This is a genomic window from Cupriavidus sp. CuC1 (assembly GCF_044627735.1).
GTDB classification, from domain to species: Bacteria; Pseudomonadota; Gammaproteobacteria; order Burkholderiales; family Burkholderiaceae; genus Cupriavidus; species Cupriavidus ulmosensis.
In genome coordinates, this window is sequence record NZ_JBIUHC010000087.1 from 1 (window position 1) to 41,994 (window position 41,994).

Below are 41,994 nucleotides of genomic sequence, written 5' to 3' on the forward strand. Positions count from 1 at the left end.
CGCGGCAGCATGCGCCAGGAGCAGCCCGTGCGCAGCACGTAGCAGCACGCATCGACCATGCGGCGCCTCTCGTACACTGCAGGTCGTCCCCGATGTCCCTCTGGCCGTTCGAACAGGTCGGCCGCCAGCGCCCATTCGGCATCGGTCAGGCAACTGGTGTACTTGCCTGGATCGGCCGGCTCCAGGCGATGAGAATCGCTGTAGCCGTAATGCGCGGGCTCACTGGGCTTTGCATAGAGTACAGCGCTGGGTTGCGCAACTCGCTTCAATCCAGCGCGGCGCAAAGCCGCCGCCAGCGTGACTGTGCTGACCCTGGGGCCACCTTGCTCGGCAAGGCCTTGGGCCAACTCCCTCATCGTCGCGTTCGGATGGCTTCTCACCAGTTCCCGCAACTGCGCGTGATGCTCCTCGTCTATGGCCAAGGGCCTTCCCATCTTCCCCATGACTGCATCTCCATGTTCAGTTTAGGAAGAATAGGTCTTTCTTTCTTTTGTCTCCACCCTCTTTACGAGTAAAGAAAAGTGACATCTCACACGTTCTAAAACGGCAACACCGTACAGCCGCGACAGCAGCTAGAAGCGCTAAAACACCGCCCACTCACGCTATTCTGCATCAGCAGCTAGAAGCATCAAAACCCCGCCCAGCAAGCGCCAAAACCCGCGTCAGCGGGCCACAAGCAATACACATCGCACACTTCCCCCAACCTACAATTCCTGCGCCAAGCTCAACAGACTTTGCGAACGAATCAGCGGAACGGGACACCAGCCGCCGCGTTCGCCGCGTTCGCCGCGGGCGGCTGCGCCACGCAAGCCCCGCAAGCCGCGGACATGCCCGCAGCGCTGGCCCAGGGCACGGCGCAGCCGCTGGCGGTAACATCAGGGCGGCGGCTGAACGCAAGCTGGAGATGCTTGCTGCCGCCACCACTCTCGATTTCTTGCGATCCCCGCCGGGCAACCGGCTTGAAGCGCTAGGAGGAAACCGCAAGGGACAGCACGGCATCCGAATCAACGATCAGTGGCGAGTGTGCTTTGCTTGGACGCCCGATGGCCCGGAGGCCGTCGAGATCGTGGACTATCACTGAAAGGAGATCACCATGGCCCGTTTCCAAAATGGTATGCGACCGGTCCATCCCGGCGAAATCCTCCGCGAGGAGTTTCTCGCCCCTCTGGACATGAGCGCCAATGCGCTTGCTGTGGCGCTGCATGTCACCGCGGCCCGCATCAACGACATCGTGCGCGAGCGACGGGGAATTACGCCAGACACCGCCATGCGGCTAGCACGCTACTTTGGCGGTGACGCAGAATCCTGGCTTAACCTGCAGCTGGCTTATGACCTGAAAATCGCTCAGCGCGAACACGGCAAGGAGATTGCCGCCCAGATCGCGCCACGCGATCTCGAAGCTGCTTGAACACACTCGCGCACCCTCGCTTTCGGTGGCCCTGCGCTGTCTTCAACCGAGATCAAACACCCGCCCCGGGCTAAGAATATTGTGCGGGTCCAGCGAGCGCTTGAGCAGCCGCATCAGCGCCAGTTCCTCCGGCGTGCGCGAGCAGTGCAGATAGGGCTTCTTGTGAAAGCCGATGCCGTGCTCGGCGGAGACGCTGCCTTTGAATTCCTGCACCACGCCGTACATCAGGTCGGAGATCTCGTGCTCGGGGAAGTCCTGGTCGGTGGTGCCGGGCAGGTACACGCTGACGTGCAGGTTGCTGTCGCCCACATGGCCGAAGTTGACCGGCTCGGCATGCGGCCACACGGACAGCAAGCGGGCGCGCAGCGTTTCGGCGAATTCGCCGATGCGGCCGATCGGCAGGCTGACGTCGTAGGCCGCATTGGGCGACCACATCACCGGGAATTCGGCCACCGCGTCGCGCAGTTGCCAGAAGCTCTGCGCTTCCTTGTTGCTGGATGCGACCGCAGCATCCTGGATCAGGCCGGCTTCCATCGCGGATTCCAGCATGCCTTCGAAGACCGGCCCGTCCTGCGCGTCGTCGTTGCCTTGCAGGTCGAGCAGCACGTAGAAGGGATGGCCGGCGGGCAGCGGCGCGCGCACGCCGGGCACTCTTGTCGTCACTAGCCCGTAGAAGTCCGCCCACATGACCTCGAAGGCGGACAGCCGCCCCGAGAGCTTGCGCTGCGCATGGCGCAGCAGGCGCACCACATCGTCGTAGCTTGCGAGCGCGCACAGCGCTGTCTGCGTGGCGCAGGGCAGCGGCGCGAGCCGCAGCACGGCCCGGGTGATCACGCCCAGCGTGCCTTCGCTGCCGATGAAGAGCTGCCGCACGTCGTAGCCGGCATTGTTCTTCTGCATCTTGTTGAGCGACGACACCACCGTGCCGTCGGCCAGCACCGCTTCCAGCCCCAGCACCTGGTCGCGCATCATGCCGTAGCGGATTACGCGGTTGCCCCCTGCGTTGGTGGCGATATTGCCGCCGATCTGGCAACTGCCGCGCGCTCCCAGATCCACCGCCAGCAGCCAGCCGGCTGCACGCGCGGCTTCCTGTGCCGCTTGCAGCGTGGTGCCGGCCATGACCGTCATGGTGCCGGCCTGCGCATCGATCTCTTCCACGCCGCGCATGCGTTCCAGCGACAGCACCACCTCGCCGCCCTCGGGCGTGGCCGCGCCGGCCAGGCCGGTCAGCCCGCCTTGCGGCACCACGGGTTGGCGCAGCCGGTGGCACAGCGCCAGCACGGCCGCGACCTCTTCCGTATTGCGCGGGCGCACCACCGCCAGCGGCGGCACGGTGCCGAGCGGCGCATACCAGTCCTTGCGGAAGCGGGTCTCGATGGCGTCGCCCGTTTGCAGGCCGGCCGCGTCCAGCAGCGCGGTAAGTTCCGTAAGCAGGGCGGAGGACGGGGTGGTTTGGGGAGCGGGGCTTGCCATGTGCGGTGCGTGTGAAGGAGAAGGGTGCTTATGCTATGGGAGGATGGGCGCGGGGATAAGGGCCAATCGGGCTGGTGACGATGGCACCATCGCCGCAATCGGGTCGCGCCCTTGCGGGCTCAGGCCGCCATGAACGCTGAGATCGCCTCGATCAGGAAGGCGCGATCGGCCGGGATATTGTGCGGGTTCCCGGCACGGTGCCCATAGTCCGAGGGAATCGGCCGCAGCGTGGCGGAACGGGCGCCGGTCAGCTTGCCGATTTCCGCGGCATTGTCCTGCGCCTGGAAGTAGGCATCGGTGCGACCTGGCATCAGCAGCACCTGCGCCTTGATCGCCGCCAGCGCGTGGTCCAGGTCGCCGCCGAAGGCGTCGCAGCGGCTGATATCGCCGTTCTGCCACGTCCACAGTTGCGCCAGCAGGTCGTTGGCGTCGCGGCGCGCGAAATTGACGTCCCAGGTCTTCGCCAGGAAATCCTCCAGCGAGGCAAAGCCCGATTGCCGCCACAATTCGTCGCGGTAGAACGCATGCGACAGCGCCCAGCCGGCGTACACGCGGCCCATGGCGCGATACCCCGCGCGCGGCGGCTCCGTGAAGCGGCCGTCCTTGAATGCCGGATCGGCAGTGAGCGCGGCCCTGACGCCTTCGAGGAAGACCTGGTTGAACGGGGAGCAACGCGCGCTGCCGCAGACCACGGCGATCCGCTCGACCATGTCCGCATGGCAGGCGCCCCAGTGGTAGGCCTGCATGCCGCCCATCGACCAGCCATACACCAGTGCGATCTTCTCGATGCCGAATACTTCCTGCAGCAGCCTGCGCTGCACCGACACCGCGTCGTGGTAGGTGACGGCGGGGTAGGCGCCCGGCGCGAACCGTGCCGCGGCATTCGACGGCGACGCCGACAGGCCGTTGCCGAACAGGTTGGGGATGATGACGAAGTAGCGTTCCGGGTCCAGCACGCCGCCCGGCGCGACCAGCCATTCGGTGTCGTAGTGTTGCGCGCTGAACGAGGTCGGGTAGACGATCACGTTGTCCTTGCGGGCGTTCAGCGTGCCGAAGGTCTTGTAGGCGAGCTGCATGCCGGGGAAGGCCTGGCCGGATTGCAGCGTCACGGTGCCTGCATCGAACAGCGCGTAGTCTTTGTCGACGGTCATGTCGGCAGCTCCAGGTGGGGATGGTGGCTATTGTGCCCGCTCTTGCATCGACACACTCAAGCGCCGCTCCAGGCCTCCCGGTTGATCCCCGCCACCGGCGCACGGCGCGGCGCCTGCGTGCGCGCCAGATGCTCCAGCGCGGGTTCGATCACTTCCGCCAGCTTGTGGAAGGCCGGCGCGATCTCGTCGTCCGGCACGCAGGCATACCCCAGCAGCAAGCCCTGGTTGGTCGCCCGCGCGGGGTCCGCGAAATAGCGCGACAGCGGCCGCGTCGACAAGCCCTGGGTGCGCGCCGCCATGCTGATGCCGAGGTCGTCGGCGCCCGGCGGCAGGTGGATCACCATGTGCAGTCCCGCCTCATGCGTGGAGGTGGGCCAGTCCGCGCCCAAGCGCGTGGCGATGGCCTCGCGCAGCAGCCCCTGGCGCTGCGCGTAGCGTTGCCGCATGCGGCGGATATGCGTGGCGTAATGCCCTTCCTCGATAAAGTCGGCCAGCACCGCTTGCTGCACCAGTTGCCCCTCGCGGAACAGCTCCGACAGCCCTGTTGCGAAATGCGGCGCCAGCGGCTTGGGCAGCACCATGAATCCCATGCGCAGGCCGGGGAACAGCGTCTTGGAAAACGTGCCCATGTAGATCACGCGGTCGTGCTCGTCCAATCCTTGCAGCGAGGCGAGCGGCCGGCCTTCGAAGCGGAATTCGCTGTCGTAATCGTCCTCCACGATCCACGCGCCGCGCTGGCGCGCGTACTCCAGCAGCATGCGCCGGCGCGACAGGCTCATCACCATGCCGAGCGGATATTGGTGGGACGGCGTGGCAAAGATAAAGCGCGGCGGGTTCTGCAGCGTGGCCGCGTCCGGGGCCAGGCCCTCGCTATCCACCGGCACGGGGATGGTCTCGATGCCGGCGCTGTTGAGCAGGCTGCGCGTGCCCCAATAGCCCGGGTCTTCCATCCAGGCCTTGTCGCCGACGTCGCCCAGCAGCCGGGCGATCAGGTCGATGGCCTGGTGGATGCCGGTGGTCAGGATGATTTGCTCGGGCTCGCAGCGCACCGAACGCACCAGCCGCAGGTGTTCGGCCATCACGCGGCGCAGCGGCATATAACCACCGTTGTGCGCATACGTCAGTAGCTCAGGCTTGGGTGCACGCCAGTGCTTGTTCAGCAACCGTGCCCAGACAGCGTGCGGAAACAGCGAAACGTCGGGCACGCCCGAGACGAAGGCACCCCATTGGCGATCGGACGCACCGGAATGCGACACCAGATGCTGCCCGCGCCGCGAAAGCGTGAAGCGGTTTGGATTTTGCTGCGCTGCGAGCACTGGCATGGTGCCACTTTGCGCCCTGACGTTGTGCAATGCACTATGGTCGGGAAAACTCTGCGACACGAAGGTGCCACTTCCGCTTGCCGCAGTGACATAACCCTCTGCCAGCAACTGCTCAAATGCATAGAGCACGGTATTGCGGGAAACCCCTATCTCCTTCGCAAGCAGCCTCGACGCAGGCAGCTTGCTACCGGCAACCAAAGACCCAGCGAGGATTTCCTGGCGAATGATCTCGTAGAGCTGGCGGTTCATATGCGCGCCGTTTTTATCCGCCGCACCATCTGCGGGCCGCTCCAGACGCTGCAACAGCAGCTCCGACAAAATCGTCTCTTTCAAAGTGGCCCCGCGTGAAAAGAAAAATATGGATCTATGTATGGTACCAATGATCGGCTAAGTTTCGACACATCTTGTTTCGACCGTCGTTTTTCTCAACGACGTTTTGCCGATCAGGCCGATTCGATCCGCCCGGGCATGTTCCAACCGCACGCCCCGGACAGCCAGTGGAGCCACTTGATGCAACTAGTGCAACGTCCCACCGCTACCCCCGCACTTTCCACCGATGCCATCGCCGCCGCCGTGCGCGCGCTCGAGCCGTACATGGTCCGTACGCTGTCGGCGTTCGTGGCGGCGCCCAGCCCCTCAGGGCAGGAACAGCCGGCCGTGGCCTTCATGGAGGGCGCGCTGCGCGAGCTCGGCCTGGAGCCGGAGCGCATCTACCTGCGCAGCGAGACGCTGAAGGACCTGCCGCTGTTCTCGCCGCCGTGCTGTCCGGATGGCGGCCGCTACAACCTGCTGGCCACGCATCGCCCGGCGAAGAAGGGCGGCCGCTCTGTGCTGTTCAATGGCCACCTGGACGTGGTCCCCACCGGTCCGGAGTCGATGTGGCGCCAGTCGCCCTATGCACCGTTTGTCGAGGACGGCTGGCTGTTCGGCCGCGGCGCGGGCGACATGAAGGCCGGCATCATCTGCACGCTCGCCGCCTATAGGGCGCTGAAGGATCTCGGCGTGCAGCCCGCCGGCGCGGTCGGCTTCAACGCGGTGCTCGAAGAAGAGAACACCGGCAACGGCGCGCTGGCTACCGTGGCCGCGCTCGCCAGCGCGGTGGGCGCCGGCAAGCTGGCGTCCTTCGATACCGTGGTGATTCCCGAGCCGCTGGGCGAGAGCCTGATGAGCGCGCAGATGGGCGTGTTCTGGATGTTCGTTGAGCTCACCGGCCGCCCGGCGCATGCCGCCTATATGACCACCGGCGTGAACCCGGTGGAGGCCGGCATCGAGGTGATGGCCGACCTGCGCAAGCTCGAGGCCGAGTGGAACCTGCCGGAGAACCGCCCCGCCGTCTATCGCGACCACGCGCACCCGATCAACTTCAACCTCGGCCAGATCCAGGGCGGCGAATGGAATTCGTCGGTGCCCTGCACCTGCACGCTCGGCATTCGCATCGGCTTCTACCCGACCATGAGCGTGACCGACGCCAAGACGCGGGTGGAAGCCTGCGTGCGCGGCACGCTGGAGCGCCTGGCCAGCAACCTCACGCTCAATATCCGCTACGAAGGCTTCCACGCACCGGGCTGCGAGTTCGATCTCGATGTGCCCAGCATGCAGGCGCTTGGCGAGGCCCACCGCAAAGTCAACGGCGAAGAGGTACGGCGCCAGGCCACCACCGCCACCACCGATGCGCGGCACTTCCGCCTGATGCTGGAGACGCCGGTGACCTGCTACGGCCCCGAGGCCCGCAACATCCACGGCATCGACGAGTCGGTTTCCATCGAGAGCATGGTGCGGGTTGCCACCACGCTCGCACAGTTCATGCACGACTGGTGCGGCGTAGAGCCGGCCACCGCCTGAAGCCAACGCAGCAAATCGTCTTCCAATCGCCTTGCGTTCGTCTTCCGACTCCGCAGATCACGATCACCACCACAGGAAACTGACCGATGAAACACCTCACCCAACACCTGAAAAAGAGCTTTGGTAAAAGCCTGGTGTCGATGGCGCTGGCAACCGCCGGCCTGGCCCTGGCACCGGTACTCTTGCCCGCGGGCGGCGCCGTTGCGCAGACCGTTGGCGGCACCTTGTCCGGCATCGTGCAGCCCGAGCCGCCGATCCTGATCAGCGCGATGAACTCGCAGGCGCCCACGCAATACATAGCTGGCAAGATCTACCAGGGCCTGCTGACCTACGGCCCGGACCTCAAGCCGCGCCCGGAGCTGGCCAAGTCGTGGAAGATCTCGCCGGACGGCCTGACCTACACGTTCGAGTTGCAGAACGGCGTGAAATGGCATGACGGCAAGCCCTTCACTTCCGCCGACGTGGTGTTCTCGATCGACAAGATGCTGCGCGAAGTGCATGTGCGCACGCGCGCGGTGCTCAACAAGTACATGGAATCGATCCGCGCCGTGAACGACAGCACGGTCGAGATCAAGCTCAAGGAAGCGTTCCCGCCGTTTATCTCGATGTTCGAGACCGGCACCATGCCGATGATGCCCAAGCACATCTATGAAGGCACGGACTTCCGCAACAACCCGGCCAACCAGAAGCCCGTCGGCACCGGCCCCTTCATGTTCAAGGAGTGGAAGAAGGGCGCCTACATCAAGCTCGCCAAGAATCCCAACTACTGGAAGAAGGGCAAGCCCTACCTGGATGAGCTGGTCTTCTACGTGATCCCGGATTCGGCCTCGCGCGCGGTGGCCTTCGAGAAGGGCGACGTGCAGGTGCTGCGTGGCGGCGACGTGGACAACGTGGACGTGAAGCGCCTGCGCGCGCTGCCCAATGTGGACTACACCACCAAGGGCTGGGAGCTGTTCTCTCCGATGTCGAACCTGCTGATGAACATGCGCAAGCCGCCGTTCAACAACGTCAAGGTGCGCGAGGCGGTGATGCATGCGCTCAACCGCAAGATGATCGTGGACAACATCTTCTTCGGCATGGGCAAGCCGGCGGTCAGCCCGTTCGCCTCCGCCACGCTGTTCTTCGACAAGAACACGCCGGTCTACGACTTCAACCTGAAGAAGGCGCGCGAGCTGATCAAGGAATCCGGCGTCAATGTGGGCCAGTACCCGGTCAAGATCCTGTCGTCGTCCTACGGCGCCAACTGGGACCGGCTTGACGAGTACATGAAGCAGATGCTGGAGCAGCTCGGCTTCAAGGTCAGCATCGAATCGGCAGATGCCGGTACGTGGTCGGCCCGCGTCAGCAACTGGGACTTCGACCTGACCGCCACCTACACCTACCAGTACGGCGATCCGGCGCTGGGCGTGGAGCGGCTCTACGTGACCAAGAACATCGTCAAGGGCACGCCGTTCGCCAACGTGCAGGGCTATAGCAATCCGCAGGCGGACGCGCTGTGGGCCAAGGCCAGCGTCACCATGGATCCGGTCGAGCGCCAGAAGCTCTACACCGAGGTGCAGAAGATCCTGATGACGGAAGTGGCCGCGGGCAACCTGTTCGAGCTGGAGTTCCCCACGCTGTACCGCAAGAACGTGAAGAACCTCGTGACCACCGCCATCGGTTTGAACGAGTCGTTCGATAACGTTTCCATCGAGAAGAACTGAGTACGGAAGTACCGAAGCAGCCAGTAAGTTCGCGCGCCAGGCCATCCGCCCGGCGCGCGCGAGATGGTGCCGGCCACCTCCGTCGCCGCTGCGTTTCCCGTGTTTGCTGCGCGGGATGCGTAACGATGGCGCGGCCGGCCCGGGCCCAGCGTTTGCCCGTGTGGAGCATGCCGTGAATTTTCTCTCTTTCCTGCTATCCCGACTGTGGAAGGCCCTCGTGGTCGTCCTCGGCGTGGTCATCATCAATTTCTTCCTGATCCGCATGGCGCCTGGCGACCCTGCCACCGTGCTGGCGGGTGAGGCCGGGGCCGGCGATGCCGCCTTCGTCGGCCAGTTGCGCCAGCAGTTCGGGCTCGATCAGCCGGTGCTCACGCAGCTTGGCATCTACCTCAAGGGCGTGGCCAAGCTCGACCTGGGCTACTCCTATCGCAATCACCTGCCGGTGCTCGACCTGATCCTGGACCGGTTGCCCGCCACCATCGTGCTGATGAGCGGCGCCTTTGTGTTCTCCCTCGTGCTTGGCGTGTTCCTGGGCGTGATCTCGGCGCGCACGCGCTACGAGAACAAGCGGCGCTGGATCGACAGCGCGGTGATGTCCGCGGCGCTGCTGCTGTATGCCACGCCGCTGTTCTGGCTGTCGCTGATGGCCATCATCCTGTTCTCGGTGGTGCTCGGCTGGTTGCCTGCCTTCGGCATGGAAACCATCGGCGCGGGCTATACCGGCATGGCGCGCGTGCAGGACGTGGCGCTGCACATGCTCCTGCCCACCATCTCGCTCGGCTGCTTTTTCATGGCGGTGTATGTGCGCCTGACGCGTGCCTCGATGCTGGAGGTGATGGGCATGGACTTCGTCAAGACCGCGCGCGCCAAGGGGGTGCCCGCCGGCCGCGTGATCCGCGTGCACGTGCTGCGCAACGCGCTGCTGCCGGTCATCACCTTTGCCGGCATCCAGCTCGGCCAGATGGCAGGCGGCGCGGTGCTGACCGAAACCGTGTTCTCCTGGCCGGGCATCGGCCGGCTGATGTTCGATGCCCTGCTGCAGCGTGACTACCAGTTGCTGCTCGGCATCTTCTTTGTCACCTCGGCGCTGGTTGTGTTCTTCAACCTGGTGACCGATATCGTCTACCGCTTCATCGACCCCCGCATCTCGGTGGGCGGCAAGGGAGCCACGGCATGAAAGCCTTCGCACAACGTTATTGCCGCAACTACGGCGCCGTGATCGGCCTGGTCGTGCTGCTGCTGGTGGTGGCCGTGGCGCTGCTGGCGCCGGTGCTGTATGAAGAGTCACCCTGGCTGATGGTGGGCGATCCGCTGGTGCGCCCGTTTGCCGAAGCGGCCTTTCCCTTTGGCACCGACATGCTCGGGCGCGACATCACCGCCGGCATGCTGTACGGCGCGCGCGTCTCGCTGCTGGTGGGCGTGATCTCCACTGGCGTGGCGCTGGTGTTCGGCATCCTGATCGGGTCGGTAGCCGGCTACTGCGGCGGGCGCATCGACGACGCGCTGATGCGCTTCACCGAGTTCTTCCAGACCATCCCGCAGCTGGCGATGGCGGTGGTGATCGTGGCGATCTTCAATCCCACCATCTACTCCATCGTGGCGGCCATCTCGGTGGTGTCCTGGCCGCCGGTGGCACGCCTGGTGCGTGGCGAGTTCCTCACGCTCAAGCAGCGCGAGTTCGTGCAGGCGGCGGTGGTGATCGGGCAAAAGCCGCTGCGCATCATCCTCACCCAGATCCTGCCCAACGCCATGTCGCCCATCATCGTGTCGGCGTCCTTCATGGTGGCCACCGCGATCCTGACGGAATCCGCGCTGTCCTTCCTGGGCCTGGGCGACCGCAACATGATGAGCTGGGGCTTCATGATCGGCGCGGCCCGTACCATGATCCGCGAAGCCTGGTGGATGAGTGTGTGGCCCGGCGTGGCCATCCTGCTGACGGTGCTGTCCATCAACCTGATCGGCGAAGGCCTGAACGACGCCATGAACCCGCAACTGCGCCGCCGTGGCGAGTAAGCACAAGTAAGCACAAGTAAGCACAAGGAATACGCCACCATGCAAGCACAAGACAAGCTACCGCTGCTATCCGTGCGCGACCTCACCATTGCGCTGCCCACCGGCGGCGACCGCGCGCACGCGGTGAAGGATGTGAGCTACGACCTGCACGCCGGCGAGATCCTCTGCATCGTCGGCGAATCCGGCTCGGGCAAGTCGATGAGCGCCAACGCCATCATGGGCCTGCTGCCGCCGTACCTGAAGCCGCAGGGCGGCCAGATCCTGTTCCAGGGCAAGGACTTGCTCGCGCAGGATGAGCAGACCCTGCTGTCCATGCGCGGCAAGGCCATGGCCATGGTGTTCCAGGAGCCGTTGTCCGCGCTTAACCCGGTGATGACCGTGGGCGACCAGATCGCCGAGGTCATGCGCGTGCACGATGCCTACCCCGGCGAGGCGCGGACCAAGCGCGTGCTGGAGCTGCTGGAGTTCGTCGGCCTGCCCGATCCGGCCACGCTGATCGACAGCTATCCGTTCCGTCTGTCGGGCGGGCAGCGCCAGCGCGTGGTGATCGCCATGGCGCTGGCCCTGGAGCCGGCGCTGCTGATCGCCGACGAGCCCACCACGGCCCTGGACGTGACCACGCAGGCCCAGATCCTGGCGCTGATCAAGCGCATCCAGGCGGAGAAGGGCATGGGCGTGATGTTCGTCACGCACGATTTCGGCGTGGTGGCGGAAATCGCCGACCGCGTGGCAGTGATGGAGAAGGGCGTGCTGGTGGAGGTGGGCCCGGTGCAGCAAGTGCTCAACCATCCGCAGCATGCCTACACGCGCCGCCTGATCAGTGCCGTGCCGCATGGCCGCGCCAAGGCGCGCGACCTGGACGTGGCCCAGACCGTGCTGGAAGTGCGCGACCTGCGCAAGACATACTCCTCGGGCGGTGGGCTGTTCAGCAAGAAGCGCGTGGTCAATGCCGTGGACGGCGTGAGCTTCAGCGTGCGGCGCGGCCAGACGCTTGGCATCGTCGGTGAATCCGGCTCGGGCAAGTCCACCATCGGCAAATGCCTGCTGAAGCTGACCGGCATCGACGGCGGCGAGCTGCTGTTCGACGGCCAGGACATCGCGCGCCTTACGGAGCGGCAGTTCCGCCCCCTGCGCAGCGATGTGCAGATGATCTTCCAGGATCCGTTCGCCTCGCTGAACCCGCGCCATACGGTTGGCCGCATCATCACCGACGGCCCCGTCGCCAACGGCGTGCTGCTGGCAAAGGCCCAGGCGCGCGGGCGAGAGCTGCTGCAGCTGGTTGGCCTGGAGCCTTCCGCGTTCTATCGTTACCCCAACCAGTTCTCCGGCGGGCAGCGCCAGCGCATCGGCATTGCGCGCGCGCTGGCGCTGGATCCCAAGCTGCTGGTGGCCGACGAGTCCGTCTCCGCGCTGGATGTCTCGGTGCAGGCGCAGGTGTTGCAGCTGCTGGGCGACCTGCAGAAGCGGCTGAACATCGGCCTGATCTTTATCACCCACGACCTGCGCGTGGCCGCCCAGATCTGCCACCACGTAATCGTGATGCACAAGGGCCGTGTAGTGGAGTCCGGCCCGCCCGACCAGATCTTCGACGCGCCACAGCATGCGTACACGCAGCGGCTGATTGCCGCGATTCCCGGAAAAGAGTGGGATCCGACGCTGATTCGCGCCGCGGCTTGAACCCGGTGCGAGTACGCGCCAACCGTACAACCCCGACAGCACAACCGCTATTCAAGATGGAGCAACAGATGAAGAATGCCGAACTGGCTCGCCGCAAGGATGCCGCCACGCCCCGTGGCGTTGGCGTGATGTGCAACTTCTACGCCGAGCGTGCCGAGAACTCGGAGATCTGGGACGTGGAAGGCAAGCGCTATATCGACTTTGCCGCCGGCATCGCCGTGCTCAACACCGGCCACCGTCACCCGCGCCTGGTCGAAGCCATACAACGCCAGCTGGAGCGCTTCACGCACACCGCCTACCAGATCGTGCCGTACGCCAGCTATATCGAGCTGGCCGAGCGGATCAACCAGCGCGCGCCAGGCCGCTGCGCCAAGAAGACCGCTTTCTTCACCACGGGCGCCGAGGCGGTGGAGAACGCCATCAAGATCGCCCGCGCCGCTACCGGCCGCCCCGGTGTCATTGCCTTCTCCGGCGGCTTCCACGGCCGCACCATGATGGGCATGGCGCTGACCGGCAAGGTAGTGCCGTACAAGGTGGGCTTTGGCCCGTTCCCGGGCGAGGTCTTCCATGCGCCGTACCCGTGCGCGCTGCATGGCGTGTCGGTGGAGGATTCGCTCAAGGCGATGGAGCACCTGTTCAAGGCCGACGTGGATCCCAAGCGCGTGGCCGCGATCATCTTCGAGCCGGTGCAGGGCGAGGGTGGCTTCAATGTGGCGCCGCCGGACTTCGTCAAGGCGCTGCGCGCCATTTGCGACGAGCACGGTATCCTGCTGATCGCCGATGAAGTGCAGACCGGCTTCGGCCGCACCGGAAAGCTGTTCGCCATGGAGCACCACGACGTGGCGCCCGACCTGACCACCATGGCCAAGAGCCTGGCCGGCGGCATGCCGCTGTCGGCGGTGTGCGGCCGTGCCGAAGTGATGGACGCCCCCGCGCCCGGCGGCCTGGGCGGCACCTATGCCGGCAACCCGCTGGCGGTGGCCTGCGCGCTGGCGGTGCTGGACGTCCTGGAGGGAGAGCAACTGATCCCGCGCGGTGCGGCGCTCGGCCAGCGCCTGGTCGAGCGGCTGGAAGCCCTGAAGCCGCGCGTGCCGCAGATCGCCGAGATTCGCGGCCTGGGCGCGATGGTGGCGGTGGAGTTCTGCCGTGCCGATGGCGCGCCCGATGCGGAGTTCACGCGCGAGGTGCAGAACCGCGCGCTGGAGCAGGGCCTGCTGCTGCTGTCCTGCGGCGTGTACGGCAACGTGATCCGCTTCCTGTTCCCGCTGACGATTTCCGATGCGGTGATGAACGAAGGGCTGGATATCCTGGCCGACGTGCTCACGCGCTGAACCACGAGCAGATCTGCGAACCAATCTTCGAACAAGCCACAGATAGATAGAGAGACTGAACGATCATGCAACTCAAGGACCCGAGCCTGCTGCGCTCGCAAGCGTTTATCGGCGGCCAGTGGCAGAACGCCGACAGCGGCGCCACCTTCCCCGTCACCAATCCCGCCGACGGCGCGCTGATCGGCACCGTGCCGCTGATGGGCGCGGCCGAGACCACCCGCGCCATCGAGGCGGCCCGCTTGGCGCAGGCCGCATGGCGTCGCAAGACGGCCCGCGAGCGTGCCCAGGTGCTGCGCGCCTGGTACGACCTGATGCTGGCCAACGCCGACGACCTGGCGTTGCTGATGACCACCGAGCAGGGCAAGCCGCTGGCCGAGGCCCGTGGCGAAGCCGTCTACGCCGCATCCTTCCTGGAATGGTTCGCCGAGGAGGCCAAGCGCGTTCACGGCGACGTGCTGGCCACGCCCGCGTCCGACAAGCGCCTGCTGGTGGTCAAGGAGCCGGTTGGCGTGTGCGCGGCCATCACGCCGTGGAACTTCCCGCTGGCCATGATCACCCGCAAGGCTGGCCCCGCGCTGGCGGCCGGTTGCGCCATGGTGCTCAAGCCCGCTGAAGACACGCCGCTGTCGGCGCTCGCGCTGGCGCTGCTGGCCGAGCGCGCGGGACTGCCCCCCGGCCTGCTGAGCGTGGTGACGGGCGACGCCGCCAGCTCGATCGAGATCGGCAGCGAGCTGACCGGCAGCCCGGTGGTGCGCAAGCTCAGCTTCACCGGCTCCACGGAAGTGGGCCGCATCCTGATGCGCCAGTCGGCGCCCACCATCAAGAAGCTGTCGCTGGAGCTCGGCGGCAACGCGCCCTTCATCGTGTTCGACGACGCGGACCTGGACGCCGCGGTGGAAGGCGCCATGGCGTCCAAGTACCGCAACGCCGGCCAGACCTGCGTCTGCGCCAACCGCCTCTACGTGCATGACAAGGTGTACGACGCCTTCGCCGGGAAACTGGTCGCCGCGGTGAAGAAGCTCAAGGTCGGCCACGGCATCGAGCCCGGCGTGTTGCAGGGCCCGCTGATCAATGAAGACGCGGTCGCCAAGGTGGAGCAGCACATTGCCGACGCATTGGCCAAGGGCGCGCGCGTCCTCACGGGCGGCAAGCGCCACAGCCTGGGCGGCACGTTCTTCGAGCCCACCGTGCTGGCGGATGTCACGCCGGACATGGTGGTGGCGAAGCAGGAAACCTTCGGCCCGCTCGCGCCGCTGTTCCGCTTCACCAGCGACGAAGAAGTGGTCAACATGGCCAACGATACCGAGTTCGGCCTGGCCTCGTACTTTTTCAGCCGCGACATCGGCCGCATCTGGCGCGTGGCCGAGGCGCTGGAGTACGGCATGGTGGGCATCAACACCGGCCTGATCTCCAACGAGGTGGCGCCGTTCGGCGGCGTCAAGCAATCCGGCCTGGGCCGCGAAGGCTCCTCCTACGGCATCGAGGAATACCTGGAGGTCAAGTACCTCTGCATGGGCGGCGTGGACCGCTAAGCCCCCGCCACAACGCAACGCGTTTTCAGGAGAGACCGCCATGAACAGACCCCAGGCCGTACCAACCGTGCAGGTCGACAACGACCGCGTGGTCGTCACCGAGTGGCGCTTTGCGCCGGGCGCGCAGACCGGGCATCACCGCCACGGCTACGACTATGTGGTGGTGCCGATGACCACCGGCGCGCTGCGGCTGGAGACGCCGGACGGCGAAGTCGTCAGCCAGCTCGTGGCGGGCCGCGCCTACTACCGCGGCGCGGGCGTTGAGCACAACGTGATCAACGCGCACGAAGGCGAATGCGTGTTCGTGGAGATCGAAATTAAGCAAACCGCTGCTCAGCCGCCCGCGCGAAATTCAACGCGGGCGTAGCTCCTCTCTCCCCAGCGGCCGGGAAACGTGAGTCTCACCTTCAAAAAAGCCATCATGCGCGCCTTCTTCTCGGATGACCAACTGCTGCACCAGCCCCGCCAGTTCATGCGTGCGGGCCGCCTGTGCGAACCCACCGACGTGCCCGCCCGGGCCCACGCGCTGCAACGCGCGCTGGCCGGGCGCGGCATCACCCTGGCCGAGCCGGCCGACTTTGGCCGCGCGCCGCTGGAGGCCGTGCACAGCCCGGCGTATCTCGATTTTCTCGGCTATGCGTACGAGCGCTGGATGGCGCTGGCGCGGCCCGGGTTCGAACCGGGCATCGAAGTGCTGCCCAATCTCTCGCCCTACTACAACGGCCGCGTGGACCAGCCCCGCCGCGTGCCGTGCCCGACGGATTCCATCATTGCGCAGGCCGGCTATTACCTCGGCGACCTGAGCGCGCCGCTCGGGCCGCAGAGCTGGCGCTCGATCCTGCGCTCCGCGCACAGCGCCGTGGCGGCCGCGCAGTACGTGTGCGAGCAGCAGGACCGGCAGGGCATCGCCTACTCGCTGTCGCGCCCGTCCGGCCACCATGCGCACAGCGACCGCGCGGTGGGCTTTTGCTACGTCAACAACTCAGCCATCGCCGCCGAGACCTTGCTCAAGCGCTTCAACAAGGTGGCGGTGCTCGACGTGGACGCGCACCATGGCGACGGCACGCAGCAGATCTTCTACCAGCGCTCCGACGTGATGACGATCTCCCTGCACGCCGACCCGAGCGCGTACTACCCCTTCTATACCGGCTATGCCTTTGAGCGCGGCTATGGCGCGGGCTACGGCTACAACCTGAACTTCCCGCTGCCGCACGGCACCGAGGACGCCGGCTTCCTCGGCGCGCTCGACAACGCGCTTGATGCCCTGCGCGACTATCGCCCGCAGGCACTGGTGCTGGCATTGGGCTTCGACACCTATATCCACGATCCCATCAGCGTGCTGCGCGTGGGGCTGGACGCCTATCGCGGCATCGGCGAGCGCGTCAATGCGCTGGGTGTGCCCACGGTGGTGGTGCAGGAAGGCGGCTATGAGGTCGAGGCAATCGGCCCGGCGCTCGATTCCTTCCTGTCGGGCCTCGTGCCTGCCATGGCCTGAGCCGCAGGCCGCAACCCTTGCGCTAACCGATTCCGCTCGAACAAGGAGAGCCGAGATGACGACACTGAAGATCAATGGCGAGCGCCTGTGGCAGTCGCTGATGGCGCTGGCCCGCATCGGCGCCACGCCGCGCGGCGGCAATGCGCGCCTGGCGCTCACCGCGCTCGACGGCCAGGGCCGCGACCTGGTCACGGGCTGGATGCGCGATGCCGGCCTCACCGTCACGGTCGACAAGGTCGGCAATATCTTCGGCCGCCGCGCGGGGCGCAACGAAAGCCTGCCTCCCGTCATGACCGGCAGCCATATCGATACCCAGCCGACCGGCGGCAAGTTCGACGGCTGCTTTGGCGTGCTGGCCGGGCTGGAAGTCATGCGCACCCTTGACGACCAAGGCGTGCAGACCGAGGCGCCGCTGGAACTGGCAATCTGGACCAACGAGGAAGGCACGCGCTTCGTGCCGGTGATGATGGGCTCGGGTGTGTTCGCCGGCATCTTCCCGCTGCAGACCGCGCTGGACGCTACCGACAACGACGGCAAGCGCGTGGACGATGAGCTGCGTGCCATCGGCTACGCCGGCAGCGCCGAAGTTGGCGGCCGCGAGATTGGCGCGTATTTCGAGGCGCATATCGAGCAAGGCCCGGTGCTGGAAGACGCCGACAACGTGATCGGCGTGGTGACTGGCTCGCTAGGGCTGCGCTGGTACGACGTGACCGTGACCGGCATGGAAGCCCATGCCGGCCCCACGCCGATGCCGCTGCGCCGCGATGCGCTGTACGGCGCGTCGTTCATCCTGCAGGAGGTGGTGCGCATCGCGCATGATTTCGCGCCGCACGGGCGCGGCACGGTGGGCGTGCTCGATGTCCATCCGGCCTCGCGCAATGTGATTCCCGGCACGGTGAAGTTCACGGTGGACCTGCGCCACCAGGATGCCGGCAAGCTGGCCGAGATGGACGCCCGCCTGCGCGCAGCCTGCGACGCACTCGCGCAAGGCAAGACCACCGGCAACCCGCTCGGCGTGCGGGTCGAAGACGTGCAGTATTTCCCGCCCACGCCATTTGCGCCGGAACTGGTGGGCCACGTGCGCCAGCAAGCGGCGGCGCTGGGCTACACGCACCAGGACATCGTCACCGGCGCCGGGCATGACGCTGTGTATATCGCCACGGTGGCGCCCACCGCGATGATCTTTGTCCCGTGCAAGGACGGCATCAGCCACAACGAAGTGGAAGATGCCAAGCCCGAGCACCTGGAAGCCGGCGCCAATGTGCTGCTTGGCGCGATGGTGGCACAGGCTGGTGGCGTGAGCGCATGATCCGCGGCGGCTCTGGAGCCGTCCCGGATCAGTCCAAACCAGTGCGCCGCACAAGCAGGATGCACCGCGGCCCGAAGCGGCGCTAACCATCGCGGTGCGCTAGCCAACCCAACACCACGGTAACGGCGGGGGCGGCCCCGTCGCGTCCGCGCGCACCCAGATTCCGTCTCGCACCGGATGGCACAGCACTTGCAATTCAAACGCATCGCCCGTCGCTCCCACCACGACGACTCACTTCCAAAAAGCAAGGAATCCCATGTCCTTCCGTTTGCTCCAACACCGCACCGGCGCCATCGCGCTGGCCACCATGCTGGCCACCGGCCTCATTGCCACCTCGCAGGCGTTTGCACAAGCCACGCACGATTGGCCCACCCAACCCGTGCGCATCGTCGTGCCGTTCCAGGCAGGCTCCGCGACCGATCTCATCACGCGCCAGCTCGGCATCGGCCTGGGCCGCGAATACGGCCAGACCTTCGTCGTGGAGAACCGGCCAGGTGCCGCGGCCATGATCGGCAGCGAGGCCGCCGCGCGCGCGCCTGGCGACGGCTACACCTTGCTGATGTCGGGTCCCGCCTCCATGGTGACCAATCGCTTCCTCTACAAGAAGCTCAGCTACGATCCGGACGCCTTCGAGAAGGTAGCGGTAGTGGCCATCACGCCCAATATCCTGCTGGCCAGCCCGGGCCTGCCCTTCAAGACGCTGCCGGAAATGATCGCTTACGCCAAGGCCAATCCGGGCAAGCTGACCTATGCCTCGTTTGGTGCGGGCACCACGTCGCATATGGCAGGCGAGATGCTCAAGGCCTTGGCGGGCATCGATATCGTCCATGTGCCGTACAAAGGCGCGGGTGAGGCGATTCCCGCGCTGCTATCCGGGCAGGTATCGATGTACTTCGACACCATCATGACGGGGTTGCCGTATGTGAAGGCGGGCAAGCTGCGCGCACTGGGTGTGTCCAACGCCAGGCGCTCGCCGATGGCGCCGGATATTCCCACGATTGCCGAGCAGGGTTATCCGGGCTTTGATATCGCGCCCTGGTATGGGATCGTCGCGCCGAAGGGAACGCCGGCCGAGGTGGTTGCCAAGTTGAATGTCTCGATCAACAAGCTGCTCAAGGACCAAGGCTTTCGCGAGAAGCTCGCCGCAACCGGCGCGGAGCCGCGCGGTGGTTCGGTGGCCGAGTTCAACGCCATGGTAGGCGCGGAAATCCCGCGCACGGAGAAGCTGGTGAAGCAGTCGGGGATCAGCCTGCAGTAAGGCCACTGGCGCGAGGCTTAAAAAAACACCCGGCGGGCCGGGTGCCTCGGCTTGCCGACCAAGCCGGATCTGCGTTGTCGTGCGCCTCTCTCCCGCGCAGCGGGAGAGAGGCTGCTGCCTGATACCGGAAAACTAACCAAAGACTGCCCGCTACATCATGTGGCGCGAGAAGCGCCCGTGCTCGGCGCCGGCCATCAGGTCGGCGAACTGGTCGCCGCTCATGTGCACGAGTTGCTGGTGATCGCCGGCTTCGAAGAACACTTCGGGCTGGGCCAGCAGGGCGTCGTCGAGGTAGGTGTGCATGCCGTAGGCCATGGCTACCGGCGGGATGGCGCCCAGGTCGCAATCCTTGAAGACTTCGCGGATCTCGTCCTCGTGGGCCAGTACCAGCGTGCGCCCGCTTTGCGCGCAGATGGCCGCCAGGTTCAGGTGATGGCTGGACGGGATCACGGCGGCTACGTAGCCGATGTCATCCTCCAGCAACAGGGTCTTGGCCAAGCGATCTCCGGGAACGTGCGCTGCCTCCGCAGTGGCCATGCTGCTGAGGGTGTAGGGATGGCGGATGGTGTCGAAACGGCTGTTCCTGCTGTTGAGGCAATTTGCCAGGGTGGTAGCCAAGGCCATGATGCGTCTCCTTCGCTGTACGTTGCGCTCAGGGCCGCGGCGGCCCCTGCGCTTCCTACTATAGACGGTGCCCTTGGCGCCGGGGTGCCCCGCTTAGCGCATCATGCCTCGTCGTGCGCATCCGCGGGTGGCACCTGGCGCGGTTGCGGCCACAAGGCCTGCAGTTCGGTCTTGAGGAAGTTCAGCAGGTAGCGCGTGGCCATGGTCTGGTAGCGGTTGGGCATGGTCAGCATGTAGAGGCGGCTGCCGAACACGCTGATGTGGTAATCCGCCAGTACGGGCAGCAAGGTGCCCGCGTCGAGTTCCGCGCCGATGGCGTAGAGCGGGAAGATGCCCAGGCCAATGTCGCCTAGCACGCCGTCCTTCAGGAAGGCGAAATTCTCCGAGCTCAGCGTGGGCTCCAGCGCCACTTGCTCGCGCACGGCGTCTTTGCCGGTGCCGCGCGTGCCGAAGGCCTTGAGCTTCTGGCCGATGGGGGAGGCGCAGACGATGGCGTGGTCCTTGAGATCGACCAGGTCGCGCAGCGGCGGTTGTGTGGCCAGGTAGCCGGGAGATCCGCACACCACCCATTCGACCACGCCGATCTCGGTTGCCACCACCGAGTCCGGTGGCGTGGAGATGATGCGCAGTGCCACCTCCACGTCTTCGGACACCAGGTTGTGGATGCGGTTGTCGAACACCACATCGAGGGTGATGTCGGGATAACGGTGCTTGAACTTCACCAGCAGCGGGGAGAGCATCGAGTGCCCCAGCCCGGTGGGCACCGACAAGCGCACGTGGCCTTGCAGGCTCTTGCCCATGCTGGTGATCAGCGCGTTGGCCGCCGCCACTTCACCGAGGATGTTGCGGCCGTGCTCGTACAGGCCGGCGCCGACGGGCGTGGGCTCGACATGCCGGGTGGTCCGGCGCAGCAACTGCACGCCCAGCGCTTCTTCCAGCGCCTTCAGGTGGTAGCTCACGTTGGCGCGGGTCATCTTGAGCTTGCGCGCGGCAGCCGAGAGGTTGCCAGCGTCGACGATGTCCACGAAAAGGCGTAAGGCGTTCAGGTCCATTTGGTGCCTTGGTTTTGTTCGGGTGAAAGCGTGCTGGCATTGACGGGCATGGCGAACAGTTTATCAAGCCGTTGCATGATCCATGCATGAGCACGCAATGCCGGCCGATCCGGGTGGCGGCACGCCATCTAAAGACAGGCAAGCCAAGATAAAGGAATAACGTCAAAGGCCAATTCGCAAAGGATCGCGCCGATGCATTCCCCTTATGTCGAGGCGATGATTTTCGTGAAAGGCGGCTTCTTCCAGTGCGGGGGTGGCGTGGATTGCCACTACGGTTCATCCTGCAGCGGCAATAGCCGCAGCAGGCTTTGGCCGACATGCTGGAGTACGCTCATGTACCGTGAGCTGGTTATCGGCGGTCATCGATTGTCCCAGGCGCGTGTCGGCGGTGTGGGCAAAGGCCTGGGACGGTGCGCGTGCGGCCGGATCGGGCCTGCTGGCGCAGGCTGTCATCAAGGCAGCAGCCACGGCCATGCCCGTCAGCATGCAAGAAGCGGCGGAACTCGCGCGGCACTATCGGCGTCTCAGGGATTTCCACCGGACTATGCGGCATGGTGTATTCCCCAATTTTGGCGTCGCCAGCTCTCTTTGGAATGGCGCGCTTTGCACGGTATTGCCGGCTCGGTCGGCAAGGAAAGGAAAAATCCACTCGGTCTTTTCCTGGGGCGCAATCCGGCTCCTATTGGAAAGACAGTGGGCACTTGAATCCGCAAGCGCGAATGCACCCTATCAAACGCGGTGCCTGAGCCGGTCCGCCGGGGCTTGCGTCGCGCTGGCTGATTGCCATTTCCTGCTTGTTGATGATTGGCCGGGCTTGAATGTCAGGCATCAAGAATAGGGCGCGCGTTGCGCAGTGGATGCCTGCCGGCTTGCGATAAAAAGTGGATATTGCTTAACTTCACGCCCGTGCGCTTATCCAGTTGGGGGCAAATTTGGGAAAGCCAGGCCTGTTCTGGCAGCCTTTCCTATCACATTGTCCATACATCTTTCCTGTCAGTACGGGGATGGCGGCTGCCATGCATGCGGGGCATCGTCCTTTCAAAAGCCTTTCGGGATGTCGCCATATTGCGTCATCGCGCTGTTGAGTGAGTGCGCCGCTATGACGCATGCCAATGAAGGGATCCAATGCCGTCGATGGCATGGCAGAGAAATCCGGCGTATAGGGTATTACCTGAAACCCGCATTGCGATCCGGAATGCGGACGCGTCGCGCACGCAATCCGGCATCCAATCGCACCCGCATTGGGCGTGTCCACGGCGTTTTCAATTCTTGTAGAAATTTGGTCGGGTGTATCAACTTCTTACGTGATTGGATTTTCTTTAATCAAACGTGGTAGGCTATGCCAGCAAATTTTCCCTATCATTGAATTAACACCGCTCCAGGAGAATCAAAATGGCAACTTACAAGCAGCTGATTGCAGAGAAGGAAGCGCTCGAAGCAAAGCTGGCCGAGATGCGTGCCAGCGAAGTGGCGGGCGTTATTGCACAGATCCAGGGCCTGATGGCGGAATACGAACTGACGGCCGACGACATCGCCCCGAAGCGCCGCCGGGGCCGCCCGGCCGCCAGCGCGAATGGCGCCGCGGCCAAGCCCAAGGCCAGCCTGCCCCCGAAGTATCGCGATCCCAAGACCGGCGCCACCTGGACGGGCCGTGGCCGCGCACCGGCATGGCTGGGTAAGAACCGCGCACGCTTCCTGATCGCTGAAGCCTGATCGCGCTGCTGTCTTAGTGACGCAGTGGCGCCGGCCCCGCCGGCGCTAGCTTGTCCTCTGGTTTCCCCTTTGCGGGCACTGCGGCAAGCCATTGGCCTAGCCTTGCGCAAGGCCAATGGCGCTCATTACCCAATTCCCCCCGACCCGATATGAAAAAAGCGCTGTTTTCAGCGTTGCTGCTTTGCGCGTCTTTTGCCGCGCAGGCGGATGAGAAGTTGCTGTCAAGGCAATACGGGGCTTGCATCGACCGTCCCGATGTCACTACCGCCGGCATGCACGACTGCATCGCCGTGGAGACGGCGCGGCAGGATAAATCCCTGAATACCGCTTATAAGAGCCTTCAACAGGCCCTGTCTCCCACCAGGAGAGCAAAGCTGCTCGACGCCCAGCGCGCATGGTTAAAGTTCCGGGAAGCCAATTGCGGTTTCCAGGCCGATCCCGATGGCGGCACGATCGCCGGTGTCAACGCGTCTGCCTGCTTCATGCAAATGACGGCGGACCGGGCTCGGGAGCTTAGCGATTTCGCCGCCGAAGCGGCAGGGCGCTAGCCAGCACCTGGTCAGCGGCACTCAAGAATGTGCTGTTTTGCGCATTTTTCCTGATTGTCAAAAAGAATTGTCCATTCTGTTCAAGGGCTGTGGGATTGTCAAAACCAGGTGACGGCGTACCATGTTGGCCACATCGTTGCTTGCTTTGACCGGAGAACCCCATGAGCCTGGACGCAGAATCCTTTTCGCTGCTGCGCGCGTCGGTGCAGCGTTTCATCGACGAACGCCTGAAGCCGGCGGAAGACACGCTCGAGGAAACCGACGACGTGCCGGCGGACATCGTTGCCGACATGAAGGAGATGGGCCTGTTCGGGATCTCCATCCCTGAGAACTACGGCGGCATCGGCCTGTCGATGGCGCAGGAATGCGACGTGGTGTACGACCTCGGCCACACTGCCTTTGCCTTCCGCTCGGTTTTCGGCACCAATGTCGGCATCGGCTCGCAGGGCATCCTGATGGATGGCACCGAGGCGCAAAAGCAGGAATATCTGCCGAAGATCGCCAGCGGCGAGCTGGTTATCTCGTTCGCGCTGACCGAGCCCAATGCCGGCTCCGATGCGGCTTCGCTGCAGACCAAGGCCGAGCTCGACGGCGACCACTACGTCATCAACGGCACCAAGCGCTTCATCACCAACGCGCCGCGCGCAGGCGCCTTCACGCTGATGGCGCGCACCGGCGGCGCCGGCGCGTCGGGCATCTCGTCGTTCATCGTGCCGGCCAACACCCCGGGAATTTCGCTTGGCAAGCCGGACAAGAAGATGGGCCAGCGCGGCACCAAGACCTGCGACGTGGTGCTGGAAAACGTGCGCGTGCCTGCCGCCAACATCATCGGCGGCGTGCCCGGCGTTGGCTTCAAGACCGCCATGAAGGTGCTCGACCGTGGCCGCCTGCATATCTCGGCGCTGGCTTGCGGCATGGCGCACCGCCTGATTTCCGATGCCGTGGCCTACGCCAAGGAACGCAAGCAGTTCGGCCAGCCGATTGGCGATTTCCAGCTGATCCAGGCCATGCTGGCCGATAGCCAGGCCGAGCTGTACGCCGGCTTGTCGATGGTGCGCGACTGCGCCCAGCGCTACGATGCCAAGACTCCGGGCAAGAGCGATCCGGAAGTCAGCATGCTGGCTTCGTGCACCAAGATGTTCTGCACCGAGATGGTGGGCCGCGTGGCCGACCGCGCCGTGCAGATCCATGGTGGCGCCGGTTATATCGCCGAGTACAAGGCAGAGCGTTTCTATCGCGACGTGCGCTTGCTGCGCCTGTACGAAGGCACCACGCAGATCCAGCAATTGATTATCGCCAAGCAATTGCTGCGCGACTGATCGGAGGGCGCGCATGCACGGCCGGCCGTGCCGGCGGCATCCGCGCATGGCCCGTGCCGCGCCTGTGCCGCGAATGCACTGCGCGCGCGGGCCAATTGATGCGCGCAACGCAATGTCCTGTTGTCTCAACGGAGGCTGCCCCGATGGCTTTTGCCGCTCTCAATCTTCCCGCCCACACCACGGATTTTCCATCCTCGCGTGCCCGCTTGCGCCTCGGTGCGGCGCCCTCGCAAGCGATGCCTGGCAACGACGACGCGGGTCCCGATAGCGCCGCCCCGTGCTATCCGATCATCGCAGCGCTGATGGCGTGCGCCGCGCGGCCCGCCTATACGCCGCTGGACTGCATCCGCCTGGCGCTCGACGCCGCCGTTGCGCTGGGCCGCGACGATCCGGTCTCCTCGGTCCAGCCCACTCGCCTGCAAAGCTTCGATGGCGCGCTGTATCGCACCGGCACGGGCGCATGGATCATTCTCTACAGCGATAGCCTGGCGGCGCCGGATGTGCGCTTCATGATTGCGTACCTGCTGGGCCGCCAGCTTCTGGGCGGCAGCGAGCTGGACTACGTGGAATGCACCAACGCTGAGTTGATGGCCATGCCGGACGATGACTCGGCCGGCGGGCTCGCCTATGCCTTTGCCAGCCGGCTGATGATGCCGCTCAATGCCTGCCGACTGGCCTTGCCCGGCGCGGTGGACCTCGACGTGCTGGACGCGCTGGCCGAGCGCCTCTGCCTGCCGGTGCATCATGTGGCGCGGCGCTGGCTGTCCTATACCTCGCGCAAGGCCGTGCTGACGCTCATGCGCGATGGCGTTGCGCTGGGCACGTGGGCGAGCGAGACGGCGTTCGGGCTGCAGGCGGATGACGTCGGTGGCGGCAAGGGGGCGCGCGCGGCGTCGCAGGCGCTGCTGCTTGGCGACGGTGTGAGCATCGAGCTGGCCGTGGGCCCCAGGCATGTGGCGGCCCGGGCAGGCGTGCACCAGCGCGCTGTCTTTCCCGTCTGACGCCCCATCTGACGCCCCGGCGCGTCAGCGATCGTGGTGCAGGTACTTGGCCTGCCGCGGCAGCTGGAAGCTGACCAGGAACACGATCGCCATCATCGCGGTCACGTACCAGTAGAAGCTGGATTCGTGGCCCAGCGATTTCAGGTCCAGCGCGACATATTCGGCGGAGCCGCCGAAGATCGCGTTGGCCACGGCATAGGCCAGCCCCACCCCCAGCGCCCGGATCTCGGTCGGGAACATCTCGGCCTTGACGATGCCGCTGATGGAGGTGTAGAGGCTCACGATGGCCAGCGCGAGGGAAATCAGCACGAAGGCGACAAAGGGGCTCTTCACGCTCCCGAGCGCCGTCAGGACCGGAACTGTGGCCAGTGCGCCAAGTGCACCGAACAGCAGCATATTGTTGCGCCGCCCGATGCGGTCCGACAGCGCGCCGAAAAACGGCTGCATGCACATGTAGAAGAACAGGCAGCAGGTCATCACGTAGCTGGCCGTCTTGATCGACATGCCGGCCGAGTTGACCAGGTACTTCTGCATATACGTGGTGAACGTATAAAAGATCAGCGAGCCGCCCGCGGTGTAGCCAAGCACGGTGAAGAAGGCCGCCTTGTGATTGCGGAACAGCTCCGTGAGCGTACCGGCCTCCTTGCTCGCCCGGGTGGCGGCGGAGGTCGTCTCATGCAGGGTCCGGCGCAGGAACAGCGCCACGACCGCCGTGATGGCGCCGATCACGAACGGGATGCGCCAGCCCCACGCCTTGAGCTCCGCCTCGTCGAGGAACTGCTGCAGCACCACCACCACGAGCACCGCCAGCAACTGGCCGCCGATCAGCGTGACATACTGGAACGACGAGAAAAATCCCCGCTGGCCCTTGAGTGCCACCTCGCTCATATAGGTGGCGGTGGTGCCGTATTCGCCGCCGACGGACAGCCCTTGCAGCAGCCGCGCGACCAGCAGCAGCGCCGGTGCCCAGGCGCCAATGCTGTTGTAGGTGGGCAGGCAGGCGATCATCAGCGAGCCGCAGCACATCATCGTTACTGAAATCAGCAGCGAGTTCTTGCGGCCATGCCGGTCGGCAATCCGCCCGAAGAGCCACCCACCTATCGGCCGCATCAGGAAGCCCGCGGCAAATACACCGGCGGTGTTCAGCAATTGCGCCGTGGGATCGGATTTGGGGAAGAAGGCCCCCGCGAAGTAGATGGCGCAGAACGCGTAGACGTAGAAGTCGAACCACTCGACGAGGTTGCCGGAAGACGCGGCCACGATCGCGTAGATGCGCTTGCGCTTTTCCTCGGTGCTCGGCGGTGCATCGAAAAGGGGGGCGGACAGGTCTGTCATGGTTTGTCTCTTCCTTTCGGCAAGTCGCCCACACGAAGAAAGCCGTGGTGCGAGATCGGCACGCAGAGTTCCAGTGTAGTGCGATTGCGCCGTGATTGCGGCACAGGGTGACCTGTCTTGCACTACTTGGGGATGCGGGAGGGATAGGCTGGCGAGAAGGCGTGGCGCTTGTAGCCGCGGCGTGCCGGCCGAAAAAACGCGTCTGGCCGCATTGCGCGGCAGGGCTGGCGCCGTGGGTCGCGGCAGCGGCGAGGCGATTGGCCAGGACCGCTGCGTTTGACGTGAATAACGCCTATTGGTGTGTCTTGCTTTGTCTTGCTGTGTCTTGCTACGTTTTGCCTGCGTTACTGCGCGTCTTGCGGCCAGACTCCGTCCACATCCCTTAGCAGATGGCCTGCCAGGATGTAGTCCCCCAGCCGGGTCGCCTTGGCTTCGAGATCGAGCAGCTCATGGTCGGCCAGCGTGCCAAGATCGAACTGGCAATACAGATTGCGCTGCCTGAAGGTGGTCTTGGTCTTAGCCAGCCCTTCGATCAGGGCTTCGCGCGAATGGACAGCAATGCTTTCCTGTCCGCGGTATTGCACTTTGATGCCGCGTTTCTCTCCGAGCCGGCCGAGTTCGACGGCGTCCTGCCATCCGGTTTCATAGTCCAGCTCAAGCGCCAGCACATCTTTCGATGCGAGAAGCCGAAGCGCTTCTGCTTTGCTGCTAGCTCGCACTATTGACATCCACACCTCTTATATCGTCTTATACTGTACGAATATACAGTCAACGCGTCATTGCGGCAAGGGGTTGTCCCCAAGCCGTTTGGACTACTGCGCCAGCGGCGTCTTCCGCCGCCCTGCGTTGCCACTATTTTCCTCCAGTATTGCCCTTTAGGGGACGGTCACGGCTTCGTTTGCCGTACTGCCCGCCTTTATCGTCGCCCCGGCATCTTGCGCTGCCGTGACAGAGAAGTCCCCCGCATAGACATGCACCACCCGAGCCGGGTCCAGGTGCTTGCGGATGGCCGCGTTGACCTGTTCGACGGTCGCCGCGGCGATAGCTTGCTCGTATTCCGTGACAAAGCGCATCGTGCGCCCCAGAAATAGCTGGCTGGCGAGCGTGCCGGCCAACGCGGAATCGCTGGTGCGGGCCAGTGTGCCTTGCTGCAGCAGGCCACTCCTGGCTTGTGCCAGCTCCTCCGGCGTGATGCCAGCGGCTGCCAGCCGCGACAGTTCTTCTTCCACGCCACGCTTGAGCTTGTCCAGGTTCTGCGGCGCATAGAGCGCTTGCATGCCGAAGCGCCCGTTGGTGTCGAGCGCGCCCACCTGAATGAAACTGCCGACACTGTAACTGATGCCGTCGCGTTGGCGCAGGCGATCCGCCAGCCGGCTCTTGAGCGCGCTCCCGCCGAACACGCGGTTGGCGATCACCAATGCCGGATATTCCGGTGCATCGCTGGTCAGCGCGACTGGTAGCGCGGCCAGGTAGATGGCATTGGCCTTGTCCGGCGTCTCGTGGGTCAGGTGGGCCGGTGCCAGCGGCACGAAGGGGCGTTCGATGCGGGCATAGGACACCTGGGCCTGCCAGTCGCCGAACAGCGTGGCCAGTTGCGCCTGTGCCGCCTGGCGGTCGAAGTCGCCAACCAGCGCCACCTGGCCGTGGCTCGCGCCATAGAAGCGCGTGTGGAAGGCGCGCAGGTCGGCCAGGCGCACTTGCCGCAGCGCCGCGATGCTCTCCTGCGGGGTGCCGACATAGCGCGGATCCCCCGATGGGTAGGGATTGCCGTGACGGCCAAGCACATTCGATGCGATCGCCTCGGGCTGGCCCAGGCCGCTCTCGATGCCGGCGATGGCGTTGGCCCGCAGGGTCTCGAACTCGGCGGCGGGCAGGCTGGGCTCGCGCAGGATGTCGCGCAGCAGCGCCAGCGTCTCGGCCAGCGTTTCGCGCCGCGCTTCAAAACGCACGGTGACCGCCTCGCCGTCGCCCTGGACCGACACCACCGCCTTGAGCTCGGACAGGCGGTCGGCGATCTGCTGCCGCTCCAGGCGGGCGGTGCCGCGCATCAGCATGGCGGCGGTGAGGCTGCCGACGGCGTCCTGGCCTTGCAGGCTGGTGACGTCGCCCATGCGCAGGATCAGCGTGCCGTTGACGGTCTGGCCGCGGCTGGGTTTGGGCAGCAGCGCGAACTGCATGCCGTTGGCCAGCTTGCCGCGCAGCGTGTGCGCCTCGATATTGTCCGGGCTAGGGTCGAACGCCGCCACTGCGGCCTTGGCCGGCTTGCCCTGGTAGGCGGCCACCAGCGCGGCGACGTCCGGCGCGGCGGGCATGGTGGCCCGGGCCAGCGTCTCGGCCGGCGCATCGCCGGGCATGTCGATGGGGATGAAGCGGCCGAGCGTGCGGTTGCTGGCGCGCAGGTAGTTTTGCGCGACCCGTTGCAGGTCGGCCAGCGTGACGCGCTCCGCCTGCTGGCGTGCCACCAGCAGCAGGCGCCAGTCACCCTTGGCGATGGCCTCGGACAAGGCGATGGCGTAGCCGGAAGGATTCTCCAGCAGGCGCTCATAGCTGTTGAGCAGGCGGGTGCGGGCGCGGTCCAGTTCCACCTGCGTCACCGGCCGGGCGGCGAAGCCCTCCACCTGCGCCACCAGCGCCTGGCGCGCGGCTTCGAGGTCCTGCGTCTTGCTCAGCCCGGCGGCGAACAGCACCGAGCCGGGATCCTTCATGCCCGCTACCGAGCCAAACTGCCAACTGGCCTTGCCGCTCTCGACCAGCGCCTTGTACAGGCGGCCGCCCGAGCCATCGGTGAGGATATCGGACAGCAGCTGCAGGGCCACCGTATCCGGATGCGCGCCCGGCGCGATGTGGTACTGCACCGCGACCAGTTGCGAGTCGCCGACGCGGCGCAGCGTCACTTCGCGCGCGCCCTCCTGCGGCGGCTCAACCGTGTACTGGGCCGGCAGCGCGCGCGTGGGCCGGGGGATCGCGCCGAAGTACTTGCCGATGCGTGCCAGCGTGGTGGCCACGTCGAACTTGCCGGCCACCACCAGCACCGCGTTGTCGGGCTGGTAATAGCGGCGGTAGAAGTCCTGCAGGTTGCCGATGGCAACGTTCTCCACGTCGCTGCGCGCGCCGATCGGCGCCTTGCCGTAGTTGTGCCAGCGGTAGGCGGCCGAGCGCATCTGCTGCATCAGCATGCTGCCGGGATTGTTCTCGGCGCGTTCCATCTCGTTGCGCACCACCGTCATCTCGCTGTCGAGCGCCTCGCGGGCGATAAAGCTGTTGACCATGCGGTCCGCTTCCATCTTCAGCGCCCAGTCCAGGTTCTCCTCGCTGGCGGTGAAGCTCTCGTAGTAGTTGGTGCGGTCGAAGGCCGTGGTGCCGTTGAACTGCATGCCGCGGCGCGTGAGCTCCTGCGCGATGGTGTTGCCGGGCTGCGCCGGCGTGCCCTTGAACAGCAGGTGCTCGAGCAAGTGCGCCATGCCGGTCTCGCCATAGTTCTCATGGCGGCTGCCGACCAGGTAGGTCATGTTGACCGTGGTGACGGGCTGCGCTGCGTCGGGCGCCAGCAGCACGCGCAGGCCGTTGGGAAGCCGGTACTCGGTAATGCCTTCCACGCTGGCGACTTCCGCCGGCGCCGCGGTGGGCAGCTTCGCGGCGGCAGGCGCGGGCGCGGCAGGCACGCCAGGCGCGGCGTTCGCGGATACACTGAAAGCCAGGGCCAGCAGGAAGGAAAGACGCTTGATGATGGGACGCATGCGGAATTCGAAGAGTGAGTGGGCAGCCTCGCGGCGGAATCCGCGGAAATTCGCTGAAGATCTGCTGGAGATCCGCGGGAGCCTGCGGGGCGCGGCAAGGCGGCGGCATTGACGGCCCGGTGGCTGATTCTATCCGGTGCCAGCGAGCGTGGCGGCAAGCCTTGGCGTTTCCCGGACGATTCATGGTGAATTTGGGAAGTTTCCGCACGTCTTGCGCTCCACTCGGCGCTGAAAAAGGCGCCTCCGGGCCGCCGAGGCAAATGTCCGAATCCAGCTATTCCGGCCCGGCCAACGGAGTAGCATGCTGCCTATGAAACTCGATCCGGATACCTGCTACAAGGCCGTGGCCTCGCACGACCGCCGCTTCGACGGACGCTTCTTCGTGGGCGTGTCGTCCACCGGCGTCTACTGCCGGCCGATCTGCGCGGTGCGCACGCCCAAGCGCGAAAACTGCACCTTCTACGACACCGCGGCCGCGGCCGAGAAACAAGGCTTCCGGCCCTGCCTGCGCTGCCGGCCCGAGCTGGCGCCGGGCCACGGCCTGGCCGACCTGTCGGGGCGCCTGGCCCAGGCCGCGGCCACGCTGATCGACGAGGGTTTCATGGTGGATGCCGGCGTGGCCGGGCTGGCCGCGCGCATCGGCATTACCGAGCGCCACCTGCGCCGGCTGTTCGATGCGCAGTTCGGCGTCTCGGTACTGGAGTACGCGCAGACGCAACGATTGCTGCTGGCCAAGCGCCTCCTGACCGATACGGGGCTGACCGTAACCGACGTGGCGCACGCCGCCGGCTTTGGCAGCGTGCGGCGCTTCAACGACGTGCTCAAGACGCGCTACGGGCTGACGCCCATGGCCATGCGCAAGCGCGCCGCCGACAACGTGGCCGACGAGCTGGTGTTCGAGCTGGGTTACCGCCCGCCGATGGCCTGGACCGCGTTCCTGCAATTCCTGGGCGTGCGCGCGGTGGACGGCATCGAGCAGCTTGGCGATGGCACCTACGCGCGCACGCTGGCCATCAACAGCAGCGGCCGCACGCATCTCGGCTGGCTGCAGCTGGAGCATGTAGCGCGCCGCCATGTGATCAAGGTGACGTTGTCCGGTTCGCTGGCGCACGTGATTCCGCAAGCGCTGGGCCGCGTACGGCGGCTGTGCGACCTGGGTTGCCGGCCCGATGTGGTCGACCAGCACCTCGGGCCGCTGGCCGCCGAAGCACCCGGCATGCGCCTGCCCGGCGCGGTGGACGGCTTCGAGATCGCGGTGCGCGCGGTGGTGGGCCAGGTGATCTCGGTGAAGCACGCGCGCACGCTGCTGGCGCGGCTAGCCGAGCGCCACGGGTTGACACTGGCACAGCCCACGCCGACGCTGCGCTTTACGTTTCCCGGCGCGGCTGCGCTGGCTGGTGTGCCGCCCGAGGCCCTGCGCGAGATCGGCATCCCGCTGGGCAAGGGCCGGGCCATCCATGCCATCGCCAGCCGCGTGGCGGCGGGCGAACTCAAGCTGGAGCCCAACGCCGCGCCGGAAGACACCATGGCGCGGCTGCGCGAGATCGAAGGCGTTGGCGACTGGACCGCGCAATACGTGGCCATGCGCGCGCTCGGCTGGCCGGATGCCTTCCCCGGCACCGACTACGTCTTGCGCAAGGTGCTCGGCATCGCTACTGTGCGAGGCATGAACCAGCACGTCGCGCAGTGGGCACCATGGCGCGCTTACGCCGCCATCCACCTGTGGCGGCGCCACGAAGAACACAAGTCGGGCAAGTCGTACAAGTCGGAACGAGACGGCAAGACAAAGGACACACCATGATTGCATACCGCATCGTCGCCAGCCCGTTGGGCGAAGTGCTGTTGCGCGTCGACGGCGCGCGCTTGAGCGGGCTGTTCTTCTCCGGGCAGAAGTACTATCCGGCGGCGGCCATGCCGGACACGAGCGTGCCCGCCGCCGCCCGGCCCGTATTCGAGCAGGCCGCCGATGAGCTGGCCGACTACTTTGCCGAGCGCCTGCAGGCCTTCACCGTGCCCATGGTGCTGGGCGGCAGCCCCTTCCAGCATGCGGTCTGGCAGGCGCTGTGCGAGATCCCGTTTGGCGAGACCACGTCGTATGGCGAACTGGGCGCCGGGCTGGGCCTGGGGCCGACCCATGCGCGCGCGATCGGCGGGGCGGTAGGGCGCAACCCCTTGTCGGTGATCGTGCCTTGCCATCGCGTGCTGGGCGCCAGCGGAGACCTCACAGGCTATGCCGGCGGCACCGACCGCAAGCGCGCGCTGCTGCGGCTGGAAGGCACCGCCGCGGCCATGGCGCTGCCCATCCTGCGTCAGTCAGCGTTAGCGTTTCAGTAAGCGGCATCGCGCCGCTGCGCTTGACCACTCGCGCCAGGCAGTCACGGGAGGTGATACCGATGGCACGTTTGTTCGTCGCGATCGAGGTTCCACAAGCGCTGGCAGCCGCGCTGCTGGCTCGCGTGCCGCGCGTGGCGGCCATCCGGGCGGCGACGCCGCATCAGGTCCATCTGACGCTGCACTTCCTCGGTGAGCAGGACGACGCCACGGCGGCATGCATCGAGCAGGCGCTTGGGGGTGTATCAGGCGCGGCCTTTGCGCTCACGGTGAAAGACGCTGGCTATTTTCGCGGGCGGCGGGCGAGTGTGCTGTGGGCGGGAGTGGCACCCAATGCGGCGCTGGACAGCCTGCAAGCGGATATGGCGCAGGTCCTTGCCGGATGCGAGAGCGCGCCGTTACCGGATGCGGGCTCGCAGCGGCATGCGCGTTTCCATCCGCACATCACGCTCGCGCGCTGCGGGCCTGCCGTGGCGGATACCGCGTTGCAGGCATGGCGCGCCTCGCAGGCGGAACTGGTGTGCGAGCCGTTCCCTGTCGAGCGCTTCATCCTGTATCAAAGCCACCTGCACGCCGGCGGCGCGCAGCATGTGTGCCGGCGTGCGTATGCGCTGGATCTGGCGGCAGCCTGATGCCGTCGGCAACTGCCTGCGTCAGGCCAGGTTGCCGAGGCCAAGCGCTAGTCCCAGCGCCAGCAACACCGAGCCAATAACCCGATCCAGCAATCGCTGGCGCCGCAGCATGGCGGCGCGCAGCGCGGGCGTGCTCAAGCAGCAGGCAATCAGGCCGAACCAGGCCAGGTGCGCCAGCGACATGAACAGGCCATAGCCGAACTGCACCGCCAGCGGCGTTTGCGCATTCACCACCTGCGTATAGGTGCTGACCACGAACAACGTGGTCTTGGGATTGAGCGCATTGGTGAGAAAGCCCATCTTGAGCGCGCCGAACGCTGTCAACGCGGGCGTGCCCGCATCCGCGGCGAGCGATGGCGCGTTCGTGCCCGGCGCGCGCTTGCGCAAGGTCTGGATGCCGATCCAGATCAGGTAAGCGGCGCCGAGCAGCTTCACCACCGTCAACAGCTTGTGCGCGTGCTCCATCAACAACGCCACGCCGAACATCGTGTAGAAAACGTGCACTTGCACGCCAAGGGCGATGCCGAGCGCGCACAGCAGCCCGGCCTTGCGGCCATGCACGAAGCTGTTGCGCATCACCATGGCGAAGTCGGGGCCCGGGCTGATCACGGCCAGCACGGTGATGGTGGCGACGGCCAGCAGTTCGGTGAGAGGGTGCATATTGTGTGAGTATCCTTGACGGGATGGGGGCGGGGTTCCAAGCATTCTCCGAGTTGATGTGTGGCGCCACAACCGATTTATACTCGTGAAAATACGTGAGAAAAATTGACACATCGAGGCAAACATGCACTGGCTGGGCGGGATCCGTTTCTTCGAGGCCGCGGCACGGCACCAGAGTTTCATGCGGGCTGCGGACGAGCTGCACCTGACCCACGGCGCGGTCAGCCGCCAGATTCGCCAGCTGGAGGAGGCGCTCGGCGTGGCGCTGTTCGAGCGCCGCAACCGGGCCGTCTTCCTGACCGAGGCGGGGCACACCCTGCATGCCGCCGCCACCCAGTCGCTCGAAGTGCTGGGCGCAGCAGCGCAGCGTATCCGTGCGCATGCCCAGCCCAAGGCGCTGGTCCTGTCGTGCGAGCCCACCATCGCCATGCGCTGGCTGATTCCTCGCCTGCCGCGCTTTACCGAGACGCACCCGGAGGTGACGCTGCACCTGATGGCCGCTGGCGGGCCGGTGGACTTCGCGCGCAGCGGCGTGGATCTGGCGCTGCGCCGCAACGATTTTCATGTGGGGCCGGAATTGCATGCCCATGAAGTTGCCGAGGAATGGGTGGGCGTGGTCTGCCGCGTGGGGGCCAGCGTCGCGGCGTCGTCCCATCGGCTGCATACGCGCTCGCGCCCGGATGCCTGGCAGCGCTGGGCCAAGGCCGCTGGCGGCGCGCAGCGCTTTGGCGCCGATGCCTGGTACGAGCATTTCTACCTGACCATCCAGGCCGCCGCGGCCGGGCTTGGATGCGCGATCGCATCGCGCCTGATGGTGGCCGACGAGATCGCCGACGGCCGCATCGCCGCGCCGCGGGGCTTCGTGCGCGATGGATCTTGTTATCAATTGCTCTCGCCGGTGGCGTTCGAGCACGATGCGCGGCGTCGCGCGGTAAGGGACTGGCTGTGCCAGGAGGCGCAAGCATCGCTCGGCGCGGATCCCGCCCGGGTGGCTGCATCGCCACATCCAGAGGGCGGGACCAAGGGCGCGGCAAAACGACGTGGGCGCAAAGACGGCAAATGAGGCGTAAACCCGCTCCGGCGGGCTACCCCACGGAAGTCTGGCTCAAGTTTTGCCACACTTCGCCGTTGTTCAAACAAGAGCTTGCGCAGCAGCAGGCGTCGCGCTTAACATGCGGCGCTAGCCGCTCGCCCCCCGCTTGCATCCGGGTACGCGGGCAGCCCGAATTCCCCCGTCGCAAGCCAGTCTGGCGCGACGCAGGCCTCTCTCAGACGTTTGCGTGATTTTCATGAGTCTCCAAGATTCCCCGGAACAATCCGAGCTTGACGCCGGCGCGTTGCCAGACGACCGCTATCGCCTTACCCATTCCTCGCAGATCGGCACCGTGCTGCGCGACCTCGCCTGGCAGAAGTGCATCCTGAACGTGCGTGCGCGTAGCGCCCACGAGATGGTCACGACCGTGCTGCATGTGGATCCGGCCAGCCGCACCTTTGTCTTCGACTGGTGTTCCACCGAGCCCGAGCGGCAGGCGCTGCTGGCGTCCAACGAGAATGCCTTCTCGGCGTCGCTGCGCGGGGTTCCCGTGAACTTCATGATCGGCACGCCCGAGGTCACGCAGTTCCAGGGTGGCCCGGCGTTTACCGCGCCGTTCCCGGAGAAGCTCTACCACTTCCAGCGCCGCCGTCATTTCCGCGCGCGCACGCTGGTCACCAAGGGCTATGTCTGCACCATCAAGATGAGCGACGGCACCGTGCTCAAGCTCGATATTGCAGATCTCTCGCTCTCGGGTGTCGGCTTGCGCTCCAAGACCGTGGATGCCACGCACCTGCCGGTGGGCACCACGATCTCCGGCGTGCATCTGGATTTTGGCGCGCTGGGCAAGCTGGACCTCAGCCTGCAAGTGGTGGGCCACTGGCTGGCCGGGCGCGATGACAACGCCATCCACCATTTCGGGTGCGCGTTCTCCAACCTCGACGGCCGCACGGAAAACTTCCTGCAGCGCCTGGTGTTTGCGCTGGAACTAGCCAGCCGCGGCTAAGCGCCAGTGCCGCCATGCGGCACCAGCCGGCCTCGCGGGCCGGCTTCTTTCCCGGCTTTGCCTTCTCTCGCGAGCCCGCAGACACCGCTGCCCTGGGCCGCTCAGGATGTAGATGAACGCCTCGCCTGGTGGCGGCGTCTCGGCGAACTCGCCGGTCTCAGTGGCTCAGGCGGCGATCAGCTTGCCGATGGCCGCCGCCGCTTCGCGCATCGGCGGCAGCAGGCGCGAGATCATCTCCGCTTCCGATACCTGCGCCGCGCGCACGCTGACGCTGATGCCCGCCATGACGCTGCCTGAAATGCCGCGCACCGGCACCGCGATGGCGCGCAGGCCGGGCTCCAGTTCCTCGTCGATCAGCACATAGTCCAGCTCGCGGGCATGCGCAAAGCTGGCCTCCAGCTCGGGCCGCGAGATCTTGGTCTGCAGCGTGCGCGGGCGCAGGTCGACGTGGTCGAAGAAGTCCTCCAGCGCCGGCTCGGCCAGGTGGGCCAGCAGCATGCGGCCGATCGACGTGCAATAAGCCGGCAGCCGGCTGCCCATCCCGAGCGAATAAGTGAGCACCCGCTGCACCTCCGAGCGCACCAGGTAAAGGATGTCGGTGTCGTCCAGGATGGCCAGCGCCGATGTCTGCTGGATGCGCGTGCTCAGCGCGTCGAGGATCGGCTGGGCAAGCGACACCAGCGATGTCGACGAGAAATACGCATGGCCCAGGTGCAGCACGCGCGGGCGCAGCGCGAACTGTCCGCCTTGCTGGCTGACATAGCCGAGCTGCTCCAGCGTGTACAGGCAGCGCCGTACCGATGCGCGCGAGAGCTGGGTGCGCTGTGCCACCTGGGAGATGGTGAGCGGGCGCTTACGCTCGGAGAAGGCTTCGAGCACGCTCAAGCCGCGCGCCAGCGACAGCATGAAATTCGGGTCGCCGGCAAAACTGTTGAGAAGGTCGGCCTGCGGACGGGCGACGCGGACAGTGGCGGCCGTTGCCTGGCCAGGGCTGCTGGGAATGGGGGCGTCCATGTGGGCGAGTGCGCGCGGGTTGTTCGATAATCGCGCATCTTAAACCGGCTGGGCTCCGCGGGCCAGCGTTTTTGTTGCGCCCGATCCCCGTTTTGGTGCGTGGATCGGGTTAGCCGGCAAAAAAAACGTCGCCGTCTCAAGGGCACGGCGACTGGAAGGGTGTGTCATCAAGACGGGGATCTCGGCGACAGGTCCAGCATAGGACGTGGCGGTCAGACATTGAATACAACTTCCGAGGGGATTTATGCCTGGCATGTCGCAGCCGCCAGGCGCGCGCGGCGCCTGGCGCCCCCCGCTGCGTCGAGGCGGGTAAAATCGCGCCCTTGATGTCGCCGCCGTCCCGGTCCGCCCCCGCCAAGCATTGCGCGGCTGGCCCGGCCGGCGCCCGCAGCCCACCGCGCAGCCCCGAATTGAAGCCAGCCATGACCCATCAGCCCGAACTCTCCCCCGAAGCCGACGACCAGGACGCCGCCGGGGACAACGCAGAAAAGATCCAGGAGCCGCGCCTGTGGCGTGCCGACGGCTGGACCGCCCGCGTGATCAAGAACGAGGACGATGATGGCTGGGCCGTTGCCATGATCAAGGACGGCGAGCCCGAGCCCGCGCTGGTCGGCCCCTGGACCATGGGCCGCGACAAGAAGAACCCCAAGCCGCTGGACACCAACGCCTTCTCGACGCTGGTCAAGACCGCCTCCGAAGTGCTGCGCCGGCACGAGCAGCAACTGCACGCCATGCTGCACAAGAGCGTGATCGTCGACACGGACACCGCGCGCATCAGCGTCACGCTCGACATCGTGCCGGACGAAGACAATCCCTACGCGGTGCTGAGCGCCACTGACGAGAACGGCGACGAACTGGCGCAGGTGCGCGTGTCGGCCGGCTTCAAGCTGAGCAAGGCCAGCGCCGCGGACTGGATCGAGAACGAATACCGCAAGCCGCGCTGAGCGGTTGAGCGCCCTGCCTTGGCAGCGCGGATGCTCCTTCGCCTCCATCCCGGTGCTGGATGCCGTCAAGCTGATCCGGCGCCCAGTGATTGAGCGGCACATCACCAATATCCATGCTCGCGAGGAGACGCATCGCCATTCACTCATCTCGCGTGCGGCCACTGGCGCGATCTGCGGGCTTGGCGTTGCCGGCTATACGCTGGCGCTGCGCGCCATGGCCGACGCCCTGCGGAGCTAGTGCGACGCCAAGTCTGCCGGCCGCCTCAGGCCAGCAGCACCAGTGCGATGGCGATCGCCGCCGGCAAGCCCTGCACCCACAGGATCTTGCGGCTGGCCGTGCAGGCACCGAAGATCCCGGCCGCCAGCACGCAGCACAGGAAGAACAACTGCACCGGCACCGCGGCGGTGACCAGGCCCCACAGCAGGCCGGCCGCGAGGAAGCCGTTGTACAGCCCCTGGTTGGCCGCCAGCGCCTTGGTGGCGACGGCGAACTCCTGCGTCAGCCCGAAGGCCCGCATGCCCTTGGGCTTATCCCACAGGAACATCTCCAGCACCATGATGTACACATGTTCCAGCGCTACCAGCGCCACAGCTGCAAGGGACAACCATTTCATGGCGGGAATCTCGGAAAGGGGAAAAACAGGAAGGGGTTTGGGCGGTCTGCCGCTTTAGCGTTGCGGGGCTGGGGCGAGCCGCGCGATCAACGCGGCATGCCGCGGGTGCGAAGCCAGCAGGCTGTCGGCATTGGCCAGTTCGAACTCGCCGAACTCAAAGCCCGGCGCCACCGTGCAGCCCACCAGCGAGAAGCCATCCGGATCGCTGCGCTCGGCGGCGAACCAGCAGCCGGCCTTGACCACCGCCTGGAAGACCGCGTCGTCATCGGCGAGCGCGTTGCCCAGCCGGTGCGTGGTGAGGCTGCCGTCTTCCTCCAGCACATGCACGTTGAGCGCGCAGCCCGCGTAGAAGTGCCACACCTCGTCGGAGCGGATGCGGTGCCAGGCGGAGTAGGCGTTGTCGCACAGCAGGTAGTAGATCGCGGTGGAGGCGGCATGCGTGGCGAGATTGCCTGCACCTTCGCGCGACACACGCGCTGCGTCGCGATGGGTCTCGCGGTAGTAGCCGCCTTCCGGATGCGGCCGCAGCGCAAAGCGATGAATCAACTGGTCCTTGCCTTGGTTCTGCGAGTCAGGTTGGGCGGGCATGCGCGGGGCTCCGGGATCGATAGCCGCCATCATGCCCGCTTGCCGGCGCAATAGGCAATTGGCAACAACGCGAAGCGAACCCGCAGGCTCAGCGCATCGCGCTATCCGCCCCCGGGCCGATCCACGCGCGCACGGCGCGCACCGCATCGTCGTCGCGCCGGTGCGCCGGGTAGACCAGGTAATAGCCGTCGCCCTCGATGACCGGGCCGCACGGCTGCACCAGCGCGCCGCTGCGCAATTCCTCCGCCACCAGCGTCAGACTCAGCAAGGCCACGCCCTGGCCGCCAAGCGCCGCGAGGATGGCGTGGGTCTCATCGGAGAAGGTGGGGCCGCTGGCCGCGTCGAGACGGTCCAGTCCGGCCTCCTGCTGCCACAGGGCCCAAGTTATGGGGTGGCGCGCAGTGCTGCGCCATTGGTGGTGCAGCAAGGTCTGGCGGCGCAGCCCTGCGGCGGACTTCACGCCTAGCAGCGGGCTGCAGACCGGTGCAAAGCGCTCGCGCCATAGCAGCTCGGCGTCCAGTCCGCGCCATTTGCCGCTGCCGTAGCGGATGGCGGCGTCGGCCTGGCCCGCGTGCAGGTCCACGGCATCCAGCGAGGCATGCACATGCAGGTCGAACTCCGGCGCCACGGCCCGCAGCCCCGGTGCGCGCGGCAGCAGCCAGCGCGCGGCGAAGGCCGGCGTGGCCGATACCGTGAGCGTCTTGCGCGATGGCGGCGCACGCAGCCTGGCCACGGCCTGCTCCAGCGCGTCGAAGCCGTTGCGCGTGCCCGGGTACAGCGCGGCGCCATGCGCGCTCAGCACCAGCCGGCGCGGCAAGCGCTCGAAGAGCGTCACGCCAAGCACTTGCTCCAGCAGCCGTAGCTGATGGCTCACCGCCGTCGGCGTGACCGACAGCTCCTGCGCCGCATGCTTGACGCTAAGGTGCTGCGCGGTGGCTTCGAAAGCGCGCAGCGCGGCGAGCGGCGGCAGGCGGCGGGGCGTGGTTTCGGATGAGGTATTGTCAGCCATGAGGCAGAGAAAGGATCGGTTGTGAGGATGTTATGGCGAGTCTACATTGCCATCACCCTCAACCGCATGGGCTGACCGATGAGAACGGCTCATGCATGACCAACCGAAATGGAACGACATGGCTCACCTCCTTCATATCGACGCCAGCGCCCGCCCGGGACGCTCCGGCACCGACGCCCACGGCTCGCACACGCGCCGTCTCTCGCAACGCTTCGTCAACCGCTGGCAAGCGGCGCGTCCTGCGGACACGGTGACTTATCGCGACGTGGGCCAGCACCCGCCCGCGCCCGTCGGCGCGGACTGGATTCGCAGTGCCTTTACGCCGTCCGCGCGGCGCGAGCCGTGGATGGATGCGGTGCTGGCCGAAAGCGATCGCCTGGTCGCGGAAATCGAGCGCGCCGACGTGCTGGTGATCGGCGTGCCGATGTACAACTTTGGCGTTCCGGCGCAACTCAAGGCGTATATCGACAATATCGTGCGCGTGGGCAAGACCTTCGGCTTTGATCGCGAACGCGCTGGCGAGCCTTACTGGCCGATGCTGGCGGGGCGCGGCTAGCAACTGGTGCTGCTGACCGCACGCGGCGACTACGGCTACGGCGACCGCCTGGCCCGGCTCGACCATGTCACCCCGGCGCTGCGCGCGGCGTTCGGCTACATCGGCATCGACGACGCGGTCGAGGTCGCCATCGAGTACGACGAGTTCGGTGGCGAGCGGCTGGCCGCCTCGATCGCGCAGGCCGAGGCGGAGGTGGATGCTTTTGTCGTCACGACGATGCGGCGGATGCGCGACGAGACGGAAGCATTGCAGCCCTGAAGCCCTGAAGCCCTGAAGCCAGGAAGGCCTTTCCGCGCGGCTCGCAATCATCCCGCGTCCTTGTGCATCCACGCCGCGTTTCGCGGCGTATCTGGTTTAACCGCGCGATTCACGTGTGGCCGGACCAGCGCAAGGCGCTGCTCCCCTGCAAGCCAGTCGCGATCCGCCGATCGCCCAGAAGGAGATTGCCATGACCCGCCATTTCTTCAAGCTGTTGATGACTTCGGCCGCACTTGCCGGCATTGCCGCCACGGCGGTTCCGGCGCAAGCCTCCGGTCCCAAGGACAGTGCCGTGTCCGCAGACCGCTACGGCTACGTCTTCCATGCGTCGCGTTTCGACGTCTATAGCGATGGCGCACGCCTGGACCCGGCCGCTGTTCCGGCGATGGGCGCCGATGCCAGCCGCCTGCGCAAGCCAGATCCGTTCTCGGACGGCGCGCAGAAGCTGGCCGGCATGGACCGTAGCGGCGTTTCCTCGGATCCGGCGCGCAAGGCCGATCCTTTCC

The 41,994-nt window shown here is 66.0% G+C and carries 39 protein-coding genes and 3 pseudogenes; 28 read left to right on the forward strand and 14 right to left on the reverse strand.

What is annotated here, in order from left to right:
- The coding region (locus ACGLHR_RS30910) for a transposase (RefSeq protein WP_400098438.1) at positions 1-422 on the reverse strand (422 nt) is incomplete at its 3' end.
- Between the two features lie 449 nt (positions 423-871).
- Between ACGLHR_RS30910 and ACGLHR_RS30915 the strand changes: the two are divergent.
- Together ACGLHR_RS30915 and ACGLHR_RS30920 are read left to right on the forward strand one after the other, a co-directional pair.
- Positions 872-1,081, forward strand: a pseudogene (locus tag ACGLHR_RS30915) (type II toxin-antitoxin system RelE/ParE family toxin); the annotation flags it as partial.
- Between the two features lie 12 nt (positions 1,082-1,093).
- Positions 1,094-1,408: a HigA family addiction module antitoxin gene (locus ACGLHR_RS30920; protein ID WP_400098440.1), complete on the forward strand. Its 315-nt coding sequence runs from the start codon at positions 1,094-1,096 to the stop codon at positions 1,406-1,408.
- Between the two features lie 42 nt (positions 1,409-1,450).
- On the opposite strand, the gene ACGLHR_RS30925 is transcribed toward ACGLHR_RS30920, so the two are convergent.
- The 3 genes from ACGLHR_RS30925 to ACGLHR_RS30935 form a co-directional block, all read right to left on the reverse strand.
- Positions 1,451-2,881 (reverse strand): FAD-binding oxidoreductase, encoded by a 1,431-nt coding sequence (locus ACGLHR_RS30925; protein WP_400098442.1) that lies wholly within the window; start codon positions 2,879-2,881, stop codon positions 1,451-1,453.
- A gap of 119 nt (positions 2,882-3,000) precedes the next feature.
- Positions 3,001-4,032 carry an alpha/beta fold hydrolase gene (locus ACGLHR_RS30930; RefSeq protein ID WP_400098444.1) on the reverse strand — a complete coding sequence of 344 codons (1,032 nt, stop codon included), beginning with the start codon at positions 4,030-4,032 and terminating at the stop codon, positions 3,001-3,003.
- A gap of 56 nt (positions 4,033-4,088) precedes the next feature.
- Positions 4,089-5,687, reverse strand: coding sequence for a PLP-dependent aminotransferase family protein (locus ACGLHR_RS30935; protein ID WP_318237792.1), 1,599 nt, complete (start codon positions 5,685-5,687; stop codon positions 4,089-4,091).
- 177 nt (positions 5,688-5,864) lie between these two features.
- Between ACGLHR_RS30935 and ACGLHR_RS30940 the strand changes: the two genes are divergently transcribed.
- The 11 genes from ACGLHR_RS30940 (at position 5,865) to ACGLHR_RS30990 (ending at position 19,514) form a co-directional block, all read left to right on the forward strand.
- Positions 5,865-7,196: an ArgE/DapE family deacylase gene (locus tag ACGLHR_RS30940; protein WP_400098446.1), complete on the forward strand. Its 1,332-nt coding sequence runs from the start codon at positions 5,865-5,867 to the stop codon at positions 7,194-7,196.
- 86 nt (positions 7,197-7,282) lie between these two features.
- Complete coding sequence (locus ACGLHR_RS30945) at positions 7,283-8,899, forward strand: ABC transporter substrate-binding protein (RefSeq protein ID WP_400098448.1); 1,617 nt, start codon at positions 7,283-7,285, stop codon at positions 8,897-8,899.
- Between the two features lie 172 nt (positions 8,900-9,071).
- Positions 9,072-10,076: an ABC transporter permease gene (locus ACGLHR_RS30950; protein WP_400098450.1), complete on the forward strand. Its 1,005-nt coding sequence runs from the start codon at positions 9,072-9,074 to the stop codon at positions 10,074-10,076.
- The gene (locus ACGLHR_RS30955) at positions 10,073-10,912 is read left to right on the forward strand and encodes an ABC transporter permease (RefSeq protein WP_035859582.1); all 840 of its coding nucleotides are present in this window, start codon (positions 10,073-10,075) and stop codon (positions 10,910-10,912) included. Before ACGLHR_RS30950 ends, ACGLHR_RS30955 begins: the two co-directional genes overlap by 4 nt.
- A gap of 39 nt (positions 10,913-10,951) precedes the next feature.
- Positions 10,952-12,589 (forward strand): ABC transporter ATP-binding protein, encoded by a 1,638-nt coding sequence (locus ACGLHR_RS30960; protein ID WP_400098452.1) that lies wholly within the window; start codon positions 10,952-10,954, stop codon positions 12,587-12,589.
- A gap of 68 nt (positions 12,590-12,657) precedes the next feature.
- Entirely contained in the window at positions 12,658-13,920 is a 1,263-nt protein-coding gene (locus ACGLHR_RS30965; protein ID WP_400098454.1) for a 4-aminobutyrate--2-oxoglutarate transaminase, read from the forward strand.
- A 65-nt stretch (positions 13,921-13,985) separates the two neighbouring features.
- The gene (locus ACGLHR_RS30970) at positions 13,986-15,452 is read left to right on the forward strand and encodes an NAD-dependent succinate-semialdehyde dehydrogenase (RefSeq protein ID WP_400098456.1); all 1,467 of its coding nucleotides are present in this window, start codon (positions 13,986-13,988) and stop codon (positions 15,450-15,452) included.
- A 40-nt stretch (positions 15,453-15,492) separates the two neighbouring features.
- Positions 15,493-15,819 carry a cupin domain-containing protein gene (locus ACGLHR_RS30975; RefSeq protein ID WP_400098458.1) on the forward strand — a complete coding sequence of 109 codons (327 nt, stop codon included), beginning with the start codon at positions 15,493-15,495 and terminating at the stop codon, positions 15,817-15,819.
- A 54-nt stretch (positions 15,820-15,873) separates the two neighbouring features.
- Positions 15,874-16,947: a histone deacetylase family protein gene (locus tag ACGLHR_RS30980; RefSeq protein WP_400098496.1), complete on the forward strand. Its 1,074-nt coding sequence runs from the start codon at positions 15,874-15,876 to the stop codon at positions 16,945-16,947.
- 55 nt (positions 16,948-17,002) lie between these two features.
- On the forward strand, positions 17,003-18,256 hold the full coding sequence (locus ACGLHR_RS30985) for a Zn-dependent hydrolase (protein ID WP_400098459.1): 1,254 nt from the start codon (positions 17,003-17,005) through the stop codon (positions 18,254-18,256).
- A gap of 256 nt (positions 18,257-18,512) precedes the next feature.
- The gene (locus tag ACGLHR_RS30990; protein WP_400098461.1) at positions 18,513-19,514 is read left to right on the forward strand and encodes a Bug family tripartite tricarboxylate transporter substrate binding protein; all 1,002 of its coding nucleotides are present in this window, start codon (positions 18,513-18,515) and stop codon (positions 19,512-19,514) included.
- Between the two features lie 150 nt (positions 19,515-19,664).
- Here the strand turns inward: ACGLHR_RS30990 and ACGLHR_RS30995 are convergent, their stop codons facing one another.
- On the reverse strand, positions 19,665-20,138 hold the full coding sequence (locus ACGLHR_RS30995) for a YbaK/EbsC family protein (RefSeq protein ID WP_318237031.1): 474 nt from the start codon (positions 20,136-20,138) through the stop codon (positions 19,665-19,667).
- A 101-nt stretch (positions 20,139-20,239) separates the two neighbouring features.
- On the reverse strand, positions 20,240-21,190 hold the full coding sequence (locus tag ACGLHR_RS31000) for a LysR family transcriptional regulator (RefSeq protein WP_400098463.1): 951 nt from the start codon (positions 21,188-21,190) through the stop codon (positions 20,240-20,242).
- Between the two features lie 340 nt (positions 21,191-21,530).
- Here ACGLHR_RS31000 and ACGLHR_RS31005 point away from each other — a divergent pair, with 340 nt between their 5' ends.
- The 5 genes from ACGLHR_RS31005 to ACGLHR_RS31025 all read left to right on the forward strand — a co-directional run bounded on the left by ACGLHR_RS31005 (position 21,531) and on the right by ACGLHR_RS31025 (position 25,771).
- Entirely contained in the window at positions 21,531-22,028 is a 498-nt protein-coding gene (locus ACGLHR_RS31005) for a hypothetical protein (RefSeq protein WP_400098465.1), read from the forward strand.
- Positions 22,029-22,582: 554 nt separating this feature from the next.
- Entirely contained in the window at positions 22,583-22,903 is a 321-nt protein-coding gene (locus tag ACGLHR_RS31010; protein WP_006159731.1) for an H-NS histone family protein, read from the forward strand.
- Between the two features lie 149 nt (positions 22,904-23,052).
- Positions 23,053-23,451: a lysozyme inhibitor LprI family protein gene (locus tag ACGLHR_RS31015; protein WP_400098467.1), complete on the forward strand. Its 399-nt coding sequence runs from the start codon at positions 23,053-23,055 to the stop codon at positions 23,449-23,451.
- Positions 23,452-23,612: 161 nt separating this feature from the next.
- Positions 23,613-24,770 (forward strand): acyl-CoA dehydrogenase family protein, encoded by a 1,158-nt coding sequence (locus ACGLHR_RS31020; RefSeq protein WP_400098469.1) that lies wholly within the window; start codon positions 23,613-23,615, stop codon positions 24,768-24,770.
- Positions 24,771-24,913: 143 nt separating this feature from the next.
- Positions 24,914-25,771: a hypothetical protein gene (locus tag ACGLHR_RS31025; protein WP_400098471.1), complete on the forward strand. Its 858-nt coding sequence runs from the start codon at positions 24,914-24,916 to the stop codon at positions 25,769-25,771.
- 24 nt (positions 25,772-25,795) lie between these two features.
- On the opposite strand, the gene ACGLHR_RS31030 is transcribed toward ACGLHR_RS31025, so the two are convergent.
- The 3 genes from ACGLHR_RS31030 to ACGLHR_RS31040 all read right to left on the reverse strand — a co-directional run bounded on the left by ACGLHR_RS31030 (position 25,796) and on the right by ACGLHR_RS31040 (position 30,843).
- Complete coding sequence (locus tag ACGLHR_RS31030) at positions 25,796-27,106, reverse strand: MFS family transporter (protein ID WP_400098473.1); 1,311 nt, start codon at positions 27,104-27,106, stop codon at positions 25,796-25,798.
- 344 nt (positions 27,107-27,450) lie between these two features.
- A complete protein-coding gene (locus ACGLHR_RS31035; protein ID WP_318237038.1) occupies positions 27,451-27,834 on the reverse strand; it encodes a PHA-granule associated protein 4 in 384 nt (127 codons plus the stop codon).
- 147 nt (positions 27,835-27,981) lie between these two features.
- Positions 27,982-30,843 carry a M16 family metallopeptidase gene (locus tag ACGLHR_RS31040; protein ID WP_400098475.1) on the reverse strand — a complete coding sequence of 954 codons (2,862 nt, stop codon included), beginning with the start codon at positions 30,841-30,843 and terminating at the stop codon, positions 27,982-27,984.
- Between the two features lie 310 nt (positions 30,844-31,153).
- On the opposite strand from ACGLHR_RS31040, the gene ACGLHR_RS31045 reads away from it, so the two are divergent.
- Genes ACGLHR_RS31045 through thpR form a run of 3 tightly spaced genes read left to right on the forward strand, consistent with a single transcriptional unit; the run spans position 31,154 to position 33,806 of the window.
- On the forward strand, positions 31,154-32,644 hold the full coding sequence (locus ACGLHR_RS31045; protein WP_400098498.1) for an AlkA N-terminal domain-containing protein: 1,491 nt from the start codon (positions 31,154-31,156) through the stop codon (positions 32,642-32,644).
- The gene (locus tag ACGLHR_RS31050; RefSeq protein WP_400098477.1) at positions 32,641-33,177 is read left to right on the forward strand and encodes a methylated-DNA--[protein]-cysteine S-methyltransferase; all 537 of its coding nucleotides are present in this window, start codon (positions 32,641-32,643) and stop codon (positions 33,175-33,177) included. Before ACGLHR_RS31045 ends, ACGLHR_RS31050 begins: the two co-directional genes overlap by 4 nt.
- A 59-nt stretch (positions 33,178-33,236) precedes the next feature.
- On the forward strand, positions 33,237-33,806 hold the full coding sequence (thpR, locus tag ACGLHR_RS31055) for an RNA 2',3'-cyclic phosphodiesterase (RefSeq protein ID WP_400098479.1): 570 nt from the start codon (positions 33,237-33,239) through the stop codon (positions 33,804-33,806).
- A 21-nt stretch (positions 33,807-33,827) separates the two neighbouring features.
- Here the strand turns inward: thpR and ACGLHR_RS31060 are convergent, their stop codons facing one another.
- Positions 33,828-34,466: a LysE family translocator gene (locus tag ACGLHR_RS31060; protein WP_400098481.1), complete on the reverse strand. Its 639-nt coding sequence runs from the start codon at positions 34,464-34,466 to the stop codon at positions 33,828-33,830.
- Positions 34,467-34,590: 124 nt separating this feature from the next.
- Between ACGLHR_RS31060 and ACGLHR_RS31065 the strand changes: the two genes are divergently transcribed.
- Together ACGLHR_RS31065 and ACGLHR_RS31070 are read left to right on the forward strand one after the other, a co-directional pair.
- The gene (locus ACGLHR_RS31065) at positions 34,591-35,529 is read left to right on the forward strand and encodes a LysR family transcriptional regulator (protein WP_400098483.1); all 939 of its coding nucleotides are present in this window, start codon (positions 34,591-34,593) and stop codon (positions 35,527-35,529) included.
- Between the two features lie 226 nt (positions 35,530-35,755).
- Positions 35,756-36,505: a flagellar brake protein gene (locus tag ACGLHR_RS31070; protein WP_400098485.1), complete on the forward strand. Its 750-nt coding sequence runs from the start codon at positions 35,756-35,758 to the stop codon at positions 36,503-36,505.
- Positions 36,506-36,670: 165 nt separating this feature from the next.
- Here the strand turns inward: ACGLHR_RS31070 and ACGLHR_RS31075 are convergent, their stop codons facing one another.
- Positions 36,671-37,519, reverse strand: a complete 849-nt coding sequence (locus ACGLHR_RS31075) for an IclR family transcriptional regulator C-terminal domain-containing protein (protein WP_400098487.1) — start codon at positions 37,517-37,519, stop codon at positions 36,671-36,673.
- A 422-nt stretch (positions 37,520-37,941) separates the two neighbouring features.
- Here ACGLHR_RS31075 and ACGLHR_RS31080 point away from each other — a divergent pair, with 422 nt between their 5' ends.
- Both ACGLHR_RS31080 and ACGLHR_RS31085 read left to right on the forward strand, forming a co-directional pair.
- Positions 37,942-38,463 (forward strand): hypothetical protein, encoded by a 522-nt coding sequence (locus ACGLHR_RS31080; RefSeq protein WP_318237046.1) that lies wholly within the window; start codon positions 37,942-37,944, stop codon positions 38,461-38,463.
- A 28-nt stretch (positions 38,464-38,491) separates the two neighbouring features.
- Positions 38,492-38,701: pseudogene (locus ACGLHR_RS31085) on the forward strand (type II 3-dehydroquinate dehydratase); the annotation flags it as partial.
- Between the two features lie 25 nt (positions 38,702-38,726).
- On the opposite strand, the gene ACGLHR_RS31090 reads toward ACGLHR_RS31085, so the two are convergent.
- From ACGLHR_RS31090 to ACGLHR_RS31100, 3 genes are all read right to left on the reverse strand, one after another.
- On the reverse strand, positions 38,727-39,077 hold the full coding sequence (locus ACGLHR_RS31090) for a DUF1304 domain-containing protein (protein ID WP_318237047.1): 351 nt from the start codon (positions 39,075-39,077) through the stop codon (positions 38,727-38,729).
- Between the two features lie 54 nt (positions 39,078-39,131).
- A complete protein-coding gene (locus ACGLHR_RS31095) occupies positions 39,132-39,665 on the reverse strand; it encodes a cupin domain-containing protein (protein ID WP_400098489.1) in 534 nt (177 codons plus the stop codon).
- An 88-nt stretch (positions 39,666-39,753) separates the two neighbouring features.
- Positions 39,754-40,674 carry a LysR substrate-binding domain-containing protein gene (locus ACGLHR_RS31100; protein ID WP_400098491.1) on the reverse strand — a complete coding sequence of 307 codons (921 nt, stop codon included), beginning with the start codon at positions 40,672-40,674 and terminating at the stop codon, positions 39,754-39,756.
- A gap of 91 nt (positions 40,675-40,765) precedes the next feature.
- Here ACGLHR_RS31100 and ACGLHR_RS31105 point away from each other — a divergent pair, with 91 nt between their 5' ends.
- The 3 genes and pseudogenes from ACGLHR_RS31105 to ACGLHR_RS31115 all read left to right on the forward strand — a co-directional run.
- Entirely contained in the window at positions 40,766-41,230 is a 465-nt protein-coding gene (locus ACGLHR_RS31105; RefSeq protein WP_400098493.1) for an FMN-dependent NADH-azoreductase, read from the forward strand.
- A 6-nt stretch (positions 41,231-41,236) separates the two neighbouring features.
- Positions 41,237-41,488, forward strand: a complete 252-nt coding sequence (locus tag ACGLHR_RS31110; RefSeq protein WP_400098495.1) for a hypothetical protein — start codon at positions 41,237-41,239, stop codon at positions 41,486-41,488.
- A gap of 190 nt (positions 41,489-41,678) precedes the next feature.
- Positions 41,679-41,994, forward strand: a pseudogene (locus tag ACGLHR_RS31115) (copper resistance protein CopQ); the annotation flags it as partial.

Bases quoted from the DNA above. Each gene is read 5' to 3' on its own strand.
- ACGLHR_RS30920 (WP_400098440.1), top strand. From the start codon at position 1,094: ATGGCCCGTTTCCAAAATGGTATGCGACCGGTCCATCCCGGCGAAATC.
- ACGLHR_RS30925 (WP_400098442.1), bottom strand. From the start codon at position 2,881: ATGGCAAGCCCCGCTCCCCAAACCACCCCGTCCTCCGCCCTGCTTACG.
- ACGLHR_RS30930 (WP_400098444.1), bottom strand. From the start codon at position 4,032: ATGACCGTCGACAAAGACTACGCGCTGTTCGATGCAGGCACCGTGACG.
- ACGLHR_RS30940 (WP_400098446.1), top strand. From the start codon at position 5,865: ATGCAACTAGTGCAACGTCCCACCGCTACCCCCGCACTTTCCACCGAT.
- ACGLHR_RS30945 (WP_400098448.1), top strand. From the start codon at position 7,283: ATGAAACACCTCACCCAACACCTGAAAAAGAGCTTTGGTAAAAGCCTG.
- ACGLHR_RS30955 (WP_035859582.1), top strand. From the start codon at position 10,073: ATGAAAGCCTTCGCACAACGTTATTGCCGCAACTACGGCGCCGTGATC.
- ACGLHR_RS30960 (WP_400098452.1), top strand. From the start codon at position 10,952: ATGCAAGCACAAGACAAGCTACCGCTGCTATCCGTGCGCGACCTCACC.
- ACGLHR_RS30965 (WP_400098454.1), top strand. From the start codon at position 12,658: ATGAAGAATGCCGAACTGGCTCGCCGCAAGGATGCCGCCACGCCCCGT.
- ACGLHR_RS30970 (WP_400098456.1), top strand. From the start codon at position 13,986: ATGCAACTCAAGGACCCGAGCCTGCTGCGCTCGCAAGCGTTTATCGGC.
- ACGLHR_RS30975 (WP_400098458.1), top strand. From the start codon at position 15,493: ATGAACAGACCCCAGGCCGTACCAACCGTGCAGGTCGACAACGACCGC.
- ACGLHR_RS30980 (WP_400098496.1), top strand. From the start codon at position 15,874: ATGCGCGCCTTCTTCTCGGATGACCAACTGCTGCACCAGCCCCGCCAG.
- ACGLHR_RS30985 (WP_400098459.1), top strand. From the start codon at position 17,003: ATGACGACACTGAAGATCAATGGCGAGCGCCTGTGGCAGTCGCTGATG.
- ACGLHR_RS30990 (WP_400098461.1), top strand. From the start codon at position 18,513: ATGTCCTTCCGTTTGCTCCAACACCGCACCGGCGCCATCGCGCTGGCC.
- ACGLHR_RS30995 (WP_318237031.1), bottom strand. From the start codon at position 20,138: ATGGCCTTGGCTACCACCCTGGCAAATTGCCTCAACAGCAGGAACAGC.
- ACGLHR_RS31000 (WP_400098463.1), bottom strand. From the start codon at position 21,190: ATGGACCTGAACGCCTTACGCCTTTTCGTGGACATCGTCGACGCTGGC.
- ACGLHR_RS31010 (WP_006159731.1), top strand. From the start codon at position 22,583: ATGGCAACTTACAAGCAGCTGATTGCAGAGAAGGAAGCGCTCGAAGCA.
- ACGLHR_RS31015 (WP_400098467.1), top strand. From the start codon at position 23,053: ATGAAAAAAGCGCTGTTTTCAGCGTTGCTGCTTTGCGCGTCTTTTGCC.
- ACGLHR_RS31020 (WP_400098469.1), top strand. From the start codon at position 23,613: ATGAGCCTGGACGCAGAATCCTTTTCGCTGCTGCGCGCGTCGGTGCAG.
- ACGLHR_RS31025 (WP_400098471.1), top strand. From the start codon at position 24,914: ATGGCTTTTGCCGCTCTCAATCTTCCCGCCCACACCACGGATTTTCCA.
- ACGLHR_RS31030 (WP_400098473.1), bottom strand. From the start codon at position 27,106: ATGACAGACCTGTCCGCCCCCCTTTTCGATGCACCGCCGAGCACCGAG.
- ACGLHR_RS31035 (WP_318237038.1), bottom strand. From the start codon at position 27,834: ATGTCAATAGTGCGAGCTAGCAGCAAAGCAGAAGCGCTTCGGCTTCTC.
- ACGLHR_RS31040 (WP_400098475.1), bottom strand. From the start codon at position 30,843: ATGCGTCCCATCATCAAGCGTCTTTCCTTCCTGCTGGCCCTGGCTTTC.
- ACGLHR_RS31045 (WP_400098498.1), top strand. From the start codon at position 31,154: ATGAAACTCGATCCGGATACCTGCTACAAGGCCGTGGCCTCGCACGAC.
- ACGLHR_RS31050 (WP_400098477.1), top strand. From the start codon at position 32,641: ATGATTGCATACCGCATCGTCGCCAGCCCGTTGGGCGAAGTGCTGTTG.
- thpR (WP_400098479.1), top strand. From the start codon at position 33,237: ATGGCACGTTTGTTCGTCGCGATCGAGGTTCCACAAGCGCTGGCAGCC.
- ACGLHR_RS31060 (WP_400098481.1), bottom strand. From the start codon at position 34,466: ATGCACCCTCTCACCGAACTGCTGGCCGTCGCCACCATCACCGTGCTG.
- ACGLHR_RS31065 (WP_400098483.1), top strand. From the start codon at position 34,591: ATGCACTGGCTGGGCGGGATCCGTTTCTTCGAGGCCGCGGCACGGCAC.
- ACGLHR_RS31070 (WP_400098485.1), top strand. From the start codon at position 35,756: ATGAGTCTCCAAGATTCCCCGGAACAATCCGAGCTTGACGCCGGCGCG.
- ACGLHR_RS31075 (WP_400098487.1), bottom strand. From the start codon at position 37,519: ATGGACGCCCCCATTCCCAGCAGCCCTGGCCAGGCAACGGCCGCCACT.
- ACGLHR_RS31080 (WP_318237046.1), top strand. From the start codon at position 37,942: ATGACCCATCAGCCCGAACTCTCCCCCGAAGCCGACGACCAGGACGCC.
- ACGLHR_RS31090 (WP_318237047.1), bottom strand. From the start codon at position 39,077: ATGAAATGGTTGTCCCTTGCAGCTGTGGCGCTGGTAGCGCTGGAACAT.
- ACGLHR_RS31095 (WP_400098489.1), bottom strand. From the start codon at position 39,665: ATGCCCGCCCAACCTGACTCGCAGAACCAAGGCAAGGACCAGTTGATT.
- ACGLHR_RS31100 (WP_400098491.1), bottom strand. From the start codon at position 40,674: ATGGCTGACAATACCTCATCCGAAACCACGCCCCGCCGCCTGCCGCCG.
- ACGLHR_RS31105 (WP_400098493.1), top strand. From the start codon at position 40,766: ATGCATGACCAACCGAAATGGAACGACATGGCTCACCTCCTTCATATC.